Source organism: Sphingomonas sp. FG14 (assembly GCF_057809675.1).
In genome coordinates this window covers 1-46061 of record NZ_JBMDKK010000025.1, presented here as the reverse complement: position 1 = coordinate 46061, position 46061 = coordinate 1, and the positions used below count along the sequence as shown (strand labels likewise).

Below are 46061 nucleotides of genomic sequence, written 5' to 3'. Positions count from 1 at the left end.
TCTTCGTCAGCGTCATATGTGTATAAGAGTCTGGGTTATGGTGGTCGGGTGGGGAGGCGGGGCGGGCGGTGCATGGGTTCACATCAGTGAACCTTCGTATAAGGCGGGCTCCCGCAGCCCGCTGTAAATAGGGCTCGCCGAAGCTGTATTGATCATCTAGTACAGCGAATGTGACTGAGTCCGATACGCCCGTTCCGCCGTTTCCGGAGGACAGGACCAATCCGGCGCCCGGCGTCGCGCCGGTCGAGGCGCCGCCGCAGAGCCGGTGGCCGCGCCGCCGCAAGATCATCAAGCGTTGCCTGCTCGGGCTGCTGATCGTCTTCATGCTGCTGTTCGCCTGGCTGGCGGTGACGGCGCCGCTTTCCCGATCGCTCCAGCCTATCGCGCCGCCCAGCATCACCTTGCTGTCGGCGGACGGCAAGCCGATCGCGCGCAAGGGCGCGATCATCGACAAGCCGGTGGTGATCGCCCAGCTTCCCGAACATGTGCCGCAGGCCTTCCTCGCGATCGAGGATCGCCGCTTCTACAATCATCTCGGCATCGATCCGATCGCGATCGCGCGCGCGGCGTGGCGCAACCTGCTGGCCGGCGGCGTGCGCGAGGGCGGCAGCACCATCACCCAGCAGCTCGCCAAGGTGGCGTTCCTCAATGCCGACCGCACCGCCGCGCGCAAGCTGCGCGAGGTGCTGATCGCCTTCTGGTTGGAAGCGTGGCTGAGCAAGGACGAGATCCTGGCGCGCTATCTGTCGAACGTCTATTTCGGCGACAATGTCTATGGCCTGCGCGCCGCCGCGCTCCATTATTTCAACCGCGAGCCCGAAAAGCTGAGCACCGCCCAGGCGGCGATGCTTGCGGGCCTGCTCAAGGCGCCGAGCCGGCTGGCGCCCACCGTCAACCTGAAGGGCGCGCGCGATCGCGCCGCCGTCGTCGCCGATGCGATGGTGGAGGCGGGCTATCTCAAACAGGCCGAACGCGATGCGATGGCGCCGGTGAAGCTGAACGTCCGTCCGGTGAAGACGATGGCGACCGGCACCTATTTCGCCGATTGGGTGCTGCCGGAGGCGCGCGACCGGTCCGGCCAGGTCTATGAACAGCAGACGGTGACGACCACGCTCGACAGCGGGCTCCAGCGCATGGCCGAACAGGCGGTGCGCCGCGCCGCGCTGGGCGGCGCGGAGGTCGCGATGGTGGTGATGCGGCCCGACGGCACCGTCGTCGCCATGGTCGGCGGCAAGCGCTACAGCGACGGCGCGTTCAACCGGGCGACGCAGGCGCGGCGCCAGCCGGGCTCCACCTTCAAGCTGTTTGTCTATCTGGCGGCGCTGCGCGAGGGGATGACGCCGGATACGATGATCGCCGATGAACCGGTGACGATCGGCGACTATACGCCGCGCAACGATGGCGGCCGCTATCGCGGGCAGATCTCGCTGCGCCAGGCCTTTGCCTGGTCGAGCAACGTCGCGGCGGTGCGGCTGGCGGAGCAGGTGGGGCAGGAGGATGTCGTCCGCGCCGCGCGCGACCTGGGCGTCACCAGCCCGCTCCACACCGAACCCAGCATGGCGCTCGGCACATCGGGCATGACCTTGCTCGAACTGACCTCCGCTTATGCCGCCGTCGCGGGCAACCGCTATCCGGTGAAGGCGCATGGCCTGCCCGATGCGGAGCGGACCTGGTTCGCCAAGCTGGTGGACCGGCAGCGTACGCTGGGCGACGATACGTACGACATGATGCTGGAACTGCTTTCGGCGGCCGCCAACAACGGCACCGGGCGCTCGGCGGCGCTGCGCACGCGCACCTATGGCAAGACGGGCACGACGCAGGACAATCGCGACGCGATCTTCGTCGGCTTCGCGGGCGATCTGGTGACGGGCGTGTGGGTGGGCAATGACGACAACAGCCCGCTGGGCGGGGTCGCGGGCGGCGGGCTGCCCGCGCGGATCTGGCGCGATTTCATGGGCCGCGCGCTCAACGACGCGCCGCCCCCTGCCGCCGTCGAGGCCGAACCGGAGAATGGCCTGGACCTCGATCTCGGCAACATGGCGATCAACGCGCAGATCGGCGATGTCGAGCTGGGCATCGATCTCGGCAACGAGACGCTGCGCATCCGTGGCCCGCGCGACGACGCGCCCGCGCCGCCCGAACGCCGCGTGCAGCCGCCGGTGCTGCCGCCGCCCAGCGAGAATGACGGGCCAGCCGAACGAAGATAGCGGTTTTCTTTCACCGTGCGTTCCGACTGAGCTTGTCGAAGCCCCGTTCTTCTTTACTGCATGGCGTTTCGGATCGTGCGACAGGCCCGGCCGAACGGGGGGAAACGCGATGGTGAACGGAGCGGGCAGGATATGGTGACGCCGGTTGCGACCGAATATGGCGTGGAGGCCGCGCCGCGACGGCGGCGGCTGGCCGGCCAGCTTTACGTCCAGGTGCTGATCGCGATCGTGCTGGGCGCGATCCTCGGCCATTTCTGGCCCGATGTTGGGGAGTCGCTGAAACCGCTGGGTGACGGCTTCATCAAGCTGGTGAAGATGATCATCGCGCCCGTGATCTTCCTCACGCTGGTGACGGGCATCGCGGGCATGAAGGAGATCGCCTCGGTCGGCCGCGTCGCCGGCAAGGCCTTCGCCTATTTCCTGTTCTTCTCCACGCTGGCGCTGATCGTCGGGCTGATCGTCGCCAATGTCGTCCAGCCGGGCGCGGGCATGAATATCGATCCGGCGACGCTCGACAAGGGCGCGGTGGCCGATTTCAGCGCCAAGGCGCACGAAACCAGCATCACCGGCTTCCTGCTGGCGATCATTCCGGACACGATGGTCTCCGCGCTCACCGGCGGATCGATCCTGCAGGTGCTGTTCGTCGCCATCCTGTTCGGCATCTCGCTGTCGCTGGTCGGCGAACCCGCCCAGCCCGTGCTCGAATTTCTCGAACGCGTCTCGCTCGTCGTCTTCCGCCTGGTCGGCATATTGATGCGCGCCGCGCCGATCGGCGCCTTTGGCGCGATCGCCTTCACCATCGGCGCCTATGGCATCGGATCGCTCGTCAACCTGGGCGCGCTGGTCGCCACCTTCTATCTCACCTCGCTGATCTTCGTGCTCGGCGTGCTTGGCGTGGTCGCGCGGCTGAACGGCTTCTCGATCCTGAAGCTGATCCGCTATCTGAAGGCGGAATTGCTGCTGGTGCTCGGCACCTCCTCGTCGGAGGCGGCGCTGCCCAACCTGATCGACAAGATGGAGCGCGCGGGCTGCGCGCGCCCGGTGGTCGGGCTGGTGGTGCCGACCGGCTATTCCTTCAACCTGGACGGCACCAACATCTACATGACGCTCGCCGCGCTGTTCATCGCGCAGGCGTGCAATGTCGATCTGTCGCTGGGCGACCAGATCGCGCTGCTGCTGGTCGCGATGATCAGTTCGAAGGGGGCGGCGGGCGTGACGGGCGCGGGCTTCATCACGCTGGCGGCGACGCTCTCGATCGTGCCGTCGGTGCCCGTCGCGGGCATGACGCTGATCCTGGGCATCGATCGCTTCATGAGCGAATGCCGCAGCCTGACCAACTTCATCGGCAACGCGGTCGCCACCGTCGTCGTCGCGCGGTGGGACAAGGCGCTGGATCGCGACGCGCTGAACCGCGCGCTGAACGGAGACGGACCGGCGGCCTGAGGCAAGTTTCTCCGAGACGGTGAACGCTTTGCCGCGCCGGTGCGTTGGCGGGTGGAGCGGGTCATGGAGGAGGAACGACCATGCCGCGTGGCGACAAGAGCAGCTATACCGACAAGCAGAAGCGCAAGGCCGAACATATCGAACAAGGCTATGAGGATCGCGGCGTCAGCCACGAGGAGGCGGAACGCCGCGCCTGGGCGACGGTGAACAAGGACTCGGGCGGCGGCAACAAATCCGGATCGGGCCGGGGCCGCAAGGACACGCACGAATCCGCGCGCAAGGGCGGCCGCAAGGGCGGCGCCGCATCCAGCCGCCGCTCCGCCGCCGATCGCTCCGCCGCCGCCAGGAAAGGCTGGGAAACGCGGCGCAAGCGCGCGGGCGGGTGAGAGACGCCCACCTGACCAACATCACCGTCGCTCCAGCGAAAGCTGGAGCCCATACGATGCCTGCACGTCCATCGCTGCCCGACGGATCGCATGGGCTCCAGCTTTCGCTGGAGCGACAGGGGCGACCCTTCGCCCACAGATGCCATCACGCGCCAACTGGCCGTTGACCTGAACCGCCAAGCCCAGCAATGGGCGCTCATGCGCTTCTTCTCCGACAATGCCGCCCCGGTCTCCCCCGCTGTCCTCGCGGCACTCGCCGAGGTCAACGTCGTCGACACCGCTTATGATGGCGACGCGCACAGCCAGGCGCTCGATGCGCGCTTTTCCGAACTGTTCGAAACCGAGGTGCGCGCGCTCTGGGTTTCGACGGGCACCGCCGCCAATTCGCTGGCGCTCGCGGCGCTTTGCCCGCCGCATGGCGGGATCGTCTGCCATCGCAACGCGCATATCCAGGTGGACGAATGCGGCGCGCCGGGCTTCTTCACGCACGGCGCGTCGCTGATGACGGCGGCCGGGCCGGGCGCGAAGCTGACGCCGGAGATGGTGCGCGGCGTGATCGATCCGATCCGCAAGGCGGTCCACAACGTCCAGCCGTACGCATTGTCGATCACCAACGCCACCGAATATGGCGAGGTCTACACGCCCGGCGAAGTGGCGGCGCTCGGCGCCTTGTGCCGCGAACGCGGGCTGGGCCTGCATATGGACGGCGCCCGCTTCGCCAACGCGATCGCGCATCTGGGCTGCGCGCCCGCCGATGTGACGTGGCGCGCGGGCGTGGACGCGCTCAGCTTCGGCTTCGTCAAGAATGGCGCGATGTCGGCGGAGGCGCTGATCTTCTTCCGCACCGATCTGGCGGAGGAAACGCTCTACCGCCGCAAGCGCGCCGGGCAGTTGATGTCGAAGGGCCGCTATCTCGCCGCGCAGATCCTGGCGCTGCTCGACGGCGATCTGTGGCTGGAGAATGCGCGCGCCGCCAATGCGGGCGCGCGGCTGCTGGGTGATGCAGCGGGCGATCGGCTGCTCTATCCGGTCCAGGCCAACGAGGTGTTCCTGCGCGTGACGGCGGCGGAGGCCGCGTCGCTGCGCGCGCTGGGCTTCGATTTCTACGACTGGGCGGATGGCGAGGCGCGGCTGGTGACGAGCTGGAACCAGAGCGTGGACGATATCCGCCCGCTCGCGGACGCGATCGCACGCTTGTGAGCGCCGGGGGAACGCCTGCTCCGACGCGCGCGGCGGTTGCATTCCCCTTCGTCGCGGTCACGCTGATCTGGGGATCGACCTGGCTGGTGATCCGCGATCAGCTCGGCCATGTGCCGCCAAGCTGGTCGATCTGCTACCGTTTCCTGATCGCCGGGCTGGTGCTGTTCGCCGTCGCCCGCGTCCGGCGGGAAAGCCTGCGGCTCGATCGCGGCGGGCTTGCGTTCGCGGCGGCGCTCGGGCTGGCGCAGTTCGTGATCAATTTCAACTTCGTCTACCGCGCCGAACAGCACATCACCTCGGGGCTGGTCGCACTGGTCTTCGCGCTGCTGATCGTGCCCAACGCACTGTTTTCCTGGATCTTCCTGGGCAAGCGCGTCAGCGGCCGCTTCCTGGCCGCGTCGGGGGTGGCGATCGTCGGGATCGGGCTGCTGTTCGTGCACGAGGCGCGGGCGGACCATTCCTCGCAGGGCGGCACGCTGATCGGCATCGGCTTCACGCTGATGGGCGTGTTCGCCGCCTCCACCGCCAATGTCATGCAGGCCAGCCGCCGCGCCGCGCTCTATCCGATGGCGACGATGCTCGGCTGGGCGATGCTGATCGGCGCGCTCTGTGACGGATTGTTCGCCTGGATCACCGCCGGGCCGCCCGTGATCGAATGGCGCGCGGGCTATATCGCGGGATTGCTCTATCTGGGGGTCGTCGCCTCGTCGCTGGCCTTCACGCTCTATTTCGGGCTGATCCGCATGATCGGCCCGGCGATGGCCGCCTATACGGGGGTGATCATCCCGGTGATCGCGATGTTCCTGTCGACGGTGTTCGAGGGTTATCGCTGGTCGCCGCTCGCCATCGCCGGCTGCGCGCTGGCGCTGGTCGGGCTGTTGTTCGCGCTGAGGGCGCCCAGCCCGGCGCGGTAGTCGGGAAAAGCGGGGCGCCAGCCCAGCACGCGCTTCGCCTTGCCGTTCGCGACGCGCCGGTTCTCCGAATAAAAGGCGCGCGCGGCGGGCGACAGGCCGGCATTGTCGATCGCCAGCAACGGCGGCGGCGCGACGCCGAGCAGCATGGCGGCATGGGCGATCACCTGGTTCTGCGCGCATGGCAGGTCGTCGGCCAGGTTGTATGCGCCCGGCGGCGCGCCGAACCCGGCGATCACGCCCGATCCGATATCGTCGACATGGATGCGGCTGAAGACCTGTCCCGGCATGGCGATGCGGTGCGCGGTGCCGGCGGCGACCCGGTCGAGCGGCGAGCGGCCGGGTCCGTAAATGCCGGGCAGGCGGAAGACATGGGCGCCCAGCGCCTGCCATGCCGCGTCCGCCTCCGCGCGCGCGGTGCGCCGGCCCGCGCCGATCGGCGCGCTTTCGTCCACCCAGGCGCCGCCGCTGTCGCCATAGACGCCGGTGGAGGAGAGATAGCCCCGCCAGCCGCAGAAATCGCGGATCGCCTCGCCATAGGCGGCCAGCACCGGATCGCGTTCTTCCTTGGGCGGCACGCCCGACAGCAGGTGCGTCGCGCCGGCAAGGCCAGGCAGCACCGCCGCCGGATCGTCGAAGGCGACATCGCCCGCGCGCCCCGTGCCGGTGACGCGCCAGCCCTCCGCGCGCAGCCGCGCGGCGAGGCGCGATGCGGTATAGCCGAGTCCGAAGATGAAGAGCGTGGGCATCCGGGCCTCTTCGCCGAAAACGCCGCGATCGTCACGCGGCGATCGCGTGTCATCGGCGTGGCGCTCGATTCCCCAACCGTTCTCGGGCGGCACGCCATGCCATGGCTATTTCGCCGGTGCCTCGCCCATATGATCGGCCTTCCACCGCATCGCCATGCGCACGCGTGTCTCGCCGGAGGGGTGATCGAAGAACAGCATCTCCTCGATCGGGCCGGGTGAGATCTTGCGATATTCGGAAAGCTTCATCGCGGTGAGCGCGAAGCCGTCGGGCTCGCGCGCGGCGTCCAGCCCGAAGGCGTCGGCGGCGCTCTCGCTGGTGCGGATCATGCTGTTGGTGATCGGCGTCGCCAGCAGGCCGAGCACGGCCGCGATGCCGAAGAACACCGGCGTCGCGGCGGGATCGTCCACCCCGCGCACCCGCCAGCCCGGCCCGTGGCGCGCGATCAGCGCGGGCGCGATGCGGTGGACCAGCCAGAAGCCGGCCAGGAACAACAGGCCGAACATGCCGATCAGCCGCCAGATATGGCCCAGCACATAATGGCCCAGCTCATGGCCCATCACCGCCGCGATCTCGGGCGGGGAGGCGCGGTTGAGCAGATTGTCGTTGAGCGAGATGCGGATCGTCGGGCCAAGGCCGGAGACATTGGCGGAGATGCGCTTGCTCTGCTTCGATGCGTCGAACACATAGATATGCTCTGCGGGCACGTGATTGGCCGCCGCCATCGCCACGATGCGATCGCGCACCGGCCCCGCCGGCATCTCGCCATAGGTGTTGAACAGCGGCGCGATGAAGACCGGCGCGATCAGCAGCCCGATCGCGATGAACACCGTCATCGCGCCCGCGCCCAGCAGCCACCAGAGCCGGGGCGCGTGGCGGATCACCGTGAATATGATCGCCAGCAGCAGCGCGGTGGTGACGATGCCGATGCCCAGCCCGATCGCCTGTTCGCCCGCCCAGCCGCCGAAATCCTGGCTCATCAGGTCATAGTGTTTCTCGCGCACATAGCCGGCATAGATCGTCCAGGGCAGCGTGATCAGCGTGGCGGCGACGGTATAGGGCAGGGCGTAGAGCGCGGCGACCAGCGCGGGGCGCTTCGTCCGTCGTTCCGCCCAGTCGCGGAAGCGCGCGGAGAGGCCGAAGCGCAGCAGGATCCAGCAGGTGGCGGCAGACACCAGCGCCCCCCACAGGATCATCCAGTATCCGCCCTCGAAATAGGCGTCGGATTTCGCGCGCGCCGCGCCGTGCAGCGTGTCGACATAGGCGCGCGTCGCCGCCTCCACGTCGAAGCCCTGCGCATGCGCCAGCGCGGGCAGCGCCGTGGCGAGCACCGCCCCGGCGATGATCATGGTCCTGCCGTGCCGCATCATGGTCCTCCCCCCAATCGGCGGCAGGCTATGGCGTGTCGCCGGCGATGCAAGCCCAATTGCACGCCCCCGCACCGGGGCGTAAGGCTTTGGCCATGCTCGATGTCCAATCCACCGCCGCACCCGCCGTCATCCGCCGCGAGGATTATCGCCCGCCCGACTGGCTGGTGCCCGATATCGCGCTCGATTTCCGGCTGGATTCGATGCGCACGCGCGTCGCCTCGCGGCTTCAGGTGGTGCGCAACGGCGATCATGACCGGCCGCTGGTGCTCGACGGCGACGGGCTGACCCCGGTGGCGCTGCGCATCGACGGCGTGGCGACGGACTGGCGGCTCGATGGCGACGCGCTGGTCGTGCCGCTGCCGGGCGGCGCGCATGTCGTGGAGGTCGAGGTCGATATCGCGCCCGAGCTCAACACCCAGCTCATGGGGCTCTACGCCTCGGGCGGGCTGCTCTGCACCCAGTGCGAGGCCGAGGGTTTCCGCCGCATCACCTTCTTCCCCGATCGGCCCGACGTGCTCAGCCGCTACAGCGTGCGGATGGAGGCGGACAAGGCGCGCTATCCCGTACTGCTGGCCAATGGCGATCCCGTGGCGGCGGGCGATGCGGAGGACGGGCGGCACTGGGCGGAATGGCGCGATCCCTTTCCCAAGCCCTGTTACCTGTTCGCGCTGGTCGCGGGCGATCTGGTCGCCAATCGCGACAGCTTCACCACGCTGTCCGGCCGCAAGGTCGATCTGGGCATCTGGGTGCGCGCCGCCGATCTCTCCAAGACCGATCACGCCATGACCGCGCTCAAGCTCTCCATGGCGTGGGACGAGGCGGTCTATGGCCGCGAATATGATCTGGACGTGTTCAACATCGTCGCCGTCGCCGATTTCAATTTCGGCGCGATGGAGAACAAGGGCCTCAACATCTTCAACTCGCGCTACATCCTGGCCGATCCCGACACCGCGACCGACGCGGATTACGACGCGGTCGCGGGCGTGGTGGCGCACGAATATTTCCACAACTGGTCGGGCAATCGCGTCACCTGCCGCGACTGGTTCCAGTTGTCGCTGAAGGAAGGCTTCACCGTCTTTCGCGACCAGCAATTCTCCGCCGATCAGGGCAGCGCGGCGGTCAAGCGGATCGAGGATGTCCGCACCCTGCGCGCCGCGCAGTTCCCGGAGGATTCGGGGCCGCTCGCGCATCCGATCCGCCCCGAATCCTATATGGAGATCTCCAACTTCTACACCGCGACGATCTACAACAAGGGCGCCGAGGTGATCCGCATGATGCATGCGATCCTGGGGCCGGAGCGCTTCCGCGCCGCGACCGACCTGTATTTCTCGCGCCATGACGGCGAAGCCGCGACCTGCGAGGATTTCGTCGTGGCGATGGAGGATGGCGGCGGCGTCGATCTTGCCCAGTTCCGCCGCTGGTACAGCCAGGCCGGCACGCCGCGCGTGGTGGCGACGCTCGATCATGAGGGGACGACGGCGCGGCTGACGCTGGAGCAGGCCGTGCCCGCCACGCCGGGCCAGCCGGAGAAGCAACCGATGGTGCTGCCGCTGCGCACCCGGCTGTTCTGCGGCGAAACCTCCGGCCCGCTGTGCGAGGAACGGCTGATCCTGCTGACCGAACCGCGCCAGACCGTCGTGTTCGACGATATCGCGACGCGGCCGGTGCTCTCGATCAATCGCGGCTTCTCCGCGCCCGTCACCGTGGAGACCGGGCGCGACGCCGCCGATCTCGCCTTTCTCTCGGCGCATGACGACGATCCCTTCGCCCGGTACGAGGCGATGCAGCAGCTCATGCTCGACACGCTCGTCGCCGCGGTGGCGGACGGGCGCGGCGATCATGGCGCGGTGATCGAGGCTGTGCGCAACACGCTCACCGATCCCGCGCTCGACAAGGCGTTCGTGGGCGAGGCGGTGCTGCTGCCGAGCGAGGCGTTCGTCGGCGAACAGATGCTCGTCGTCGATCCCGAGGCGATCCACCGCGCGCGCGAGGCGCTGCGCACCGATCTGGGCAAGGCGCTGGAGGGCGAATGGCGCGCGGCGCATGCGGGCGCGCAGGCCAATCGCTTCGAATATTCGCCCGCCGCCAAGGGCGCGCGCCGCCTGAAGACGGTGGCACTGGGCTATATCGCGGCGGCCGGGGCGCCGGATGCCGCCGAACTCGCCCATGCCCAGTTCACCGGCGCGGACAATATGACCGACCGGCAGGGCGCGCTGACCACTTTGGTCAACGGCGATTCCACGCTGCGGGGCCAGGCGCTGGAGGCGTTCTATCGCCGCTATCGCGACAATGCGCTGGTGCTCGACAAATGGTTCACCACCCAGGCGCTCTCGACGCGCGACGACGCGCTGGATGCGGTGCTGGCGCTGGAGAAACATCCCGATTTCACGCTGGCCAATCCCAACCGCGTCCGCGCGCTCGCCGGCGCCTTCACCGCGAACCAGCGCGGTTTCCACGCGGCGGACGGGCGGGGCTATGGTTTTCTGGTCGACATCATCGTGGCGCTCGATCGGATCAATCCGCAGACCGCGGCGAAGCTCGTCCCGCCGCTCGGCCGCTGGCGCCGCTTCGACGAGGCGCGCGCGAACCTGATGCGCGCCGCCCTTGGCCGCATCGTCGAGACGCCGGGCCTGTCGAAGGACGTGTTCGAACAGGCGTCGAAAAGCCTGGGGTGAGGGGAAAAGCCTGGGGTGAGGGGATCGGAACCCGTCCGACCCGTTGACCGTCGCGACCCGATCCGTTCGGGCTGAGCCTGTCGAAGCCCCGTCCTTCTACTTCGAACCAAAGGAAAAGCAGGGCTTCGACAGGCTCAGCCCGAAGGGTTGGGAGGCACCGCCTGCTATCCTGACACCTCGCACGCAGAGGTTTTTCCACGCGATCGGTCGATGAGACGCGACAAGGTCCAGCGCGAGATTTAACGCCCGCCCAGCACGAAATCGCGCAGTGCCCGCGCGTCGTGCAGCGCGTTGTGCGGCACCTTGCTGTTGGCCGCCGGGCTGAAGCCGGGCGAGCGCAGGAAGCTGAAATCCACATCGTCGATATCGACGATCACGCCGTTGCCGATCACCAGCAGCTTGCAGAAATAGGCGATGTCGTCGGGCCAGTCGGCGACGATCACGGGCTTGGGATCATGCGCCAGATAGCGGGCGACCTCGTGCGCGGCCTCGTCGGGTCGCATCGTCATGTCGAGCGCGGGAGGCACCATGTGGAGATAGGGCATCACATGGCGATCCACCCAGGGCACCACGGGATCGGCCATCGGCAGGATCGCGTAGAATTCCTCGTCGCCGAATTCGGGCACGAGCGCGATGCTGATCAACGCGCCGCCAAAGCCGTTGAACTCGGTATCGAGGAAGTAACGCAAAAGGGGCTCCTGATCCGCCCGTTATCTCAATTGCCGATCCAGGCGGCGACCTGATCGGCGACCTGGTTGGCGGCGGTGTTGAGCGCGACGGCGGCCGGGCCGGGCTCGATCGACGAAACCGGCGCGCGCGCCTCGAAGCGGCGTTCCTCGATCTTCGCGCCGCCGTCGGTGGCGCGCGCCGCGTCATAGGTGACGACCGCCTGCATCGACGCGGCGTCGATCGTGAAGTTGCGCAGCTCGCCCGAGATCGTCGTGCCGGGATCGAAGCTGAACTGGCGATTGTCGAGCACCATGCGGCCGGTGCGCGCGGTGACGACATCGGCGAGCAGCGCGCGGAACAGGCGGTTGGGCGAATCCGCCCATTGCGCGTCCTTCACATAGGCGATGCTGGTATCGTCGCTGCGCACCGGGATGCGATTGTTGGCGAGTGCCGCGGGCACGCGCGGCGTGAGGATGGTCACCGCCTGGCCGGCGACGGCGGTGCGGCTCTCGCCCGCCGGCATCGCGGCGGCGGGGAACAGCGTCAGCAAGGTCGGCGGCGGCTTCGCGCCGAAGCTGATGCAGCCCGAAAGCGCCAGCAGGGCGGCGAACGGGATCGTCAGGCTGAGGATGCGTGCTTGGCGCGCCATGATCATTTGCCCTTCTTCTTATAGTCGGGGAGCTTGGGCGATCCGACGAGCGCGCCGGCGCCGCCGCGATCGAGCCGGGTGGCCACCGCCGTCAGCGCTTCGGACATGTCGCGCAGGTCGCGGACAAGCTGGCCGACCTCGGGAACCGTCTGCTTGGAGAAGGCCTGCAGGCCCGGCCGCGCATCGCCGATCGCGGCGTCGAGCGTGTCCATGCTCGCCTTGGCCGATGCGACGGTCTTGCGCAGATCGGCCATCAGCGGGCGGCCTTCCTTGTCGAGCAGGTCGTTGGTGGTGCCGGCGAGCTTGCCGATCTCCTCCGCCGCGTTGCCGGCCTGTTCGATCGCGATCCGCGTCTGCGCCAGCGTGGCCGCGATCTCCGGGCCGCGCTCGGCCAGCGAACCCGAAAGCTTCTCGACATTGTCGAGGATGCCCGCGATCGACGCCTGGTTGCGGTCGCTCAGCAGCAATGTCAGCCGCTCGGTCAGCGTGGTCAGCCGTTCGAGGAGCTGCGGCGCGTTCGACAGCAATTCACCCAGCGCGCCGGGCTTGGTCGGGATCACCGGCACCCCGCCCGGCCCGATATCGCTGATCGGCGGCGCGCCCTTGACCGCGCCGTCGAGCATGATCTGCGACACGCCGGTGAAGCCCACGCCCTGGATCGTCGCGGTCGTGCCCTGGAGCACCGGGGTTTCGGATTTCACGCGGATGCGCACGCGCACGAATTCGGGATCGCGCGGCCACAGCGCGATCTCGTCGACCTGGCCGGACGGCACACCGGAGAAGCTGACGCTCGATCCCTTGGCGAGCCCGTCGACCGATTGCTTGAAGAAGATGTCGTACTTGGTTTCGGATCCGCCGCCGAGCTGCGCCAGCCAGACCGTGAAGATCGCCAGTACCGCGAGCAGGCCGAGCACGACGCTGCCGACGAGGACGTGATTGGAGCGGGTTTCCATCGGCGCTCAGCCCTTCTTCTTCTGCTTCGCCGCCACGGCGGCACGGCCGCGCGGGCCGTTGAAATATTCCTGGATCCACGGATGGTCCAACGCGAGCAACTCGTCGATGGTGCCAACCGCGATCACTTTCTTGTCCGCCAGCACCGCCACGCGGTCGCAGATCGCGTACAGCGTGTCGAGATCATGGGTGATCAGGAACACCGTCAGCCCCAGGATCTTCTGGAGCTCGGACGTCAGTTCGTCGAAGGCGGCGGCGCCGATCGGGTCCAGGCCCGCCGTCGGCTCGTCGAGGAACAGCAGCTCCGGATCGAGCGCCAGCGCGCGCGCCAGCCCGGCGCGCTTGCGCATGCCGCCCGAAAGCTCGGCGGGATATTTGGGGCCGGCCTCGGCGGGCAGGCCGCTCATCGTCACCTTGAACGCGGCGATCTCGTCGAGCAGCGGCGCCTTGATGTCGGGATAGAATTCGCGCAGCGGCACCTGCACATTCTCCGCCACGGTCAGGGTGGAGAACAGCGCGCCGCCCTGGAACAGCACGCCCCAGCGCTTGCGGATCGCGACCGCGTCGGTCTCGTCGCGGCCGATCATCGACTGGCCGAACACGCTGATCTCGCCCTGATCGGGGGTCTGGAGGCCGATGATCGATCGCATCAGCACCGATTTGCCGGTGCCCGATCCGCCGACCACGCCCAGGATCTCGCCCTTGCGCACGTCGAGGTCGAGCCCCTGATGCACCACCTGGTCGCCAAAGCTGTTCTTCAGGTCGCGCACGCGGATCAGCGTGTCGCCCTCCGCCACTTCGGGCAGTTCCTCGGCCATGTCGGTTTCGGTGATGCTCATGTCCAGCCGATCGACGTGAAGAAGACCGCGAAAAAGGCGTCGAGCACGATCACGAGGAAGATCGCCTGCACCACGGCGGATGTGGTGCGCTGGCCCACTTCCTCGGCATTGGCCTTCACCTGCATGCCCTGGAAACAGCCCGCCATCGCGATGATCGCGCCGAACACCGGCGCCTTGACCAGCCCGACATACAGGTCGGTCATCGGCACGACCTCGCGGATGCGCTGGATGAAGGTGACGGGCGGGATGCCCAGATCGATCCAGCACCAGATCAGGCCGCCCAGGATGGTGACGAGCGAGGCGTAGAAGCCCAGCAGCGGCATCAGCACCACCGTGGCGATCACGCGCGGCAGCACCAGCGCCTCCTGCGGGGAGACGCCGATGGTCCGCATCGCGTCCACCTCCTCGGTCAGCTTCATCGTGCCGAGCTGCGCGGCGAAGGCGGATCCGGAGCGGCCAGCGACCATGATCGCGGTCATCAGCACACCCAGTTCGCGCAGCGTGATTCGCCCAACCAGGTTGATGGTGAAGGTTTCCATGCCGAACTGGCGAAGCTGCACCGCGCCCTGCTGCGCGATGACGATGCCGATCAGGAAGCTCATCAGCCCGATGATGCCGAGCGCGGAGACGCCGACCACCTCGAACCGCTGGACGACGGCGTTGATGCGGAAACGGCTGGGGTGACGGATCACGTTCCACGCCGCGATCATCGTCGCGCCGAAGAAGCCGAGCAGCCCCAGCAGCGTCTGACCCGCGATCGCGGTGGCGTCGCCGATCTCGCCCAGCACGCGGATATGCGGCGGCGTCCGGTCCGGGCGCATGCGCACCGGCCGGTCGGACGCGGAAACCTGTTCGATCAGCCGGGAGGCGTCGGCGTCGGCGCCCTTGATCTCGGCGCCATGGTCGCGGCTCAGCCGATAGACCAGCCAGGCGCCGATCGTGTCGATATGATCGATCCGGTCCAGCCGGATGACGTCGACGGGCACGGCGAGCGCGGCCAGGCGCTGCGGCACGTCTCCCAGCCGGGCGATCGAAAGGCTGCCCAGGAAACTGAGCTCGCAGCCGGCTTCGCCATGCTCCTGAATGAAATCCGCCATTTCGCTCATGCACTTGGAGTCTTGCGCGATTATGGCGCGGGGGGCAAGCGCGTTGGGCTCTCATGAAAGGCGGAAGGATGACGGCGCTGGCGATCTACGACATGGACAGGACGATCACGCGCCGGGGAACCTATACGGGTTTCCTGTTCCATGTCGCGCTGCGCCGCTCGCCCTGGCGGCTGATCCTGGCGCCGTTCGCGCTGCTGGTGATGGCCGCCTATGCCTGCCGGCTGATCGACCGGTCCAAGCTGAAGGAGATCAACCAGTTGCTGCTGACCGGCGGGCATATCCCCTCGGCCGAGCTGGAGCCGCTGGCGCGCGGCTTCGCGGCGCGGACGGTGGCGACCAACATCTATCCCGGCGCGCTGCGCCAGATGGCGGCGGACCGCGAGTCGGGCCACAGGCTGATCATGGCGACCGCGTCCTACCGCATCTACGTGACCGCGATCGCGGAGGCGCTGGGCATGGACGAGGTGATCGCGACCGACAGTTTCTGCCTGCCCGACGGCCGCATCCAGGCCCGGATCGAGGGCGAGAATTGCTACGGCCCGGCCAAGCTGCGCAAGATCCAGGCCTGGCTGGCCACCCAGGGGCTGGACCGCCCCGATTGCACGGTGCGCTTCTATTCCGACCATGTCTCGGACGCGCCGGTGCTCGATTGGGCGGACGTGCCGATCGCGGTGAACCCCAGCCCCAAACTGCGCCGGCTGGCCAAGGGCCATGGCTGGCTGATCGTGGACTGGAGCCGGTAGGGGGTGGCTGGATCTTCCCGCCGTGTCGCTCCAGCGAAAGCTGGAGCCCATGCGGTGTTTGATATGCGCTCAGCTGTTGAGCGTCTGCGAAGCGTATTGACCGTATAGGCTCCAGCTTTCGCTGGAGCGACGTGGTGGTGGCATCTCGAATCCACCGTCACGCATGGATGCGTTCGAACAGGTCATCCCATTCCGGATTCTGAGCGACGATCAACGCGATCTTCCATTTGCGCTGCCACGCCTTGATCGCCTTTTCGCGTGCGATCGCTTCATCGATGCGCGCGTGCGGTTCCACATAGACCAGCCGATCGAGGCCGTGCTTCTTGCAGAAGACCGAACCCTGGCCCTCACGGTGCTGGGTAATGCGCGCGGCCAGATCGGCGGTTACGCCGGTGTAGAGTGTACCATGGGGCGCATTGGTCATGATGTAGACCCAGCCTGGTTTCATCCTGGATCGCCATCGGTATCGCATGGGCTCCAGCTTTCGCTGGAGCGACAGGACGGGTAGGAGGCTGTGGTTCGCGCCAGATTTGGCTCAGCCCGGCATCAGCCAGATTTCACGCCTTCTCCAGCGTGCATTGCAGCGGGTGCTGATTCTGCCGGGCGAAGTCGGTGACCTGGGTCACCTTGGTCTCCGCCACTTCGTAGCTGAAGATGCCGCACACGCCGACGCCCTTCTGGTGGACGTGCAGCATCACGCGAGTCGCGTCCTCGATGCTCATCCGGAAGAAGCGCTGCAGGCAGAGGACGACGAACTCCATCGGGGTATAGTCGTCGTTGAGCATCAGCACCTTGTAAGGCGTCGGTTTCTTGGTGCGCGCGCGGGTACGTGTCGCGACGCCCAGGCCGGTGCCGTCGTCCTCGCCGCCCTTGCGGCCGGCCATCATGGGCGGAAGATGTTTCTCGTCACGCATAAGCGCAGAATATGGCAAGCGCGGCCGCGCGGGCAAGGGGCAATGCGGCGGGTGTGGCGTCCGCGCGATGAAAATCGTGCGGCGCGGATACAAGAACGGCCGCCCCCGTGGGGACGGCCGTTCTTCACTCTACACGACTGTCGCTATCAGGCGGCGGTCTTGAACTTCTCGGCCGCGACCGCGATGCGGTTCGACAGCGGCTGGAACACGTCGCCGGCCAGCTTCAGCGAAGCTTCGGTGTTCTTCGAGGTCTGCGCGACGAACGAGTCGAACGCCGACTTCGCATAGTCGCTCTGCAGCTTGAAGAAATCGGTCGGCGACTTGGCGGCGGCGAAGCTCTTCAGCGCGGCCTGGGCCGATTCGAAATTCTTGCGGCCCAGCTCGGCGGCGTCCTGGCCCAGCGCTTCGAAGCCCTGCGCGGCGACCTTGGCCGAAGCGACGAACGCCTCGAGGTTGCCCTTCTGGAAGTCGGCGAGGTCCTCGGCGATCTTCTGGCCCTTTTCGACGGCGGCCTTGGTGCGGTCGTTCAGGTCGGCGAACACGGCCTGCGCCTGGTTGGTGGCTTCGGTCGCGGCCTTCTTCACGGTCTCGGTCACTTTCGCGGTGTCGGTCATCTTGGTCGTTCCTTTCTCTGCGGCGGCCGGCTTCGCTGCCGTCCGCGTCGTTTTCACGGTCTTGGCCGGTGCGGGCTTCGCAGCCGGATCGACCTTGTTCTCGGTGGCGCTCATACTGCGGTCCTGCTTATGTTGCATTGCACAATATAGTGAGCCGCGACGAATTGCAAGCTTTTTTGTGCAGTGCAGCAAAAGCGTCACGCGAGCGGCACGGAACCGTCACAGTCGCAGGGAAAATCCTTTTATAACCGGGGGATCACCGGGATTTGACGTAGCTGCCCGGCGCGTCCTCGATCGCCTTCAGCTTGCCCTTGCCGGGCACGCGCGCGCCGGTGGCGGAGACCTTGTCGCCATCCTGGGCGGACAGCCATTCGATCCAGTCGGGCCACCAGCTTCCCGGCGTCTCCTTCGCGGCGGAGAGGAAATCGGTGAGCGTGGCGGCCGGTTTCTCGCTGGTCCAATACTGGTATTTGCCAGCGCTGGGCGGATTGACCACGCCCGCGATATGCCCCGATCCCGCCAGCACGAAGCGGATCGGGCCGGCGAAATGATCGTTGATCTTCCACACGCTTTCCAGCGGCGCGATATGATCCTCGCGGCCCGCCTGCACATAGGCGGGCGTCTTCACCGCGCGCAGGTCGATCGGCGTGCCGTCCACGCTGATCGCGCCGGGCACCGCCAGCTTGTTGTCGCGATACAGGTCGGTCAGATAGGCCTTGTGCCATTTGGCGGGCAGGTTGGTTGTGTCCCCGTTCCAGTGGAGCAGGTCGAACGGCGCATAATCCTGCCCCAGCAGGTAATTGTTCTGGACATAGTTCCAGATCAGGTCGCGCCCGCGCAGCAGGTTGAAGGTGGCGGCCATGTAGCGCCCGTCCAGATATCCCTCGCCCGACAGGCTCTCCACCAGCTTCAACTGCTCATCGTCGACGAACAGGTTCAGTTCGCCGGCCTTGGCGAAATCGACCTGCGCGGTGAAGAAGGTGGCGGATTTCACCTTCTTGGCCTCGTCGCGCGCGGCGAGCAGCGCCAGCGTCGCCGCCAGCGTGGTGCCCGCGACGCAATAGCCGATCGTGTGCACGCTCTTGACGTCGAGCAGGTCGCGCACCGTATCGATCGCGTCGATCTGGCCGCGCACGATATAATCGTCCCAGGTCACGTCCTTCATGCTCGCGTCCGCCGATTTCCACGAGACGACGAACACGCTCAGCCCCTGCGACACCGCCCAGCGGATGAAGCTTTTCTCGGGATTGAGATCCAGGATGTAATAGCGGTTGATCCAGGGCGGGAAGATCAGCAGCGGCGTGCGGTGCACCTCGGTGGTCTGCGGCTCGTACTGGATAAGCTGGTAGAGCGGCGTCTCCTTCACCACCTTGCCCGGCGTCGTCGCGATGTTGCGGCCCAGTTCATAGGCGTCGGGCTGGCTGTGGGTGAGCTGGCCGCGCCCGATGTCGCGCAGCATGTGGGTCAGGCCCTTGAGCAGGTTCTCGCCGCGCGTCTCGATCGTCTTCTCGATCACCAGCGGGTTGGTGAAGGCGAAGTTGCTCGGGCTCATCGCGTCGACGAAGCCCTGCGTGGCGAAACGGATCTGTTCCTTCTGCCTGGGATCGACGCCGTCGATCCCGTCGACGCTCTTGATCAGGTGATCGGCGATCAGCAGATAGCTTTGCCGGATCAGGTCGAACATCGGATTGTCGCGCCATTGGGGGGCGGAGAAGCGCCGGTCCTTGGCCAGGCGCGGATCGGGGGCGGCGGGCGCGCTCGTCGGATCGACGAAGCGCTGCCACAGCTTCACGCTCTCGCTCCAGAAATCGGATTGCGCCTGGGTGATGGCGTCCAGTCCGGTGAAGGGCAGGCTGTCGATCGGCGGCGGCTGGGCGGCCGCCTGCTGCATCCGGTCGATCCCGAATTCGAGCAACATCTGCTGCGCCCTTCCGATCACCCAGGTCCAGCGCTGCATATCTTCCAGCGTCGGCGGCGTCATTGTCGTGCCGGTCTCGGTCATCGGCGATCCCTCCCCACAGAGTCGGCGCAGCGTAAAGCCTGCCCCGCCAAGCCGCAACGGCTCGTCGGCGCGCAGGTTCCGCGCGGGACCGGCAAAAGGCAAAAATGCTATTGCGAGTGCCTTGCAATATCTGGATTGGTCCCCTAGCAGCGCCGCCAAAAGGGAGTCCGTCGATGAAGCCTGTCATCCTTGCAGCACTTGCCGCGTCCACGTCGCTCGCGGCGCCCGCCTGGGCACAGGCCGGGCCGGCCGAAAGCGAGGCGGCGGATGCCGCGCCCGCCGATATCGTGATCACGGCCGCGCGCACCGCGCTGCCCGCCAACGCGCTGCCGCTGACGATCGACGTGATCGACAAGGCGGCGCTGGACCAGCAGATCGCGATCTCCGGCTCGGTCACCGACGCGGTCTCCACGCTCACGCCCTCCTTCTCGCCGACGCGGCAGAAGCTGTCGGGATCGGGCGAGTCGCTGCGCGGGCGCTCGCCGCTCTATGCGATCAACGGCATCCCGCAATCGACGCCGCTGCGCGACGGCAGCCGCGACGGCTTCACCATCGACGGTTTCTTCGTCGACCGGGTGGAGCTGATCTATGGTTCCAACGCGTTGCAGGGCGTGGGCGGCACCGGCGGCATCGTCAACCAGGTGACGGTGGGCGCGCCGCGCAAGGAGGGGCTGGGCGGCCGCGTGCTGCTTCAGGGCACCGCCGACAACGGCTTCAGCGGCGACGGCATCGGCGGCAAGGCGGCCGCGCTGATCCAATACAAGGCCGGCGATTTCGATGCGACCGTGGGCGCCGCCTATGAACGGCGCGGCGCCTTTTACGACGGCCAGGATCGCCGCATCGGCCTCAACCTTACCCAGGGCGAGACGCAGGATTCGAAAACGCTCTCGCTGTTCGGCCGCTTCGGTTACGCGCTGTCCTCCACCGCCCGGCTCGACCTGATCGCCAGCCGCTACGAACTGGACGGCGACGGCGATTATGTCGCGATCCCCGGCAACCGGCTGACGGGCGTGCCGACCAGCGCGGTGCGCGGCACCCCGCCGGGCGTGCCCGCCGCCAACCGCACCGAAAGCGTGGCGCTGTCGCTCACCGACAGCGATCTTGGCGGCGGCAACCTCGTCACCCAGATCTTCTTCAACCGCAGCCGCGACACCTTTGGCGGAGAGATCGCGCCGATCGCCACCTTCCAGGATCCGGCGCTCGATCCCACCGGCAAGCTGTTCGATCAGTCGCAGAACCGCTCGCGCAAGCTGGGCGCCAAGTTCAGCTATGAACGCGCCATGCCGGGCTTCGAGAACCTGACCGCGACGATCGGCTTCGATGCGCTGGTCGACAAGACCGAACAGCGGCTGATCGCCACCAACCGCGTCTGGGTGCCGCCCAGCGATTTCCGCAGCCTCGCGCCGTTCGGCCAGCTCAACCTGGCGCTGTTCGACAAGAAGCTGCGCCTGGCGGGCGGCGCGCGCTGGGAGAATGTGCAGATCAAGATCGACGATTTCACGACGCTGGCGAGTGCCGGATCGACCTTCGTTTCGGGCGGCAGCCCCAAATTCGACGATGTGCTGCTGAACGGCGGCGTGATCCTGGAGCCCTGGGACGGCATCCGCGCCTATGCCAGCTATGCGGAGGGCTTCACCGTGCCCGATATCGGCCGCATCACCCGCGCGGTGAACCGGCCCGGGCAGGATATCGACACCTTCCTGGATATCGCGCCGATCATCTCGAACAATCGCGAGATCGGGGTGGAGGTGAAGCGCGGTCCGCTCGACGCGAGCGCCACCTATTTCTGGTCGTCGAGCGACAAGGGCCAGTTGCTGATCGCCCGGCCGGGCGGCATCTTCGACGTCCAGCGCCAGCGCGTCGAGATCCAGGGGCTGGAGGTCAACCTGGCCGTCCGCCTGCCGATCGAGGGGCTGCGCGTGTCGGCGGGCTATGCCCATCTGCTCGGCCGCTACGACAGCGATTCCGCCAATCCCGACGGCGTGGTCGATACCGATCTGGACGGCACCAACATCTCACCCGATCGCCTCAACCTGTCCGCCAGCTATGCACGCGGGCCGCTCAGCGCGATCGTGCAGACGCAGTTCTTCCTGTCGCGCAGCTTCCACGGCAAGGCCAATCCGGACCAGCGCAACAATTTCGAGGGCTATAACCTGACCGACGCCAGCATCCGCTATCAGACGCGGTTCGGCGGACTGAGCCTGAGCGTGCAGAATCTGTTCGACAAATTCTATATCGACTATAGCAGCGACACGCGGCTCGCGGCGGAGAACCCGGTCCTCGCCTATTTCGCGGGCCGTGGACGCACCTTCACGCTCGGCTGGGACTATCGATTCTAAGGGCCCAGACCCATGATGAAGACGCTCGACCTTCTCCATCGCTGGACCGGGGGCCTGATCGGGCTGGTGCTGGCGCTGCTGGGGCTGTCGGGCGCGATCCTCGTCCACAAGGACGCGTGGGTGATGCTGCCCCATGCGGGCGACGCGCTGGCGGCGGACACCGAAACCGTCGCCGCCACCGTCGCGCGCCTGATGGCGGATCCGGCGGAGCGGCCGCAAAGCATCAATTTCGCGAGCGAGACGTTCGGGCTGCACCGCCTGTCGCTGGGCAAGGATGCCGGCGCCTATGCCGATCAGGCGGGCAATGTCGTCGCGACCTGGCAAAGCCAGTGGGAACGGCCGGAGATCTGGCTGTTCGATTTCCACCACCACCTGTTCGCCGGGGATACGGGGGAAACGGTGGCGGGCATCGCCGGCATCGCCGGGCTGTTCTTCGTGCTGAGCGGCATCATCCTGTGGTGGCGCACGCGCAAGACCTTCGAGTTCCGCCTGTGGCCGCGCCGGATGAGCCGGCCGGCGATCGTGCGCCAGCACCGCGATCTCGGCATCCTCGTCGCGCCCTTGCTGCTGCTCTCGCTCTATACCGGGCTCACCATGATCTTCCGTCCGATGACGATGCTGGTGCTCGGCCCCTCGGCCCCCGCCGCAATCGCGGCCGGGCTGAAGCCGCCGCCGCCGATCGAGGCGGTGCTGGCCGACGATATCGACTGGACGGCGATTGTCCGCCAGGCGCGGCAGCGCTTTCCCGATGCCCAGTTCCGCATCCTCTCGCTGCCGCGCGGCGACAGCGGGCTGATCAGCCTCAGGATGAAGCAGCCCACCGAATGGCTGCCCAATGGCCGCACCACGCTCTATTTCGCGGCGGACAGCGGGCGGCTGGTCGCCGCGCGCGACGCGCTGGCGCTGCCCGCCACGGTCCGGGGCTTCAACATGCTGTTCCCGCTCCACGCCGCGCGGGTGGGGGGATTGCCCTGGCGGCTGGTCATGACGGTTTCCGGGCTGGCGCTGGCGCTGCTCGGCAGTCTGGCGGTGTGGAGCTTCTGGTTCCGCCGCAACCGTCCCATGCCCGCGCGGCGGCCCGCGACCGCCAATTAGGCTTCGACATCAGACGCCCGAAAGCGTAGGAAACCGGCTCCAAAAACCTCCAATCGGAATGGGAGCCATGACCGAAGACTTCTACCGCATCAAGCGACTGCCGCCCTATGTTATCGCCGAAGTGAATGCGATGCGGGCAGCAGCACGTGCGGCAGGAGACGACATCATCGATCTCGGCATGGGCAATCCCGATCTGCCCCCGCCCGAACATGTGATCGAGAAGATGTGCGAAGTGGCGCGCAATCCCAAGGCGCACGGCTATTCCGCGTCCAAGGGCATTCCCGGCCTCCGCAAGGCGCAGGCCAATTATTACGGGCGTCGTTTCGGGGTCGATCTCGATCCCGACAGCGAAGTGGTGGTGACGCTCGGCTCGAAGGAAGGGCTCGCCAATCTGGCGCAGGCGATCACCGCGCCGGGCGACGTCGTGCTCGCGCCCAATCCGAGCTATCCGATCCACACCTTCGGCTTCATCATCGCGGGCGCCAGCATCCGTTCGGTGCCGACCACGCCCGACGAGCATTATTTCGAATCGCTCGAACGCGCGGTGAAGTTCATGGTGCCCAAGCCGTCGGTGCTGGTGATGGGCTATCCGTCCAACCCGACCGCCGAGGTGGTCGATCTCGCCTTCTACGAACGCGTCGTCGCCTTCGCCAAGGAACATGGCCTGTGGGTGCTGTCGGATCTCGCCTATAGCGAGATCTATTTCGACGATTGCCCGACGCCGTCGATCCTGCAGGTGCCCGGCGCGAAGGATGTCGCGGTCGAATTCACCTCCATGTCGAAAACCTATTCGATGGCGGGCTGGCGCATGGGCTTCGCGGTCGGCAACAAGACGCTGATCTCCGCGCTCACCCGCGTCAAATCCTATCTCGATTACGGCGCCTTCACGCCGATCCAGGCGGCGGCGGTCGCGGCGATCAACGGGCCGCAGGATATCGTCGAGAAGAACCGCCAGCTCTACAAGCATCGCCGCGACGTGCTCGTCGAAAGCTTCGGCCGGGCGGGCTGGGATATTCCGCCGCCGCGCGCGTCGATGTTCGCCTGGGCACCGCTGCCGCCCGCGCTCGCGCATCTCGGCAGCCTCGAATTCTCCAAGCAGTTGCTCACCCATGCGGGCGTCGCGGTGGCGCCGGGCGTCGGCTATGGCGAGGACGGCGAAGGCTTTGTCCGCATCGCGATGGTGGAGAATGAGCATCGCATCCGCCAGGCGGCGCGCAACGTCCGCAAATATCTTCAGAGCATGGGCGTGAACACGCCGGCCAAGGCGGGCTGACGCGAATGGCTGGGGCGTTGCTGCTGCTTGCCGCCGCCACCGCGCCCCAGCCCACCACGCTCGAAACCTTTCAGGACTGGATCGTCGGCTGCGACAATGGCCGCGCGTGCCAGGCCGTCGCGCTGATGCCCGAATCCGAACTGGAGGGCGCGACGCTGGTGCTGACGCGCGGCCCTGCCGCCGCCGCCATGCCCGAAATCACGGTCACCGTGCCCGACAAGGGCCGCGCGCTGGGCGTGGGCAAGCGTCCGGTCCCGTTCTCGACCACCGGCGCGGTCGCCGCGAAGGACGTGCCGGCGATCCTCGACGCGCTGCGGCGCGATGCGTCGCTGCCCGTGCTCGACATGGCGGGCACGCGCGTCGCGTCGATCTCGCTGGCGGGCGCGAGCGCGGCCTTGCTCTATATCGACGACCGGCAGAAACGCGTGGGCACGACCAGCGCGCTGGTGCGCAAGGGCAATGCCGCCGCGGTGCCGCCGCCGCCGGCCGTGCCCGTCATCGTCCGCCCCGCCGCCGCCGCCGCGCCGCCGCGCACATTGTCGCAGGCCGATGCCGCGCGGCAGCTTGGCGATATCGGCTGCGAGGTCGATCCCGACGCGCTGGAGCCCGATGCGGTGCGCCTGGACGCCGCGCACAGCCTGGCGCTGGTGATGCAGCCCTGCGGCAACGGCGCCTATAATTATTTCGGCGCGGCGCTGATCGTCGACGAACAGGGGAAAGCGGTCCCCGCCGAATTCGATTCCAGTCCCGGCATGGGCGACGACACGCATTCGCTCGTCAATCCGGCCTGGAACGACCGGACCGGCCAGCTCGAAACCTATGCCAAGGGCAGGGGCCTGGGCGATTGCGGGGTGACGAGCAGCTTCGCCTGGGACGGCCGCCGCTTCCGCCTGGCCGCGCGGGCGGAGATGGGCGAATGCCGGGGCAGCGTCGACTATATCCCCACCTGGCGCGCGACGGTGCAGGACGCGCGATAGGCGCGCCACGGATTCGGCGCGGACGTCGATCCTTCCGTCATCCGCCGAGGGTGACTGGAGCAATGCTGCTTCAAAGCCGCATTCCCAGCCAGATCACGATCTCGGTCGATCCGGCCACGATCCCGCTCAGGCCTGAAACCAGCCAGCCGGGCCGGCCAGCGCGGGTGAGGAACGCGTCGTGATGCTCCTGCTCGTCGGTGAGGATCTGCGACAATGCCTCGAAACCTTCGTGATCGACGGGCTGGAGCGCGTGGCGATACGCGGCCAGATGCCGCAGCACGACACGCTCCACGGCGATGGTGGTCGCGGCGATGGCCCGTTCGCCCATAACGCCCGTCACCGCGCCGAGCATCAGGCCGCCAAGGCCGCAAAGATGATAGGTTCGGCATCTTGGGCGTCCGCGCCGGCTCAATTCCGCTTCGAATATGCTGCGATGCCGGGTTTCGTGCGCGCGAAATTCATCAAGCTCGGCGATCATGTCCGGCCGGAACAGGCGCACGCCGATCGCCTGCCCGCGATAGATGTTCACCGCGCCATGCTCGCCGGCATGAACGACCTTCATGATCCGGTCACCGAGGGTTTCGCCCGGTTTCAGACGCGCGCGCACAGCCATGCCCATCGTTTAGGCGGCTCGGCGATGGTGAACAATCGATCGCGCTTGAAAGCCGCGCGACGCTCCGCCATTGCCTTTGCATGGCCCGTTCCGACTACCCCTTCTCGCACCGCTTCCGCGTCCGTTATTCGGAGGTCGATCCCCAGTCGGTCGTCTTCAACTCGCGCTATCTGGAATATGCCGATCTCGTGCTGACCGAATATTGGCGCAAGGCCGGGATCAACGCGGCGGCGGGGGGCGAGTTCGATTGCCATGTCGTCCGCGCGGTCGTCGAATATCGCAAGCCGATCCGCGCCGATGAGGAAGTGGACGGGCTGATGCGGCTGGCGCGGATCGGCAACAGCAGCATCAGCTTCGCGATCGCGCTGCACGGCGCCGATGCGGAGGATCTGCGCGCCGAGATCGAGCTGGTCTATGTCCATGTCGACCTGGGCGACGGCAAGCCGCGCGCGATCCCGCCCGCCGTCCGCGCCGCGTTCGAGGCGACGATATAGGCATATTCCCCGGCATGACAGGCCGGGGTGCGATGCCTATATGCCAGCCATGCACTGGGCGCTCGGCATTCTCCTCTTCCTCGCCACCATCGTCGCGATGGAGGGCTTCGCCTATGTCGCGCATCGCTGGGTGATGCACGGGCCGGGCTGGTTCCTCCACGAGAGCCATCACCGCCCGCGCACCGGCAATTGGGAGCTGAACGATCTCTATGCCGTGATCTTCGCCATGCCCTCGATCCTGCTGATCCTGGGCGGCGTCCAGCTCGGCTGGGGCGATTGGGCGACCTGGGTGGGCGCGGGGATCGCGGGTTATGGCGCGATCTATTTCGGTTTCCACGACGTGATCGTCCATAAGCGGATCGACCACCGCTACGTCCCGCGCTCCAATTATATGAAGCGGATCGTGCAGGCCCACCGCCTCCACCATGTCGTGGAGACGAAGGAAGGCAATGTGAGCTTCGGTTTCCTCTGGGCGCCGAAGCCGGAGGTGTTGAAGGCCGAGCTCAAAAGGCGCGAACATGCGGGGGTCCGCGCGCCGGCCGGGACTGCCACTGACGGCTGAACGGGATTTACCCATCATTCCAAAACAGGTGCAGCGGGTAGACTGCGATGGTCAGCTTTCACCGGCACAGCTTGTCGCGCTCAGGTCGAAGGCTCCAGCTTTGATCGATAAGCCTCGAAGGTCTTGGCCTCGAAGCAGACGAACACCATTCGCTCGAAGTCCGGCTGCCCGGCAAGGAAACCAAGCACCTCGCGAACGGCGATCTCGGCTGCTTCGACAGCAGGATAGCCATAGATCCCGCAACTGATCGCCGGAAAGGCAATCGATTTCAAATCATGCCGGGTCGCGAGCGTCAGGCTATTTCGATAACAGTCGGCAAGCAGTGCAGATTCACCATTGCCGCCGCCGCGCCAGACAGGACCGACCGTGTGAATGATGTGAGCGGCAGGTAGCCGATAGCCACCCGTGATCTTGGCTTGTCCCGTCTTGCAGCCTCCGAGCAAACGACATTCATGGACAAGGTCTGGACCCGCGGCTCTGTGGATCGCGCCATCAACCCCGCCGCCGCCCAGAAGCGAGCTATTGGACGCGTTGACGATGGCATCGACCGCGAGCTTCGTGATGTCGCCCTGCAGCAACTCGATACGATGATCGACCAAAAGTGTCATTCCGCCATGGGCCTCGTCCAAAGCCCGTCGCGCTTCACCGCCGCGCGGTGCGTGCCGCGAGCCTGAAAATAAGCCCGCATCACCCAGGCCAGCTTCTCGCCTTTTGCGGTCACTGTCCGCCGGTCCCACGCATGGGCGCCGCGCGCGCGGACCTTGCGGGCGATGTCGCCATAGATGCCGGCGGCCGCCAGCACCGCCCAGCGCGCGCGGAATGGCAGCCGCGCCGCGCCGATCCGGGCGGAAGCCTCATGCGCTTCGGCCCGCTCCGCCAGCCGCGCGGCGATGATCGCCAGTGCTTCGCGGTGGCGCGGATCCATCTGCTCGCCCGGCGCGATGCCGAACTCGGCCAGCCAGTCGCGCGGCAGGTAGCAGCGGCCGGCCGCCGCATCCTCCGCCACGTCGCGCGCGATATTGGCGAGCTGAAAGGCAAGGCCGAGGTCGCAGGCGCGGTCCAGCGTGTCACTGTCCTCGGGATCGACGCCCATCACGATCGCCATCATCACGCCGACGGCGCCCGCCACATGATAGCAATAGGTGAGCAGGTCATTCTCGTCGCGCGGCCGCCAGTCGGCGGCGTCCAGCGCGAAGCCCTGAACCAGATCGCGGGGCAGGGCGGGGGGAATGCGGCATTCGGCGGCGACGATCCGCAGCGCGTCGAAGGCGGGATCGCCGATCACCTCGCCCGCCAGCGCGCGTTCGGTTCGCGCGGAGATCAGCGCCAGCCGTTCGGCGGGATCGTCGACCACGCCCATCGCGCCGCCATGATCCTGCCCGTCGGCCAGATCGTCGCAGCGCCGGCACCAGGCATAGAGCAGCCAGGCGCGCTCGCGCGTCGGCCGGTCGAACAGCCGGCTGGCCAGCGCGAAGCTCTGCGATCCGCGCGCGATGCTTTCGCCCGCGGTCGCGACGATCGCGTCACGGGTGGGAAGGAGGGCGTTCGCGGCCATTCGGCGTCACCTTGGCTGGCAGCCCGCCCTAAAGCTGGTCGCTCGTCATCCGGAAGATCGTGGTGTGCGGGCGATAGTCGGCCATCTTCGCCAGCAGCCCGTCCAGCGTATCGTCGACGATCAGGATTCCGCGATGCTGCGGCCGGACGAAGCCGACCTCCGCCATATGTTCGGCGAAGGCGATCAGATGGTCGTAATAGCCCGCGATGTTGAGCAGCCCGACCGGCTTTTCATGATAGCCGAGCTGCGCCCAGCTCACCGCTTCCCACAATTCGTCCATCGTGCCGACCCCGCCGGGGATCGAGATGAAACCGTCCGACAGGTCGGTGAAGAGCTGCTTGCGCTGGTGCATCGTCTGCACGGTGTGGAGCGCGGTGCAGCCGCAATGCGCGACCTCCGCGTTCACCAGCGCGTCGGGGATCACGCCGATCACCTCGCCGCCCGCCTCCAGCGCGGCGTCCGCCACCGCGCCCATCAGCCCCAGCCGGCCGCCGCCATAGACCACGCCGATGCCGCGCTGGGCGAGCGTACGGCCCACCATGCGGGCGGATTCGATATAGACGGGATCGGTTGGCGTGGCCGAGCCGCAATAAATGGCAAGGCGATTCATCGTCTGTCCTCCAGCATCAGCGCCGCGGTCGCCTTCGCGCTGCCGACGACGCCGGGAATGCCCGCGCCCGGATGCGTGCCGGCGCCCACGAAATAGAGATTGGATATCGCGTCGTCGCGATTGTGCGTCCGGAACCACGCGCTCTGCGTCAGGATCGGTTCCAGGCTGAAGGCGCTGCCGAGATGGGCGTTCAGGTCGCGCCCGAAATCGGTGGGCGTGTAGCGGAAGCTGGTGACGATCCGCTCATGGATATCGGGGATCAGCCGGCGGCCGATCTCGTCCAGGATGCGCTTTTCCAGGATCGGGCCGATCTCGTTCCAGTCCACCGGCAGCTTGCCCATGTGCGGCACGGGGGCGAGCGCGTAGAAGGCCGAATGCCCCTCCGGCGCCATCGACGGATCGGTGACGGTGGGGTGGTGCAGATAGAGCGAGAAATCGCGCGGCAGCACTCCGGTGTCGTAGATGTCGGTCAGCAGGCCGCGATAGCGCGGGCCGAACAGGATCATGTGGTGGGGAATGCCCGGCCACGCGCCCTTGATGCCGAAATGGACGAGGAACAGCGAGGGCGACCAGCGCTTCTTCGCCAGCGCCCCGGCGACGCGATCGCCGCGCTTGTTGTGCGGCAGCAGGTCGCGATAGCTGTGCATGACATCGGCGTTGCTGGCGACGGCGTCGACATCGATGCGCCAGCCGCTTTCCGTCGTCACGCCGCTCGCGCGGTCGCCCACCGTCTCGATCCGGCGGACGGGATCGCCCAGGCGAAGCGTGCCGCCCAGCCGCTCGAAATGGGTGACCATCGCCGCGACCAGCCGGTTGGTGCCGCCCTGCGCGAACCAGACGCCGCCGTCCTTCTCCAGCTTGTGGATCAGCGCGTAGATCGCGCTCGTCGTCATCGGGTTGCCGCCCACCAGCAGCGTGTGGAAGCTCAGCGCCTCGCGCAGCTTCTCGTTTTTCACGAAGCTGGAGACCATCGAATAGACCGATCGCCACGCCTGATATTTCATCAGCGCGGGCGCCGCCTTCACCATCGACGCGAAATCGAGGAACGCCACGCTGCCCAGCTTCTCATAGCCTTCGCGATAGACGCCGGCGGCATATTCGCTGAAGCGCGCATAGCCCTCCACGTCATGCGGATCGAGCCGGGCGATCTCCTTGCGCAGGTCGTTCTCGTCGTTCGAATAGTCGAAATTGGTGCCGTCGGGCCAGTTGAGCCGGTAGAAGGGCTTGACCGGGGTCAGCGTCACGTCCGCCGCCATGTCGTGGCCGGACAGCGCCCATAATTCCTTCAGGCAAGCAGGGTCGGTGATCACCGTCGGCCCCGCGTCGAAGGTGAAGCCGTCCTTTTCCCACGAATAGGCGCGGCCGCCGGGCCGGTCGCGCGCTTCGATCACCGTGGTCGCGATCCCCGCCGATTGCAGGCGGATGGCGAGCGCGAGGCCGCCGAAACCCGCGCCGATGATCGCCGCCGTCCTCATCGCCGCTTCTTCGCCGGCTTGCGAATCGCCGTCAGCGCGCGGCCGATGGGCACGGGCGGCTTGCCCATCAGGATGCGCGCCTTGTCCATCGCGGTCGACTGGCCGGCATAGAAACGCGCGATCAGCGCCGGATCGAGGCGATAGAAATGCTCAAGCACCTTGTAGCGCTCGGCGGGTTCGGCGGCATGGAACAACATCCTGTTCAACATGCGATAGAAGCCGCGATCCTCCCAGGCCTTTTTCGCGAAATCGTACACGGCGTCGTGCAGCGCCGCGCCGTCGAGCCGGGGAAGCCCGGCGATCAGCGCCGCGGTGCGCACCGCATCGGGCAGCGAATAGCCGGTGGTGGGGTGGAACAGCGCGGCGCGCACGCCCGCCTTCGCCACCTGCTGCCCGCCAGAGGCCCAATAGCCGTCGAAATCGCCGCCCATGCAGACCGGCAGCACGCCGATCTCCTCGCGCGCGACATGCTGCACCCGCCAGCCCCGGCCGGTGGCGTAATCGGAAATGCGCTGGCGGCAGGCATCGGTGTCCAGATCGGGCGTGTCGCTGTAATAGGTGTCCTCGACGAACATGCGTTCGATCTCGAACGGCAGGCTGTAGACGAAGCGATAGCCGTCGATCTGCGGCACCGTCGCGTCCATCACCATCGGCATGTCCTGCCCGTGCGGCGCATCGAGCACCAGTTCGCGGCCGACGAACTTCTGCCAGCCGAGATCGAGCAGGTTCAGGTCTGCCGCCCCGCGCGCGTCGATCACGCCCGTCGCCTTGATCCGCGTGCCGCCCGTGATCACCACGCTGGCGCGGGTGAGGGATGCGACGCGCCGACCCGTCATCACCGAACGCCTGGGCAGGGTGGCGCGGACATGGCGGTCCAGATCCTCCGACAGGATCGAATAATAGCCGCCCGAAAGCGCGCGCGCATGGTCCGGAAAGGCGACGCGGTGGCCCTGCCACATATGGCGGACGAGCGGCGCGACCAGCCAGCGATCCTCGGGCGCGACGTCCTCGGCGAAGAACGACCAGACATGGTCGCCGCCCAGCACGTCGCTCTCCTCGATCAGGCGCACGTCGAGCCCCGGCCGCCGGGCACGCAGGGCGAGGGCGATCAGCGATCCGGCCAGTCCGCCGCCGACGATCGCGATGTCACAGATAATCTTGCTCGGCATTGTCGGATGCCACCTACAGAAGGGGGTGGCTGGCGCAAGGGGGGAAGATGGGGAACGATCGGATCAAACGCCCCGCTCGTCTTGGCGGAGCGGCCTTCGGGCCCTAAAGCAGCCCCCGTGACCGTCGCAATCGCCATCGCGCTTTCCGCGCTCGCCATGACGCTGATCGTCGGCGTGCGCTATCTGCTGGCCAGCGGCGGCTTCGCGCTGGCCACGCGGATCCGGCATCCGGGGCTGTATCGGGGGCTGGACGGGCAGATGCGGCGCGAGATCGCCTGGTCGCTCGCCAGCGCCGCCATCTATGGCGTGCCCGCCGGCATCGTCGCCTGGGGCTGGCAGAATCGCGGCTGGACGCGAATCTATACGGACGCGGCGGCCTGGCCGCTCTGGTATCTGCCGGTTTCTCTGCTGCTCTACCTGCTGGCGCACGACACCTGGTTCTACTGGACGCATCGCTGGATGCACCGGCCGGGGCCGTTCCGCATCGCCCATGCCGTCCATCACGCCAGCCGCCCGCCCACGGCCTGGGCGGCGATGAGCTTCCATCCCTGGGAAGCGCTGACCGGCGCGGTCGTGATTCCCGCGCTGGTCTTCGCGATTCCCATCCATGTCGCCGTGCTGGCGCTTGTGCTGACGATCATGACGGTTATGGGGGTGACCAATCACATGGGGTGGGAAATCTTTCCGCGATTCATCCATGGCGGCCCCCTGGGGCGCTGGCTGATCACGGCGAGCCATCACCAGCGGCATCATGCCGAATACAGGTGCAATTATGGGCTCTATTTCCGGTTCTGGGATCGGCTGTGCGGGACGGACAAAGGGCTGGGTCGCTTCGATCCTCCGCGTGGCGGCGGCGGGCGCGGCGCTGCTGGCGCTGCCGGGGGCGACGGGCCAGCCGGGATCGCTTGATCTTCGGTTCGAGGGGCTGCGCTCGCACAAGGGCGTCATCCGCATCTGCCTGACCACCAATCCGGCGGGCTTCCCCGATTGTTCGAAGGACAAGGGCGCGATCACCCGTTCGGTGCCCGCCAGTGGCGGCGCTGTGCAGTTCGGCGATCTGGCGCGCGGCACCTATGTGGTGGCGGTGATCCATGACGAGAACGGCAATTCCAGGCTCGACACCTTTGCCGGGATTCCGAAGGAAGGCATCGGCTTCTCGCGCAATCCACGCCTGATGTTCGGTCCGCCCAGCTTCGCCTCCGCCAGCTTCGCGGTCGATGGCGCGCCGGTCGCCCAGGTCATACGGATGAAATATTTCCTGTGACCCCATCCGCAACCAATTGAGCTTGCGGACCGTTTTGCTCCCCGGAGTCTACAGGGAGGTTTTCTGGATGATCGATCGCGCAGTCGGACGGGTGCGATGCGCATCCCTTGTCGGCGTTTCGGCGCTGCTGCTGGTCGCGGCGCCGGCATTCGCGCAATCGGCCGGACAGGCGCCGCCGCCCCCCGAGAACGACGATACGCTGACGATCGGCGCGGGCATCGGCTATACGCCGTCCTATGAGGGTTCGGACGATTATGTGCTGATCCCCGCCGCCGCCGTGCGCGGCAAGGTTTCCGGGCATAATTTCTACACGCGCGGCACCCAGTTCTATTTCGACGCCATACCCGAGGGGCCGGGCAACAGCCTGGACATCTCGCTGGGGCCGGTTGCCGCGGTGCGGCTCAACCGGACACGCCGGATCAAGGACCCGCAGGTCCGCGCGCTCGGCAAGCTCGATACCGCGATCGAGGTCGGCGCCTTCGCGGGCATCGCCAAGACCGGCGTGATCACCAGCGATTACGACACCCTGTCGTTCCGCGTCGCCTATCTGCGCGACGTGACCGACACGCATGACAGCTATGTGCTGACCCCGACGATCGAATATGGCACGCCGCTCAGCCCGACCGCCTATGTCGGCCTGTCGCTATCGGCGGAACGGGTGGGCGACGGCTATGCCCGCACCTATTTCGACGTCACCCCGGCCGGCGCGGCTGCCAGCGGGCTGCCCGTCTATTCCACCGATGGCGGCTGGAAGAATGTCAGCGTCGGCCTGCTCGGCACCGTCTCGCTCTCGGGCGACCTGCGCAAGGGCTGGGCGCTGTTCGCGGTCGGCAATTATTCGAAGCTGCTCGGCGACTTCAAGCGCAGCCCGATCGTGAGCGTGGCGGGCAGTTCCAACCAGTGGCTGGGTGCGATCGGGATCGGCTACACTTTCTAGAGTGGTTCCGAGGCAGGTGGGGACACCTGCCGGCTCGGGAACAACGGCGATCAGGGAATCGGAGGCGATCCGAACGGGATCGCCTCCGGGTTTTTGCGCCGGATTGCGCCGATCTCGGCGGATTACAGTTCACATTGGACATGATTTTGCGGTATCCACCAAGGAGATTATCCCACTGGAGGACCGATTGGACGGCACGCAACCCGACGCCGGAAATTCGGCGGACCCGGGCGACGGCCACACCCGTGAACCCCGGAAAAGCCGCCTGCTGGCCTGCGACATGCGGCTCCAGGATGGAGCCGTGATCCGGATTCGCGTGCGCAACATCTCGTCGGGCGGGCTCGGCGCGCGCGCGGATGTGCCCGTCGATGCGTGGCAACCGGTCGAGATCGTGCTGCCGGGAATCGGCAATGTCGCGGGCAAGGTCGCCTGGGTGCGCCAGGACCAGTTCGGCATCCAGTTCGACAAGCCGATCGATCCCGCCAAGGCGCTCGTCACATCCTCCCAGCCGCAAAGCGGCCATGTCGTGCCGCCGATCTACCAGCCGGGCAGCGATTATCGCCGTCCGGGCCTGAGGCCGCGCTAGAGCATCGTGCGGAAAAGCGGGAACCGGTTTTCCGCGAAAACGATGCGATCACAAATATCTGGAGCGGACTTCGCGATTCAGGTTTCGCACAGTCCGCTCTAGGCGAAGCCCTCCGCCGCGAATGCCAGCCCCGGCATGGTGAGCGTGGTCGCCGTTTCCGCGCTGGTGGCGGTGATCAGATGGTCGCCGATCCTGACGCCTTCATAATAGCGGAGCTGGAGTGTCGTTCCCGCGAAATCGAGCGCCGTCAAGTTCACGCCGATAGGAATGGTCGCCACCGTGTCCGCCGACATCAGCACCACGTTCGATCCCGAGACATAGGCCTTGAAGCCCGATGCGGGATCGAGCAGGTGGATGGTGTCGCCGCCCCGCCCGAAGGACCCGTCGAGCACGAAGCTGCCATGGTCGAGCGTGACCTGATCGGCTCCGTTGGTGCCGAAGACATTGACCTTGCCCGAAACCGCCACCGGCGCGTCGATATCGGAAAACAGCACCAGCCGCCCGGCCACGGACGGATCGCCGCCGCCGGTCAGCGCGGAACCGTCGGGCGCGGCGGTGATCGTTCCGCCCGCGCCGATCTCCTGCGCGCCGATCCTGGCGCCCACGCCCGCGACATAAACCAGCGTGCGGGCTCCGTCGTCGAACATGATCGGCATTCCTGCGGTGCCGATCGGGATGGCGATCGCGACGCTTCCGCCCGTCAGCAGCGCGTTCGATCCCACGATCGCGATCTCGTAATCGCCGGCATTGCCGGGCAACCGCACGATATCGCCGCCGCGCGCGAAGGATCCGTCGAGCATGATGCTGGACGGGCCGTCGTCCAGCACGGTCAGGTCCTGAAAGCCGTTGGTGCCGAACACGGCGCCATATCCGCTCACGCCGCCGACGAAGTTGTTGGCGGTGATCAGGCGGAAATCGGTTTCCTTGCCCGGCTGCGGCACCAGCCAGATCTCGCGATCGGCGAATTCGAGGATCTCGACATTGGTGATCGCCAGGGCGCCGTCGGGCGCGCCCGGCCGCAGATCTGTCACGCGATAGCCCTGGCCCTCGGCCGTGATCCGGTAATCCGCCCGGTTGCCCGCGAACAGCACATGATCCACGCCGTCGCCGCCGTCGAGCGTCCCGCCCAGCGTGCCGCCGCGCCCGTCATAAAGATCGTTGCCGCCCGACAGGAAGATGTCGCCGGAAATCGATCCGCGATTGACCACCACATCGTTGAGCAGCCGGTTCTCGCCGTCGATCTTCAGCCAGGAGGAATAGCCGTTGACGTCGTCGATGAAGATGCCGCCATCGAGTTCGCCATTGTTGGTGAAGCGCAGCGTGCTCGCATAATCGGGATATCCGCCCCAGCGTTCCATCACGATCGCGCCCAGGATCTCGCCGTCATTGGTGATGTCGAACAGGCCACCCTGGCTCGCTTCCAGCAACACCGCGATATCCCCGGCGATCAGGCCGCCCGCCTGATTGTGGATCATCCCCGCGCTGAAGATGCCGACGCCGATCGCGTAGAAGCGGCTGGTGTCGGGCGAATAGGAGATGACGTCGCCGCTGTTGATGAGGGTGCCGAAGCCGGAGATCATGTCCACGGCCATCGATCCGTCGCCGCCCACCGCCTCGATCACGCCCGTGTTGATGACGGCGCCGGCGTTGAAGATGCTGACCCCGGTCGCGAAGCCGGCATAGGAAAGCGCGTAGATATCGTTGTTGTTGATAAGCGCGGGTGACTCCGCGCCGCCGATCGATCCCTCGAAGCTTGCAAAGGCGAGCGCATCGCCGCCCAGCGCGACGGCGTGGATCTTGCCGTCGTTCACCACCTTGCCGCGGCCGCCGCTGATGAAGCCATAGGCGTCGGTCGTCTGCCCCTGCGCGCGCGCGCTCACCTCTCCGCGATTCGTGAAGGTGCCGAACACCGGGGTGCCGAGCCAGCGAGCGCTGTCCTGCGGCAGCGCGCCGATCGCGGCGGTGTAGAAACCGGTGCCGTTCTCGCTGACGATGCGGCCGTCATTGAGGATATCGGGCGCGCCGCCCGTCGGCCCGAACAGGAACACCGGCGCGCCATTGGGCGAGTTCCAGATTTCGGATGCGCCGATATGGATGTCGGCGGTGATCTCCACGTCCGAGATGAAGACGTTGGGCTCGTTCCAGTCGGCGGGCGGGGCGGGCGGGGCGGCGCCCTCCGCCACCGCGTCCAGCCCGCTCGCGGCGGGTGGCGTTTCGCCGATGGTCACCTGCGCGCCCGAACGGACGAGCAGCGTCTCCGCGCCGGATGTGTAGCGCAGCCAGGTGCCCCCGTCCTGCGTCACCTGTCCGGCGGCGGTCCAGCCGCCCGCCAGATAGACCTGGTCGTTCGCGCCCGCGTCGATGCGCAGCGCATGGCCGTCGCTGATCGCCGGCACGTCGCCGGGGCGCACCACCAGCAATTTGTCTCCGCCCGCGACGATCACGTCGATCCCCGTTACGCGGCCGCTCGCCGCCACGGCCGAGAGATCGAAGGCGCGCGCGCCCGCCGCCATCACCCAGCTATCGGTGCCCGCGCCGCCGCGAATGCCGGCGAAGCGATAGTCGCCGGTCTCGATCCGGTCGTTGTCATAGCCGCCCCAGGCGACATCGCCGCCGCTGGTGCGCAGCACGTCACGGCCGATGCCGCCATACAGCCCGTCATTGCCCGCGCCGCCGGTCAGCGTGTCGTCGCCGAAATTGCCGGCCAGCATGTCGTCGCCGCCATTGCCGGTCAGCACGTCATGGTCGAAGCCGCCACGGAACATGTCCGCGCCCTCGCCGCCGATCAGCGTGTCGTTGCCGGTGCCGCCCAGCACCAGCCCGTTGATCGTGCCGGCGCTGTTGTCGAGCAGGTCGTTATCCTCGCCAAGCTCGATCCGGCCGGTGATGGTGCCACGGTTGATCAGGATGTCGTCGCCGCGGAAAAGCTGGATGTCGCCCTCGATCAGCCCGCTCGCCTCGTTGGTGATCGTCTGGGGATTGATCAGCCGCGATGTCGTGAAGGTGCCCGTGTCCGACGGGGCGTAGATCGCGATATCGGCGCGGATCGTGCCGCTGTTCACGATCGACAGCGTCTCCATCACCACCCATCCGCCGAGCCCGTTGCTGGCGACGCCCAGATTGACCGCGTAGATGCCGATCGAGCGCACATCGGGGTTGGTCGAGACCGCCTGGATCAGCCCGGCATTGTTGACTTCAGGCCCGTAATCGAAGGCGGGATGGCTACCCCGGCCGATATAGACGCCGTACGCCAGGCTTTCGCCCTCAACCAGGATCTGCCCGCCCGCCTCGTTGACCAGATAGCCGCCATTGGTGAGGCGGACGCCCTGGGCACCGCCGCTGGTGGACGGATCGTCTGCGGTCGCCTTCGCCGCGATCACGCCCGAATTGACGAAGCTCTGGCGGACGGAATCGCTGTAGACCGCGATCGCGTTATTGTCCTCGGCGACCGCGAAGATGTTGCCGCTGTTGACGAAGGCGGGATTGGACGGCCCCAGCGAAATCATCGTGCCGCGCAGCACCACGGCCTGGGCGATGCCGAAGCTGTTCGACAGGGGGCCGGTATAGAGGCCGAGTTCGGCCACGATCGTGCCGCTGTTCTTGAGCTGGTCGGCCTCGACCGCGATCACGCTGTCGATCGTCGAGCGGTTCCAGATCAGGCCCGCATTGTCGAGCTTCCAGTCGAAGACGAATTCGTGGCTGACGAACACCAGTGGCGCGCCCCAGCCGGCGCGATAATACCAGCCATAGGTCGACGCGTCGGTCGGATCGGTGATCGAGACGCCGTAGTGCACGGCATCCGCCGCGACCGTCGCTATGGGGGTGCCCGTCAGCACCACGGTGCCGGTCGCCGTCGATGCCGGCGGCCGCGTTGGAAGCGCCGGAATGATACTCACCGGCACGCCTTCTTGCTTACAACCATAACGCCCTCATCCACCCGCCCGCGATCCGGACCGGCGACAAGCTATCGAGCCTGTTTTCGGGCTTTGCAACGATTTCCGAAAAGGCGCGCGGCGGTCCGGGGGCGTCCGCACCCCGGACGGCGTCCCAGCCTAGCGCCGGGCGCGCTTCTTGGGATCGGGCTTCTTCACCGGGCGCGGCTGGTATTGGCCCCAGAAATCGTCGCCCCACAACGCGCGGGCGGCCGACTGGAGGGAAGCGGGATAATCGGCGAGCGCGCGGCGCTCGCTGCTGTTGGAACTCGGCATGACGTGCCTCCTTGCGCGCCCCTGTGGAGGCGCTTCATGAAACGGGGATGACAATGGGGAACAGGCCGCGCTCAGGCGGCGCTGCTACACGTCGAACCGCACATCATGATCTCTGTCATCGTGACCTCCTCATACGGTCCACGAGGACAGCCCCTTCACGCTGGGGGCCGCGCATCGTGCGCTTTAGCCGTTGGTGACGCGGAGCAAGCTGACCAATCAAAAGCCGCGGGTCCGGAAGGGATCGGCCGGACCGCCGATGACGCATATCTAGTCCGATTTCGGATCGGCGCCAGAAACCGATTCTTGGCCGCGATGTAGTTTTGTCGTTGGGAACTTTTCGCCGCCCATGCGTTGGCTCGTCATGGAGAAAGGCGTCGAAAACCGCCCGGATGCCCCGATGCTCCCGCCCGGCGAGGGGGAGGGCGGCCCACCGCGCGAGGCGCGGCGCAGCCGCCTGCTCGCCTGCGACATGCGGCTGGCCGATGGTCGCGTGGTGAAGGCGCGGATCCGCAATATCTCGTCGGGCGGCATGGGCGGGCGCACCGACGCGGCGGTGGAACCGTGGCAGCGCGTCGAGATGAACCTGCCCGGCATCGGCACGGTCGCCGGGCGGATCGCCTGGGTGCGCCAGGGCCAGTTCGGCGTGGAATTCACCGATCCGATCGATCCGGCCGATGTGACGGCGTCGCCGGGTGCGGCGCGGTCCGACCATGTCGTTCCGCACCGCTTCCAGCCCGCGACCGACTTTCGCCGGCCGGGGCTGCGTTCGCGTATCTGAGGAAAGCGCGAAAGAGCGCTGTCCTGAAGACGGCGCTCTAGCCCGCCTTTTCGAGCATCTTGATGATGCCGGAGAAGTCGAGCCCGCCCTGGCCGGCTTCGGTGAAGGCTTCGTAGAGTTCGCGCGCGCGCTTGCCCATCGGCACCTGCGCGCCCGCGCTTTCGGCGGCTTCCATCGCCAGCCGCAGATCCTTGAGCATCAGCGCCGCCGCGAAGCCGCCCTGATACTCATTGTCGGCGGGCGATTGCGGGCCGACGCCGGGGACGGGGCAATAGCTGGTCATCGACCAGCTCTGGCCCGACGCCTTGGACGAGATGTCGTAGAAGGTCTGCGGATCCAGGCCCAGCTTCCGCGCCAGCACGAACGCCTCGCAGGTGGAGACCATCTGCGCGCCAAGGATCATGTTGTTGACGATCTTCGCGGCCTGGCCCGCGCCGTTCGCGCCGGCATGGATCACGGCCTTGCCCATCTTCGCCAGGATCGGCTCGGCGCGGCCGAACGCCTCGGCGGACCCGCCGACCATGAAGGTGAGCGTGCCGCCATTCGCCGCCGCGATGCCGCCGGAAACGGGCGCGTCGACCGCGACCAGCCCCTTGTCGGCGGCCGCCGCCGCCACGCGCTTGGCGGTGTCGACGTCGATCGTCGAACAGTCGAGCAGCAGCGTGCCGGGCGCGGCGTTGCCGAAGATCGCGTCTTCATACACCTGTTCGACATGCTTGCCGGCGGGCAGCATCGTCACGATGGCCTCCGCGCCCTCGGCCGCGGCCGCCGCGCTGTCGACGGGCAGGCAACCCGCCGCCTTCGCGCGCTCCAGCGCCTCGGCCGAAAGGTCGAACGCGCGGACGTCATGTCCGGCCTTCGCCAGGTTCGCGGCCATGCCGCCGCCCATATTGCCCAGGCCGATAAAGCCGATGCGTGCCATGATGATCTCTCCAGTCGGGGTGTTTACTTGCCGGTCCACTTGCCGGGGCGCTTCTCGACGAACGCCGCCATGCCTTCCTTCTGGTCCTCGGTGCCGAACAGGCCGTGGAACAGGCGGCGCTCGAACTGCACGCCCTGCACCAGCGTCGTCTCGAAGGCGGCGTTGACCATTTCCTTGTTGGCCTTGACCGCGAGCGGCGCCATCTCGGCGATCGTCGTCGCGGTCTTCACCGCGTCCTCGACCAGCTCTGCGACGGGCACGATGCGGGCGACCAGGCCCGAACGCTCGGCCTCCTCGGCGCCCATCATCCGCCCGGTCAGGCACATCTCCATCGCCTTGGCCTTGCCAACCGCGCGCGGCAGGCGCTGCGATCCGCCCATGCCGGGGGTGACGCCCAGCTTGATCTCGGGCTGGCCGAACTTCGCATTGTCGCCCGCCAGGATGAAGTCGCACATCATCGCCAACTCGCAGCCGCCGCCCAGCGCATAGCCGGCCACCGCCGCGATCACGGGCTTGCGCGTCGCGGTGACGCGATCATAGCCCGCGAAGAAATTGCTGCCGTACATCTCGGCAAAGCCCTGGCCCGACATCTCCTTGATGTCCGCGCCCGCCGCGAACGCCTTCTCGCTGCCGGTGAGCACCGCGCAGCCCTGGCTCGCATCGGCGTCGAACGCCTCGAGCGCGGCGATCAGATCGGCCAGCACCTGGCTGTTGAGCGCGTTGAGCGCCTGGGGCCGGTTGAGCGTGATCAAGGTGACCGGGCCGCGCGTTTCGACGAGCAGGGTTTCGTAGTTCGCCATTCTAGCTTTCCTTCTCTTCCTATTCTTCCGTCATCCCGGCGAAAGCTGGGATCCATACGATGTCGATGTCACTGCCATCGCATGGGCTCCAGCTTTCGCTGGAGCGACATTGAACCATGTTTGGAACCTTATGCGGGCGTCCACGCCTCGTCGGCGGGCAGCGGCGCGAAGATCGTGTCGAGCATATGGTCGGTCACGCCCTCCGGCGTATCCGGGTTCCATTTCGGCGCATTGTCCTTGTCGACGATGACGGCGCGCACGCCCTCCAGGAAATCGTGGCGCTGCACGACATGGCAGCCCACCGCATATTCCTGGCGCATCTCGTCGGCGAAATCGTTCATCGCCGCACCCTCGCGCAGCAGGCGGAGCGAGACCTTCATCGTCTGCGGCGACTTGGTCTTGAGCGTCGCCAGTTCCTTCGCCGCCCATTCGCCGTCATCGGCCGCGAGCGCGGCATAGATGTCCTCCAGCCGGTCCGACGCGAACAGCCGGTCGATCTGGGCGCGGCTGTCCTCGATGCGCGCGGGCGGCGGCGCGACGGCAAGCTGGCCCAATATGCCGTCGATCCGCTGGGGATCGGCGGCGATGCGCGCCTTGGCTTCCTCCAGCGCCTCGGCGGGCAGATAATGGGTGGCGATGCCCAGGGCGAGGCATTCCGCGCCGTCGAGTCGCGCGCCGGTCAGCGCCAGGAACTGGCCGGTGCGGCCGGGCAGGCGCGCGAGGTGCCAGCCGCCGCCGACATCGGGGAACAGGCCGATGCCCGTTTCCGGCATGGCGAAGCGCGTATTCTCGGTCGCGATGCGATAGCGGCAGGGCATGGCGATGCCGACGCCGCCGCCCATGGTGATGCCGTCCATGAAGGCGACCGTCGGCTTGGCATAGGTGAACAGCCGGTGGTTCATGCGATATTCGACGTGGAAGAACGCGCGCGCCTCCGCGCCGTCCTTCGCGCCCGATTCCGCCAGCATGCGGATGTCGCCGCCCGCGCAGAAGCCCCGGCCCTCGGCATGGTCGAACATCACGATCTCGACCTCAGCGTCGCCGCGCCATGCCTCCAGCGTTTCCAGGATGCCCGTGCACATCGCGGTGGTCAGCGCGTGGATCGCCTTGGGCCGGTTGAGCGATATCCGCCCGGCCTTGCCCGCGTTGCCGATGATGAGTTCGCTGGTCATGAAAGTGATCCTCAAGCTGGAACGGATTGCAGGCTGGAACGGGTTACTGGCGGGTCAGGTCGCGCCCGACGATCATCCGCATGATCTGGTTGGTGCCTTCCAGGATCGAATGCACGCGCAGATCGCGCCAGAAGCGCTCGATCGGATAATCCTGCAGATAGCCATAGCCGCCATGAAGCTGGAGCGCATCATTGACCACTTTCGATCCGGTATCGGTGGCGAAACGCTTCGCCATCGCGGCGAAGCGCGTCTTGTCCGGCGCGCCCGCCGTCACCTTGGCGGCGGCGGTGTAGAGCAGCGCGCGCGCCGCCTCCAGCTCGGTCGCCATGTCCGCCAGCATGAACTGGGTGTTCTGGAACTCGGCGATCGGCTGGCCGAACTGCTTGCGCTCCTTGGTATAGTTGACGCTCTCGTCCAGGCAGCGCTGCGCGCCGCCCAGCGAACAGGCGCCGATGTTGAGCCGGCCGCCGTCGAGCCCCATCATCGCGATGCGGAAGCCTTCGCCCTCGCCGCCGACGCGATTTTCCACCGGCACGCGCACGCCGTCGAAATTCACCTGCGCGGTCGGCTGCGAATGCCAGCCCAGCTTCTTCTCGTTGGCGCCGAAGCTGACGCCGTCCATGTCCTTTTCGATCACCAGGCACGAAATGCCCTTGGGGCCGTCCTCGCCGGTGCGGACCATGGTGACATAGACCTCGTTCTCGCCGCCGCCGGAGATGAACGCCTTGGATCCGGTGACGACATAATGGTCGCCGTCGCGCACCGCCTTGGTCTTGAGCGCGGCCGCGTCGGAGCCCGAGCCCGGCTCGGTCAGGCAATAGGACGCGATCCGGTCCATCGTCACCAGATCGGGCAGATATTTGCTCTTCACCGTCTGGCTACCGAACCGGTCGATCATCCAGGCGGCCATGTTGTGGATCGAGATGAAGGCGCTGGTGGAGGGGCAGCCATAGGCCATCGCCTCCATGATCAGCGCGGCTTCCAGCCGGCCAAGGCCGATGCCGCCCATTTCCTCCGACACATAGATCGCGCCGAAGCCGAGATCGGCCGCCGCCTTGATCGTGTCGCGCGGGAAGATGTGCTTCTCGTCCCATTCCGCCGCATGGGGCGTGATCGCGTCGGCGGTGAACTTGCGCGCCAGATCCTGGATCTCGCGCTGGTCGTCGCTCAGGTCGAACTGGGTGGTCATGGCTTCGGCTTACCTATGGTTGCATCGTGATCGCGGCGGTCCGTTCGGCCTCCGCTTCGTCTTCGATCTCCGCGACGGACTGGCGCGTCATCTCGAAACCGCCCGTCCAGCCCTCCAATATCCACCGGCCAGAGACGGAGAGGCCGTCATGCGCGAGTTCGCCCGCATAATCGACCCGGTGCGCCAGATCGGCAGACCCGTCATAGACCTTGGCGAACGCGACCGAAACGCCGTCGCGGGTTCCGCGTATAAAGGATTCGAGACGCTGCGATGACCGGCTGATCGTGTTCGGCTCGCTGATCGATCCGCTCAACGCGCCGCCGGCATCGTCGATATTGGCCAGGAACGGAACGACGGGCTCCGACGGGGCGTCGTACCAGTAACGCCCCGTCCAGAAACCCGTCATGTCCAGCCTGTCCAATGTCACCCCATGGTCGGGATGACGAAGGCGTTGCTGCCGTCGGGTGAACCGTCGGGCCAGCGCTGCGTGATCGTCTTGGTCTTCGTCCAGAAGCGGACGCCTTCCATGCCGTGCTGGTTGATGTCGCCGAACGCGGACCGCTTCCAGCCGCCGAAGCTGTGATAGGCGACGGGCACGGGGATCGGCACGTTGATGCCGACCATGCCGACATTCACGCGATGCGCGAACTCGCGGGCGGCATGGCCGTTGCGTGTGAAGATGGCGACGCCGTTGCCATATTGGTGCTGCGAGGGGAGGGCGAGCGCCTCCTCGAAATCATTGGCGCGGACGATCTGGAGGACCGGGCCGAAAATCTCTTCCTTGTAGCTCTGCATGGTCGGCTTGACGTGATCGAACAGGCTGGGGCCGATGAAGAAGCCCTGCTCGTGGCCCTGCAACGTGAAGTTGCGGCCGTCGACGACCAGTTCCGCGCCTTCGTCCACGCCGGTCTGGATCCAGTTCTCCACGCGCTGCTTGTGCGCGGCGTTCACCACCGGGCCGTAATGCGCCTCCGCATCGGTCGAGACGCCGACGCGCAGCGCTTCCATCGCGGGGATCATCTTCTCGCGCAGAGCGACGGCGGTCTTCTCGCCCACCGGCACGACGACGGGCAGCGCCATGCAGCGCTCGCCTGCCGAGCCGAAGGCCGCGCCCGACAGGTCGTTCACCACCTGGTCGAGATCGGCGTCGGGCATGACGATGCCGTGGTTCTTGGCACCACCCATCGCCTGGACGCGCTTTCCGGCGGCCACGCCGCGCTGATAGACATAATGGGCGATGTCGGACGAACCGACGAAGCTGACCGCCGCGATATCGGGATGGTCGAGGATCGCATCGACCATTTCCTTGTCGCCATGGACGACCTGGAGCACGCCTTCGGGCAGGCCGGCTTCAAGGAACAGTTCGGCGAGGCGGACGGGCACCGAGGGGTCGCGCTCGGACGGCTTGATGATGAAGGCGTTGCCGACCGCGAGCGCCACGCCCGACATCCACAGCGGGATCATCGCCGGGAAGTTGAAGGGGGTGATGCCCGCGCCGATGCCCAGCGGCTGACGCATCGAATAGACGTCGATGCCGGGGCCGGCGCCCTGGGTATATTCGCCCTTCAGCGCGTGCGGGATGCCGCAGCAGAACTCGATCACTTCCAGGCCGCGCTGGATGTCGCCCTTGGAATCGGCGATCACCTTGCCATGCTCGGACGAGAGCAGATGGGCCAGTTCGTCCATATTGGCTTCGACGAGCGCCTTGAAATTGAACATCACGCGCGCGCGGCGCTGCGGATTGGTCGCGGCCCAGCCCGGCTGCGCCTTCCTGGCGGCGGCGACGGCGGCTTCGAGCACGGCCTGATCACCCAGCGCGACGCGCGCCTGGATCTGGCCGGTATTGGGATTGAAGACGTCGCCGAACCGTGCGCCGTCCGACGCGAGCGGGTTGGCGAGCTTGTGGGTGACCTGACGCATGGCGTGGACCTCTCCTATGATGACGCGGGCCTACTGGACCTTTGTGAAATTGCACTCAAGGCCAAATCTTCGCATGCTGAACCTGCAATTTTGCATGGTTTGGCTGTTCGGGGCGATCCCGCCGATCATTCCCGCGCGATCGGTTGCATCTTTACATGGAAAGATGCTCATATTAATGATCGTTCATTATTAAATGGGCATGTTTCAGCGCTTCGATGTCATCACTCACTCCAGAATTCGCAGTTCCGCGCATGTGTCCAATGCTCCGGATGAGGTGAGCGGTAGTAAAAAACCTGTCTTGCGGAAGAGATAGAGGCGTGCGCATCGAATCGTAACCGTTGATGGCTAGGTCGCTGATTGTCGTATCGGTGGTTGAAGTTGGCAATGGCACCGAACTTCATTCGCGTGGGATTGTGTGACCGATATGTGACGGCCCGGGCCAGTCATAAAACAAGCAAATAGAATCGAGGATGGGGAAAGATGGCGATTACCTTCATCATTGCGACTGACACGATCGGCGATACCGGCGAGTTCGATTCACGCATGGTCTTCGGCGACTTCGACAATGACGGCGATATCGACATCCTGTACCAGAACGGCAACGATGCCGGCCTGGGCATCGGTTACAAGCGCAACAACGGTACCGGCACCTATACCGATTTCGCCGACGCGAACACGGCCGGCACGCCCTTCACCA

The 46061-nt window shown here is 66.8% G+C and carries 44 protein-coding genes; 19 read left to right on the top strand and 25 right to left on the bottom strand.

Going from position 1 to position 46061, the window contains the following annotated elements:
* Positions 1–170 precede the first annotated feature (170 nt).
* The 5 genes from ACODTA_RS28150 to ACODTA_RS28130 all read left to right on the top strand — a co-directional run bounded on the left by ACODTA_RS28150 (position 171) and on the right by ACODTA_RS28130 (position 6150).
* Complete coding sequence (locus ACODTA_RS28150; RefSeq protein WP_489070757.1) at positions 171–2207, top strand: transglycosylase domain-containing protein; 2037 nt, start codon at positions 171–173, stop codon at positions 2205–2207.
* A 132-nt stretch (positions 2208–2339) separates the two neighbouring features.
* Positions 2340–3650 carry a dicarboxylate/amino acid:cation symporter gene (locus tag ACODTA_RS28145; protein ID WP_489070755.1) on the top strand — a complete coding sequence of 437 codons (1311 nt, stop codon included), beginning with the start codon at positions 2340–2342 and terminating at the stop codon, positions 3648–3650.
* Positions 3651–3730: 80 nt separating this feature from the next.
* Entirely contained in the window at positions 3731–4036 is a 306-nt protein-coding gene (locus tag ACODTA_RS28140) for a plasmid stabilization protein (RefSeq protein ID WP_489070753.1), read from the top strand.
* Positions 4037–4234: 198 nt separating this feature from the next.
* Positions 4235–5236, top strand: coding sequence for a threonine aldolase family protein (locus tag ACODTA_RS28135; protein WP_489070751.1), 1002 nt, complete (start codon positions 4235–4237; stop codon positions 5234–5236).
* The gene (locus ACODTA_RS28130) at positions 5233–6150 is read left to right on the top strand and encodes a DMT family transporter (RefSeq protein ID WP_489070749.1); all 918 of its coding nucleotides are present in this window, start codon (positions 5233–5235) and stop codon (positions 6148–6150) included. Before ACODTA_RS28135 ends, ACODTA_RS28130 begins: the two co-directional genes overlap by 4 nt.
* Here the strand turns inward: ACODTA_RS28130 and ACODTA_RS28125 are convergent.
* Positions 6060–6896 carry a Rossmann-fold NAD(P)-binding domain-containing protein gene (locus ACODTA_RS28125; protein WP_489070765.1) on the bottom strand — a complete coding sequence of 279 codons (837 nt, stop codon included), beginning with the start codon at positions 6894–6896 and terminating at the stop codon, positions 6060–6062. The genes ACODTA_RS28130 and ACODTA_RS28125 overlap by 91 nt on opposite strands.
* A gap of 105 nt (positions 6897–7001) precedes the next feature.
* Complete coding sequence (locus ACODTA_RS28120) at positions 7002–8243, bottom strand: M48 family metallopeptidase (RefSeq protein ID WP_489070747.1); 1242 nt, start codon at positions 8241–8243, stop codon at positions 7002–7004.
* 113 nt (positions 8244–8356) lie between these two features.
* Here ACODTA_RS28120 and pepN point away from each other — a divergent pair, with 113 nt between their 5' ends.
* On the top strand, positions 8357–10939 hold the full coding sequence (gene pepN / locus ACODTA_RS28115) for an aminopeptidase N (protein ID WP_489070745.1): 2583 nt from the start codon (positions 8357–8359) through the stop codon (positions 10937–10939).
* A gap of 239 nt (positions 10940–11178) precedes the next feature.
* On the opposite strand, the gene ACODTA_RS28110 is transcribed toward pepN, so the two are convergent.
* The 5 genes from ACODTA_RS28110 to ACODTA_RS28090 are packed head-to-tail and all read right to left on the bottom strand — an operon-like array spanning position 11179 to position 15153.
* On the bottom strand, positions 11179–11628 hold the full coding sequence (locus ACODTA_RS28110) for a hypothetical protein (protein ID WP_489070743.1): 450 nt from the start codon (positions 11626–11628) through the stop codon (positions 11179–11181).
* A gap of 26 nt (positions 11629–11654) precedes the next feature.
* Positions 11655–12263: an ABC-type transport auxiliary lipoprotein family protein gene (locus ACODTA_RS28105; protein ID WP_489070741.1), complete on the bottom strand. Its 609-nt coding sequence runs from the start codon at positions 12261–12263 to the stop codon at positions 11655–11657.
* Positions 12260–13210, bottom strand: coding sequence for an MlaD family protein (locus ACODTA_RS28100; protein WP_489070739.1), 951 nt, complete (start codon positions 13208–13210; stop codon positions 12260–12262). The genes ACODTA_RS28105 and ACODTA_RS28100 overlap by 4 nt, the downstream gene beginning before the upstream one ends.
* A 6-nt stretch (positions 13211–13216) precedes the next feature.
* Positions 13217–14047, bottom strand: coding sequence for an ABC transporter ATP-binding protein (locus tag ACODTA_RS28095; protein WP_489070737.1), 831 nt, complete (start codon positions 14045–14047; stop codon positions 13217–13219).
* Positions 14044–15153 (bottom strand): MlaE family ABC transporter permease, encoded by a 1110-nt coding sequence (locus ACODTA_RS28090; RefSeq protein WP_489070735.1) that lies wholly within the window; start codon positions 15151–15153, stop codon positions 14044–14046. The genes ACODTA_RS28095 and ACODTA_RS28090 overlap by 4 nt, the downstream gene beginning before the upstream one ends.
* Positions 15154–15221: 68 nt before the next feature.
* On the opposite strand from ACODTA_RS28090, the gene ACODTA_RS28085 reads away from it, so the two are divergent.
* Positions 15222–15896, top strand: coding sequence for an HAD family hydrolase (locus ACODTA_RS28085; RefSeq protein WP_489070733.1), 675 nt, complete (start codon positions 15222–15224; stop codon positions 15894–15896).
* A gap of 157 nt (positions 15897–16053) precedes the next feature.
* Here ACODTA_RS28085 and ACODTA_RS28080 read toward each other — a convergent pair whose 3' ends face one another.
* The 4 genes from ACODTA_RS28080 to ACODTA_RS28065 all read right to left on the bottom strand — a co-directional run bounded on the left by ACODTA_RS28080 (position 16054) and on the right by ACODTA_RS28065 (position 19426).
* A complete protein-coding gene (locus ACODTA_RS28080) occupies positions 16054–16344 on the bottom strand; it encodes a GIY-YIG nuclease family protein (protein WP_489070731.1) in 291 nt (96 codons plus the stop codon).
* Between the two features lie 109 nt (positions 16345–16453).
* On the bottom strand, positions 16454–16810 hold the full coding sequence (gene clpS / locus ACODTA_RS28075; protein WP_489070729.1) for an ATP-dependent Clp protease adapter ClpS: 357 nt from the start codon (positions 16808–16810) through the stop codon (positions 16454–16456).
* A 146-nt stretch (positions 16811–16956) separates the two neighbouring features.
* Positions 16957–17625: a phasin family protein gene (locus tag ACODTA_RS28070; RefSeq protein WP_489070727.1), complete on the bottom strand. Its 669-nt coding sequence runs from the start codon at positions 17623–17625 to the stop codon at positions 16957–16959.
* A 55-nt stretch (positions 17626–17680) separates the two neighbouring features.
* Entirely contained in the window at positions 17681–19426 is a 1746-nt protein-coding gene (locus ACODTA_RS28065; RefSeq protein WP_489070726.1) for a PHA/PHB synthase family protein, read from the bottom strand.
* A 173-nt stretch (positions 19427–19599) separates the two neighbouring features.
* On the opposite strand from ACODTA_RS28065, the gene ACODTA_RS28060 reads away from it, so the two are divergent.
* The 4 genes from ACODTA_RS28060 to ACODTA_RS28045 all read left to right on the top strand — a co-directional run bounded on the left by ACODTA_RS28060 (position 19600) and on the right by ACODTA_RS28045 (position 25110).
* Positions 19600–21765: a TonB-dependent receptor gene (locus tag ACODTA_RS28060; RefSeq protein ID WP_489070724.1), complete on the top strand. Its 2166-nt coding sequence runs from the start codon at positions 19600–19602 to the stop codon at positions 21763–21765.
* A 15-nt stretch (positions 21766–21780) separates the two neighbouring features.
* On the top strand, positions 21781–22860 hold the full coding sequence (locus ACODTA_RS28055) for a PepSY-associated TM helix domain-containing protein (protein ID WP_489070763.1): 1080 nt from the start codon (positions 21781–21783) through the stop codon (positions 22858–22860).
* 67 nt (positions 22861–22927) lie between these two features.
* Entirely contained in the window at positions 22928–24133 is a 1206-nt protein-coding gene (locus ACODTA_RS28050; RefSeq protein WP_222989412.1) for an LL-diaminopimelate aminotransferase, read from the top strand.
* Positions 24134–24138: 5 nt separating this feature from the next.
* Positions 24139–25110: a DUF1176 domain-containing protein gene (locus ACODTA_RS28045; RefSeq protein WP_489070722.1), complete on the top strand. Its 972-nt coding sequence runs from the start codon at positions 24139–24141 to the stop codon at positions 25108–25110.
* Between the two features lie 70 nt (positions 25111–25180).
* Here the strand turns inward: ACODTA_RS28045 and ACODTA_RS28040 are convergent, their stop codons facing one another.
* The gene (locus ACODTA_RS28040; protein WP_489070720.1) at positions 25181–25723 is read right to left on the bottom strand and encodes a demethoxyubiquinone hydroxylase family protein; all 543 of its coding nucleotides are present in this window, start codon (positions 25721–25723) and stop codon (positions 25181–25183) included.
* Between the two features lie 80 nt (positions 25724–25803).
* Here ACODTA_RS28040 and ACODTA_RS28035 point away from each other — a divergent pair, with 80 nt between their 5' ends.
* A complete protein-coding gene (locus tag ACODTA_RS28035) occupies positions 25804–26217 on the top strand; it encodes an acyl-CoA thioesterase (protein ID WP_489070718.1) in 414 nt (137 codons plus the stop codon).
* Between the two features lie 49 nt (positions 26218–26266).
* Positions 26267–26779 carry a sterol desaturase family protein gene (locus tag ACODTA_RS28030; RefSeq protein WP_489070716.1) on the top strand — a complete coding sequence of 171 codons (513 nt, stop codon included), beginning with the start codon at positions 26267–26269 and terminating at the stop codon, positions 26777–26779.
* A gap of 80 nt (positions 26780–26859) precedes the next feature.
* Here the strand turns inward: ACODTA_RS28030 and ACODTA_RS28025 are convergent, their stop codons facing one another.
* Genes ACODTA_RS28025 through crtY form a run of 5 tightly spaced genes read right to left on the bottom strand, consistent with a single transcriptional unit; the run spans position 26860 to position 31588 of the window.
* A complete protein-coding gene (locus tag ACODTA_RS28025; protein WP_489070714.1) occupies positions 26860–27387 on the bottom strand; it encodes an O-acetyl-ADP-ribose deacetylase in 528 nt (175 codons plus the stop codon).
* A complete protein-coding gene (locus ACODTA_RS28020; RefSeq protein ID WP_489070712.1) occupies positions 27384–28334 on the bottom strand; it encodes a phytoene/squalene synthase family protein in 951 nt (316 codons plus the stop codon). Before ACODTA_RS28020 ends, ACODTA_RS28025 begins: the two co-directional genes overlap by 4 nt.
* A 28-nt stretch (positions 28335–28362) precedes the next feature.
* Complete coding sequence (locus ACODTA_RS28015; protein WP_489070710.1) at positions 28363–28944, bottom strand: LOG family protein; 582 nt, start codon at positions 28942–28944, stop codon at positions 28363–28365.
* Complete coding sequence (locus ACODTA_RS28010; protein ID WP_489070708.1) at positions 28941–30419, bottom strand: phytoene desaturase; 1479 nt, start codon at positions 30417–30419, stop codon at positions 28941–28943. Before ACODTA_RS28010 ends, ACODTA_RS28015 begins: the two co-directional genes overlap by 4 nt.
* Positions 30416–31588 carry a lycopene beta-cyclase CrtY gene (gene crtY / locus ACODTA_RS28005; RefSeq protein WP_489070706.1) on the bottom strand — a complete coding sequence of 391 codons (1173 nt, stop codon included), beginning with the start codon at positions 31586–31588 and terminating at the stop codon, positions 30416–30418. Before crtY ends, ACODTA_RS28010 begins: the two co-directional genes overlap by 4 nt.
* Positions 31589–31744: 156 nt before the next feature.
* Here crtY and ACODTA_RS28000 point away from each other — a divergent pair, with 156 nt between their 5' ends.
* From ACODTA_RS28000 to ACODTA_RS27985, 4 genes are all read left to right on the top strand, one after another.
* The gene (locus ACODTA_RS28000; protein WP_489070761.1) at positions 31745–32497 is read left to right on the top strand and encodes a sterol desaturase family protein; all 753 of its coding nucleotides are present in this window, start codon (positions 31745–31747) and stop codon (positions 32495–32497) included.
* A complete protein-coding gene (locus ACODTA_RS27995; protein WP_489070759.1) occupies positions 32424–32852 on the top strand; it encodes a DUF2141 domain-containing protein in 429 nt (142 codons plus the stop codon). Before ACODTA_RS28000 ends, ACODTA_RS27995 begins: the two co-directional genes overlap by 74 nt.
* 67 nt (positions 32853–32919) lie before the next feature.
* Positions 32920–33789: a MipA/OmpV family protein gene (locus tag ACODTA_RS27990; RefSeq protein ID WP_489070704.1), complete on the top strand. Its 870-nt coding sequence runs from the start codon at positions 32920–32922 to the stop codon at positions 33787–33789.
* On the top strand, positions 33761–34375 hold the full coding sequence (locus ACODTA_RS27985) for a PilZ domain-containing protein (protein ID WP_489070702.1): 615 nt from the start codon (positions 33761–33763) through the stop codon (positions 34373–34375). The genes ACODTA_RS27990 and ACODTA_RS27985 overlap by 29 nt, the downstream gene beginning before the upstream one ends.
* A gap of 98 nt (positions 34376–34473) precedes the next feature.
* On the opposite strand, the gene ACODTA_RS27980 is transcribed toward ACODTA_RS27985, so the two are convergent.
* Entirely contained in the window at positions 34474–38271 is a 3798-nt protein-coding gene (locus tag ACODTA_RS27980; protein WP_489070700.1) for a calcium-binding protein, read from the bottom strand.
* A gap of 156 nt (positions 38272–38427) precedes the next feature.
* A complete protein-coding gene (locus ACODTA_RS27975; RefSeq protein ID WP_489070698.1) occupies positions 38428–38583 on the bottom strand; it encodes a hypothetical protein in 156 nt (51 codons plus the stop codon).
* A gap of 397 nt (positions 38584–38980) precedes the next feature.
* On the opposite strand from ACODTA_RS27975, the gene ACODTA_RS27970 reads away from it, so the two are divergent.
* The gene (locus ACODTA_RS27970) at positions 38981–39361 is read left to right on the top strand and encodes a PilZ domain-containing protein (protein ID WP_489070696.1); all 381 of its coding nucleotides are present in this window, start codon (positions 38981–38983) and stop codon (positions 39359–39361) included.
* A gap of 37 nt (positions 39362–39398) precedes the next feature.
* On the opposite strand, the gene mmsB is transcribed toward ACODTA_RS27970, so the two are convergent.
* From mmsB to ACODTA_RS27940, 6 genes are all read right to left on the bottom strand, one after another.
* A complete protein-coding gene (mmsB, locus tag ACODTA_RS27965; RefSeq protein ID WP_489070694.1) occupies positions 39399–40283 on the bottom strand; it encodes a 3-hydroxyisobutyrate dehydrogenase in 885 nt (294 codons plus the stop codon).
* A gap of 23 nt (positions 40284–40306) precedes the next feature.
* Positions 40307–41083: an enoyl-CoA hydratase gene (locus tag ACODTA_RS27960; protein ID WP_489070692.1), complete on the bottom strand. Its 777-nt coding sequence runs from the start codon at positions 41081–41083 to the stop codon at positions 40307–40309.
* Positions 41084–41211: 128 nt separating this feature from the next.
* Complete coding sequence (locus ACODTA_RS27955) at positions 41212–42255, bottom strand: enoyl-CoA hydratase/isomerase family protein (RefSeq protein ID WP_489070690.1); 1044 nt, start codon at positions 42253–42255, stop codon at positions 41212–41214.
* Between the two features lie 43 nt (positions 42256–42298).
* Complete coding sequence (locus ACODTA_RS27950) at positions 42299–43444, bottom strand: acyl-CoA dehydrogenase family protein (RefSeq protein WP_222990869.1); 1146 nt, start codon at positions 43442–43444, stop codon at positions 42299–42301.
* A gap of 13 nt (positions 43445–43457) precedes the next feature.
* Positions 43458–43850, bottom strand: coding sequence for a hypothetical protein (locus ACODTA_RS27945; RefSeq protein WP_489070688.1), 393 nt, complete (start codon positions 43848–43850; stop codon positions 43458–43460).
* 17 nt (positions 43851–43867) lie between these two features.
* Positions 43868–45364 carry a CoA-acylating methylmalonate-semialdehyde dehydrogenase gene (locus tag ACODTA_RS27940; protein WP_489070687.1) on the bottom strand — a complete coding sequence of 499 codons (1497 nt, stop codon included), beginning with the start codon at positions 45362–45364 and terminating at the stop codon, positions 43868–43870.
* Positions 45365–45844: 480 nt separating this feature from the next.
* Between ACODTA_RS27940 and ACODTA_RS27935 the strand changes: the two genes are divergently transcribed.
* The coding region (locus ACODTA_RS27935) for a hypothetical protein (RefSeq protein WP_489070685.1) at positions 45845–46061 on the top strand (217 nt) is incomplete at its 3' end.

Excerpts from the sequence above, each read along its gene's own strand:
- ACODTA_RS28145 (WP_489070755.1), top strand. The coding sequence starts at position 2,340 with ATGGTGACGCCGGTTGCGACCGAATATGGCGTGGAGGCCGCGCCGCGA.
- ACODTA_RS28140 (WP_489070753.1), top strand. The coding sequence starts at position 3,731 with ATGCCGCGTGGCGACAAGAGCAGCTATACCGACAAGCAGAAGCGCAAG.
- ACODTA_RS28135 (WP_489070751.1), top strand. The coding sequence starts at position 4,235 with ATGCGCTTCTTCTCCGACAATGCCGCCCCGGTCTCCCCCGCTGTCCTC.
- ACODTA_RS28125 (WP_489070765.1), bottom strand. The coding sequence starts at position 6,896 with ATGCCCACGCTCTTCATCTTCGGACTCGGCTATACCGCATCGCGCCTC.
- ACODTA_RS28120 (WP_489070747.1), bottom strand. The coding sequence starts at position 8,243 with ATGATCATCGCCGGGGCGGTGCTCGCCACGGCGCTGCCCGCGCTGGCG.
- pepN (WP_489070745.1), top strand. The coding sequence starts at position 8,357 with ATGCTCGATGTCCAATCCACCGCCGCACCCGCCGTCATCCGCCGCGAG.
- ACODTA_RS28105 (WP_489070741.1), bottom strand. The coding sequence starts at position 12,263 with ATGATCATGGCGCGCCAAGCACGCATCCTCAGCCTGACGATCCCGTTC.
- ACODTA_RS28100 (WP_489070739.1), bottom strand. The coding sequence starts at position 13,210 with ATGGAAACCCGCTCCAATCACGTCCTCGTCGGCAGCGTCGTGCTCGGC.
- ACODTA_RS28095 (WP_489070737.1), bottom strand. The coding sequence starts at position 14,047 with ATGAGCATCACCGAAACCGACATGGCCGAGGAACTGCCCGAAGTGGCG.
- ACODTA_RS28090 (WP_489070735.1), bottom strand. The coding sequence starts at position 15,153 with ATGAGCGAAATGGCGGATTTCATTCAGGAGCATGGCGAAGCCGGCTGC.
- ACODTA_RS28085 (WP_489070733.1), top strand. The coding sequence starts at position 15,222 with ATGACGGCGCTGGCGATCTACGACATGGACAGGACGATCACGCGCCGG.
- ACODTA_RS28080 (WP_489070731.1), bottom strand. The coding sequence starts at position 16,344 with ATGAAACCAGGCTGGGTCTACATCATGACCAATGCGCCCCATGGTACA.
- clpS (WP_489070729.1), bottom strand. The coding sequence starts at position 16,810 with ATGCGTGACGAGAAACATCTTCCGCCCATGATGGCCGGCCGCAAGGGC.
- ACODTA_RS28065 (WP_489070726.1), bottom strand. The coding sequence starts at position 19,426 with ATGACCGAGACCGGCACGACAATGACGCCGCCGACGCTGGAAGATATG.
- ACODTA_RS28060 (WP_489070724.1), top strand. The coding sequence starts at position 19,600 with ATGAAGCCTGTCATCCTTGCAGCACTTGCCGCGTCCACGTCGCTCGCG.
- ACODTA_RS28055 (WP_489070763.1), top strand. The coding sequence starts at position 21,781 with ATGAAGACGCTCGACCTTCTCCATCGCTGGACCGGGGGCCTGATCGGG.
- ACODTA_RS28050 (WP_222989412.1), top strand. The coding sequence starts at position 22,928 with ATGACCGAAGACTTCTACCGCATCAAGCGACTGCCGCCCTATGTTATC.
- ACODTA_RS28045 (WP_489070722.1), top strand. The coding sequence starts at position 24,139 with ATGGCTGGGGCGTTGCTGCTGCTTGCCGCCGCCACCGCGCCCCAGCCC.
- ACODTA_RS28040 (WP_489070720.1), bottom strand. The coding sequence starts at position 25,723 with ATGGCTGTGCGCGCGCGTCTGAAACCGGGCGAAACCCTCGGTGACCGG.
- ACODTA_RS28035 (WP_489070718.1), top strand. The coding sequence starts at position 25,804 with ATGGCCCGTTCCGACTACCCCTTCTCGCACCGCTTCCGCGTCCGTTAT.
- ACODTA_RS28030 (WP_489070716.1), top strand. The coding sequence starts at position 26,267 with ATGCACTGGGCGCTCGGCATTCTCCTCTTCCTCGCCACCATCGTCGCG.
- ACODTA_RS28025 (WP_489070714.1), bottom strand. The coding sequence starts at position 27,387 with ATGACACTTTTGGTCGATCATCGTATCGAGTTGCTGCAGGGCGACATC.
- ACODTA_RS28020 (WP_489070712.1), bottom strand. The coding sequence starts at position 28,334 with ATGGCCGCGAACGCCCTCCTTCCCACCCGTGACGCGATCGTCGCGACC.
- ACODTA_RS28015 (WP_489070710.1), bottom strand. The coding sequence starts at position 28,944 with ATGAATCGCCTTGCCATTTATTGCGGCTCGGCCACGCCAACCGATCCC.
- ACODTA_RS28010 (WP_489070708.1), bottom strand. The coding sequence starts at position 30,419 with ATGAGGACGGCGGCGATCATCGGCGCGGGTTTCGGCGGCCTCGCGCTC.
- crtY (WP_489070706.1), bottom strand. The coding sequence starts at position 31,588 with ATGCCGAGCAAGATTATCTGTGACATCGCGATCGTCGGCGGCGGACTG.
- ACODTA_RS28000 (WP_489070761.1), top strand. The coding sequence starts at position 31,745 with ATGACGCTGATCGTCGGCGTGCGCTATCTGCTGGCCAGCGGCGGCTTC.
- ACODTA_RS27990 (WP_489070704.1), top strand. The coding sequence starts at position 32,920 with ATGATCGATCGCGCAGTCGGACGGGTGCGATGCGCATCCCTTGTCGGC.
- ACODTA_RS27975 (WP_489070698.1), bottom strand. The coding sequence starts at position 38,583 with ATGCCGAGTTCCAACAGCAGCGAGCGCCGCGCGCTCGCCGATTATCCC.
- ACODTA_RS27970 (WP_489070696.1), top strand. The coding sequence starts at position 38,981 with ATGCTCCCGCCCGGCGAGGGGGAGGGCGGCCCACCGCGCGAGGCGCGG.
- mmsB (WP_489070694.1), bottom strand. The coding sequence starts at position 40,283 with ATGGCACGCATCGGCTTTATCGGCCTGGGCAATATGGGCGGCGGCATG.
- ACODTA_RS27960 (WP_489070692.1), bottom strand. The coding sequence starts at position 41,083 with ATGGCGAACTACGAAACCCTGCTCGTCGAAACGCGCGGCCCGGTCACC.
- ACODTA_RS27955 (WP_489070690.1), bottom strand. The coding sequence starts at position 42,255 with ATGACCAGCGAACTCATCATCGGCAACGCGGGCAAGGCCGGGCGGATA.
- ACODTA_RS27950 (WP_222990869.1), bottom strand. The coding sequence starts at position 43,444 with ATGACCACCCAGTTCGACCTGAGCGACGACCAGCGCGAGATCCAGGAT.
- ACODTA_RS27945 (WP_489070688.1), bottom strand. The coding sequence starts at position 43,850 with ATGACGGGTTTCTGGACGGGGCGTTACTGGTACGACGCCCCGTCGGAG.
- ACODTA_RS27940 (WP_489070687.1), bottom strand. The coding sequence starts at position 45,364 with ATGCGTCAGGTCACCCACAAGCTCGCCAACCCGCTCGCGTCGGACGGC.